General features: G+C 42.9%; 67 protein-coding genes, 1 other RNA gene, 2 pseudogenes and 1 riboswitch (2 of these 71 running past the window's edge). Of the genes and pseudogenes, 17 read left to right on the top strand and 53 right to left on the bottom strand.

Annotation, left to right across the window (positions count from 1 at the left end; translation table 11 throughout):
- The 7 genes and pseudogenes from UJ203_RS04750 to cgeC all read right to left on the bottom strand — a co-directional run.
- Positions 1–40: the 5' end (the start) of a 3-oxoacid CoA-transferase subunit B gene (locus UJ203_RS04750; protein WP_024121766.1), read on the bottom strand. 614 nt of this gene lie to the left of the window's left edge; only the first 40 of its 654 coding nucleotides appear in the window; the start codon lies at positions 38–40; the stop codon falls past the left edge of the window.
- Positions 25–714: a CoA transferase subunit A gene (locus tag UJ203_RS04745; RefSeq protein WP_044155490.1), complete on the bottom strand. Its 690-nt coding sequence runs from the start codon at positions 712–714 to the stop codon at positions 25–27. Before UJ203_RS04745 ends, UJ203_RS04750 begins: the two co-directional genes overlap by 16 nt.
- 18 nt (positions 715–732) lie before the next feature.
- Positions 733–2055 carry an aspartate aminotransferase family protein gene (locus tag UJ203_RS04740; RefSeq protein ID WP_322008746.1) on the bottom strand — a complete coding sequence of 441 codons (1323 nt, stop codon included), beginning with the start codon at positions 2053–2055 and terminating at the stop codon, positions 733–735.
- A gap of 130 nt (positions 2056–2185) precedes the next feature.
- Positions 2186–2317, bottom strand: coding sequence for a YjcZ family sporulation protein (locus UJ203_RS04735; protein ID WP_373271217.1), 132 nt, complete (start codon positions 2315–2317; stop codon positions 2186–2188).
- A 67-nt stretch (positions 2318–2384) separates the two neighbouring features.
- Positions 2385–3164: a GNAT family N-acetyltransferase gene (locus UJ203_RS04730; protein WP_322008742.1), complete on the bottom strand. Its 780-nt coding sequence runs from the start codon at positions 3162–3164 to the stop codon at positions 2385–2387.
- Between the two features lie 28 nt (positions 3165–3192).
- Positions 3193–4473, bottom strand: coding sequence for a glycosyltransferase family 2 protein (locus UJ203_RS04725; RefSeq protein ID WP_305934421.1), 1281 nt, complete (start codon positions 4471–4473; stop codon positions 3193–3195).
- Between the two features lie 77 nt (positions 4474–4550).
- Positions 4551–4831: pseudogene (cgeC, locus tag UJ203_RS04720) on the bottom strand (spore maturation protein CgeC).
- A 203-nt stretch (positions 4832–5034) separates the two neighbouring features.
- Here cgeC and cgeA point away from each other — a divergent pair.
- Both cgeA and UJ203_RS04710 read left to right on the top strand, forming a co-directional pair.
- Positions 5035–5436, top strand: a complete 402-nt coding sequence (gene cgeA / locus UJ203_RS04715; RefSeq protein WP_024121772.1) for a spore crust protein CgeA — start codon at positions 5035–5037, stop codon at positions 5434–5436.
- 6 nt (positions 5437–5442) lie between these two features.
- Complete coding sequence (locus tag UJ203_RS04710; protein ID WP_103671798.1) at positions 5443–6396, top strand: DUF3880 domain-containing protein; 954 nt, start codon at positions 5443–5445, stop codon at positions 6394–6396.
- A 69-nt stretch (positions 6397–6465) separates the two neighbouring features.
- On the opposite strand, the gene UJ203_RS04705 is transcribed toward UJ203_RS04710, so the two are convergent.
- A complete protein-coding gene (locus UJ203_RS04705; RefSeq protein WP_305934420.1) occupies positions 6466–7614 on the bottom strand; it encodes a phytase in 1149 nt (382 codons plus the stop codon).
- Between the two features lie 355 nt (positions 7615–7969).
- Between UJ203_RS04705 and UJ203_RS04700 the strand changes: the two genes are divergently transcribed.
- Positions 7970–8995 carry an SDR family NAD(P)-dependent oxidoreductase gene (locus UJ203_RS04700; RefSeq protein WP_105954998.1) on the top strand — a complete coding sequence of 342 codons (1026 nt, stop codon included), beginning with the start codon at positions 7970–7972 and terminating at the stop codon, positions 8993–8995.
- Between the two features lie 44 nt (positions 8996–9039).
- On the opposite strand, the gene msrB is transcribed toward UJ203_RS04700, so the two are convergent.
- Positions 9040–9474 (bottom strand): peptide-methionine (R)-S-oxide reductase MsrB, encoded by a 435-nt coding sequence (gene msrB / locus UJ203_RS04695; RefSeq protein WP_024121776.1) that lies wholly within the window; start codon positions 9472–9474, stop codon positions 9040–9042.
- Positions 9475–10008 carry a peptide-methionine (S)-S-oxide reductase MsrA gene (gene msrA, locus UJ203_RS04690; RefSeq protein WP_305934419.1) on the bottom strand — a complete coding sequence of 178 codons (534 nt, stop codon included), beginning with the start codon at positions 10006–10008 and terminating at the stop codon, positions 9475–9477.
- 133 nt (positions 10009–10141) lie between these two features.
- Between msrA and UJ203_RS04685 the strand changes: the two genes are divergently transcribed.
- On the top strand, positions 10142–10567 hold the full coding sequence (locus tag UJ203_RS04685) for a MarR family transcriptional regulator (RefSeq protein WP_024121778.1): 426 nt from the start codon (positions 10142–10144) through the stop codon (positions 10565–10567).
- Between the two features lie 47 nt (positions 10568–10614).
- Here UJ203_RS04685 and UJ203_RS04680 read toward each other — a convergent pair whose 3' ends face one another.
- The 7 genes from UJ203_RS04680 to ilvA form a co-directional block, all read right to left on the bottom strand.
- Positions 10615–11952, bottom strand: a complete 1338-nt coding sequence (locus UJ203_RS04680) for an MATE family efflux transporter (RefSeq protein ID WP_024121779.1) — start codon at positions 11950–11952, stop codon at positions 10615–10617.
- 72 nt (positions 11953–12024) lie between these two features.
- Complete coding sequence (gene ypmT / locus UJ203_RS04675) at positions 12025–12219, bottom strand: protein YpmT (protein ID WP_044155479.1); 195 nt, start codon at positions 12217–12219, stop codon at positions 12025–12027.
- Between the two features lie 11 nt (positions 12220–12230).
- Positions 12231–12794, bottom strand: coding sequence for a YpmS family protein (locus tag UJ203_RS04670; RefSeq protein WP_069487337.1), 564 nt, complete (start codon positions 12792–12794; stop codon positions 12231–12233).
- Positions 12795–12803: 9 nt separating this feature from the next.
- Positions 12804–13571: an SGNH/GDSL hydrolase family protein gene (locus tag UJ203_RS04665; RefSeq protein WP_095713132.1), complete on the bottom strand. Its 768-nt coding sequence runs from the start codon at positions 13569–13571 to the stop codon at positions 12804–12806.
- A 77-nt stretch (positions 13572–13648) separates the two neighbouring features.
- Positions 13649–14230 carry an SCO family protein gene (locus UJ203_RS04660; RefSeq protein ID WP_322008721.1) on the bottom strand — a complete coding sequence of 194 codons (582 nt, stop codon included), beginning with the start codon at positions 14228–14230 and terminating at the stop codon, positions 13649–13651.
- 154 nt (positions 14231–14384) lie between these two features.
- On the bottom strand, positions 14385–14636 hold the full coding sequence (locus UJ203_RS04655) for a DUF2535 family protein (protein ID WP_059293739.1): 252 nt from the start codon (positions 14634–14636) through the stop codon (positions 14385–14387).
- Positions 14637–14726: 90 nt separating this feature from the next.
- The gene (gene ilvA / locus UJ203_RS04650) at positions 14727–15995 is read right to left on the bottom strand and encodes a threonine ammonia-lyase IlvA (RefSeq protein WP_095713134.1); all 1269 of its coding nucleotides are present in this window, start codon (positions 15993–15995) and stop codon (positions 14727–14729) included.
- 250 nt (positions 15996–16245) lie between these two features.
- Here ilvA and UJ203_RS04645 point away from each other — a divergent pair, with 250 nt between their 5' ends.
- The gene (locus UJ203_RS04645; RefSeq protein ID WP_322008716.1) at positions 16246–17250 is read left to right on the top strand and encodes a sigma 54-interacting transcriptional regulator; all 1005 of its coding nucleotides are present in this window, start codon (positions 16246–16248) and stop codon (positions 17248–17250) included.
- 23 nt (positions 17251–17273) lie between these two features.
- Positions 17274–17915, top strand: coding sequence for a PAQR family membrane homeostasis protein TrhA (trhA, locus tag UJ203_RS04640; protein WP_322008714.1), 642 nt, complete (start codon positions 17274–17276; stop codon positions 17913–17915).
- Between the two features lie 32 nt (positions 17916–17947).
- Here trhA and UJ203_RS04635 read toward each other — a convergent pair whose 3' ends face one another.
- The 11 genes from UJ203_RS04635 to UJ203_RS04585 all read right to left on the bottom strand — a co-directional run bounded on the left by UJ203_RS04635 (position 17948) and on the right by UJ203_RS04585 (position 27023).
- Positions 17948–18568: a 1-acyl-sn-glycerol-3-phosphate acyltransferase gene (locus UJ203_RS04635; RefSeq protein ID WP_248339005.1), complete on the bottom strand. Its 621-nt coding sequence runs from the start codon at positions 18566–18568 to the stop codon at positions 17948–17950.
- On the bottom strand, positions 18569–19078 hold the full coding sequence (dfrA, locus tag UJ203_RS04630; protein ID WP_024121790.1) for a dihydrofolate reductase DfrA: 510 nt from the start codon (positions 19076–19078) through the stop codon (positions 18569–18571).
- On the bottom strand, positions 19075–19869 hold the full coding sequence (locus UJ203_RS04625; RefSeq protein WP_101864404.1) for a thymidylate synthase: 795 nt from the start codon (positions 19867–19869) through the stop codon (positions 19075–19077). Before UJ203_RS04625 ends, dfrA begins: the two co-directional genes overlap by 4 nt.
- Before the next feature lie 85 nt (positions 19870–19954).
- Positions 19955–20488 (bottom strand): phosphatidylglycerophosphatase A, encoded by a 534-nt coding sequence (locus UJ203_RS04620; RefSeq protein WP_003230797.1) that lies wholly within the window; start codon positions 20486–20488, stop codon positions 19955–19957.
- Between the two features lie 17 nt (positions 20489–20505).
- Positions 20506–21120 carry a YpjP family protein gene (locus UJ203_RS04615; protein ID WP_322008710.1) on the bottom strand — a complete coding sequence of 205 codons (615 nt, stop codon included), beginning with the start codon at positions 21118–21120 and terminating at the stop codon, positions 20506–20508.
- 259 nt (positions 21121–21379) lie between these two features.
- Positions 21380–22165: a class I SAM-dependent methyltransferase gene (locus UJ203_RS04610; protein WP_322008708.1), complete on the bottom strand. Its 786-nt coding sequence runs from the start codon at positions 22163–22165 to the stop codon at positions 21380–21382.
- A gap of 39 nt (positions 22166–22204) precedes the next feature.
- The gene (brxA, locus tag UJ203_RS04605) at positions 22205–22639 is read right to left on the bottom strand and encodes a bacilliredoxin BrxA (RefSeq protein WP_024121794.1); all 435 of its coding nucleotides are present in this window, start codon (positions 22637–22639) and stop codon (positions 22205–22207) included.
- A gap of 105 nt (positions 22640–22744) precedes the next feature.
- Positions 22745–24421, bottom strand: coding sequence for a dihydroxy-acid dehydratase (gene ilvD / locus UJ203_RS04600; protein ID WP_024121795.1), 1677 nt, complete (start codon positions 24419–24421; stop codon positions 22745–22747).
- Positions 24422–24713: 292 nt separating this feature from the next.
- The gene (locus tag UJ203_RS04595; RefSeq protein WP_322008704.1) at positions 24714–25844 is read right to left on the bottom strand and encodes a conserved virulence factor C family protein; all 1131 of its coding nucleotides are present in this window, start codon (positions 25842–25844) and stop codon (positions 24714–24716) included.
- Between the two features lie 59 nt (positions 25845–25903).
- Positions 25904–26509, bottom strand: coding sequence for an HD domain-containing protein (locus UJ203_RS04590; RefSeq protein WP_105991776.1), 606 nt, complete (start codon positions 26507–26509; stop codon positions 25904–25906).
- Positions 26510–26540: 31 nt separating this feature from the next.
- A complete protein-coding gene (locus UJ203_RS04585; RefSeq protein WP_024121798.1) occupies positions 26541–27023 on the bottom strand; it encodes a glutathione peroxidase in 483 nt (160 codons plus the stop codon).
- Between the two features lie 353 nt (positions 27024–27376).
- On the opposite strand from UJ203_RS04585, the gene metA reads away from it, so the two are divergent.
- The 4 genes and pseudogenes from metA to cspD all read left to right on the top strand — a co-directional run bounded on the left by metA (position 27377) and on the right by cspD (position 30108).
- The gene (gene metA, locus UJ203_RS04580; RefSeq protein WP_024121799.1) at positions 27377–28282 is read left to right on the top strand and encodes a homoserine O-acetyltransferase MetA; all 906 of its coding nucleotides are present in this window, start codon (positions 27377–27379) and stop codon (positions 28280–28282) included.
- A gap of 230 nt (positions 28283–28512) precedes the next feature.
- Positions 28513–29661, top strand: a complete 1149-nt coding sequence (locus UJ203_RS04575; protein WP_024121800.1) for a diglucosyl diacylglycerol synthase — start codon at positions 28513–28515, stop codon at positions 29659–29661.
- A 103-nt stretch (positions 29662–29764) separates the two neighbouring features.
- Positions 29765–29892 (top strand): annotated as a pseudogene (locus UJ203_RS04570) (hypothetical protein).
- A gap of 15 nt (positions 29893–29907) precedes the next feature.
- Positions 29908–30108: a cold-shock protein CspD gene (gene cspD / locus UJ203_RS04565; RefSeq protein ID WP_003153604.1), complete on the top strand. Its 201-nt coding sequence runs from the start codon at positions 29908–29910 to the stop codon at positions 30106–30108.
- A gap of 43 nt (positions 30109–30151) precedes the next feature.
- Here the strand turns inward: cspD and degR are convergent, their stop codons facing one another.
- Positions 30152–30334, bottom strand: coding sequence for a transcriptional regulator DegR (gene degR, locus UJ203_RS04560; RefSeq protein WP_010334663.1), 183 nt, complete (start codon positions 30332–30334; stop codon positions 30152–30154).
- 156 nt (positions 30335–30490) lie between these two features.
- Here degR and UJ203_RS04555 point away from each other — a divergent pair, with 156 nt between their 5' ends.
- Complete coding sequence (locus tag UJ203_RS04555) at positions 30491–30760, top strand: DUF2564 family protein (RefSeq protein ID WP_322008700.1); 270 nt, start codon at positions 30491–30493, stop codon at positions 30758–30760.
- 26 nt (positions 30761–30786) lie between these two features.
- Here the strand turns inward: UJ203_RS04555 and UJ203_RS04550 are convergent, their stop codons facing one another.
- Both UJ203_RS04550 and UJ203_RS04545 read right to left on the bottom strand, forming a co-directional pair.
- On the bottom strand, positions 30787–30969 hold the full coding sequence (locus UJ203_RS04550) for a zinc-finger domain-containing protein (protein ID WP_024121802.1): 183 nt from the start codon (positions 30967–30969) through the stop codon (positions 30787–30789).
- The gene (locus tag UJ203_RS04545) at positions 30962–31642 is read right to left on the bottom strand and encodes a ribonuclease H family protein (protein ID WP_322008699.1); all 681 of its coding nucleotides are present in this window, start codon (positions 31640–31642) and stop codon (positions 30962–30964) included. Before UJ203_RS04545 ends, UJ203_RS04550 begins: the two co-directional genes overlap by 8 nt.
- 82 nt (positions 31643–31724) lie before the next feature.
- On the opposite strand from UJ203_RS04545, the gene UJ203_RS04540 reads away from it, so the two are divergent.
- The 3 genes from UJ203_RS04540 to sspL are packed head-to-tail and all read left to right on the top strand — an operon-like array spanning position 31725 to position 32973.
- Positions 31725–32414 (top strand): queuosine precursor transporter, encoded by a 690-nt coding sequence (locus tag UJ203_RS04540; protein ID WP_024121804.1) that lies wholly within the window; start codon positions 31725–31727, stop codon positions 32412–32414.
- Positions 32414–32812: a reverse transcriptase-like protein gene (locus UJ203_RS04535; RefSeq protein WP_101864411.1), complete on the top strand. Its 399-nt coding sequence runs from the start codon at positions 32414–32416 to the stop codon at positions 32810–32812. The genes UJ203_RS04540 and UJ203_RS04535 overlap by 1 nt, the downstream gene beginning before the upstream one ends.
- Positions 32813–32844: 32 nt before the next feature.
- Positions 32845–32973: a small, acid-soluble spore protein L gene (gene sspL, locus UJ203_RS04530; RefSeq protein WP_010334670.1), complete on the top strand. Its 129-nt coding sequence runs from the start codon at positions 32845–32847 to the stop codon at positions 32971–32973.
- Between the two features lie 8 nt (positions 32974–32981).
- Here the strand turns inward: sspL and UJ203_RS04525 are convergent, their stop codons facing one another.
- The 14 genes from UJ203_RS04525 to UJ203_RS04460 form a co-directional block, all read right to left on the bottom strand.
- On the bottom strand, positions 32982–33869 hold the full coding sequence (locus tag UJ203_RS04525) for a 5'-3' exonuclease (protein WP_322008698.1): 888 nt from the start codon (positions 33867–33869) through the stop codon (positions 32982–32984).
- 98 nt (positions 33870–33967) lie between these two features.
- A complete protein-coding gene (locus UJ203_RS04520) occupies positions 33968–34114 on the bottom strand; it encodes a hypothetical protein (RefSeq protein WP_003230761.1) in 147 nt (48 codons plus the stop codon).
- Between the two features lie 74 nt (positions 34115–34188).
- Positions 34189–34446 carry a YpbS family protein gene (locus UJ203_RS04515; protein ID WP_044155446.1) on the bottom strand — a complete coding sequence of 86 codons (258 nt, stop codon included), beginning with the start codon at positions 34444–34446 and terminating at the stop codon, positions 34189–34191.
- A gap of 64 nt (positions 34447–34510) precedes the next feature.
- Entirely contained in the window at positions 34511–38092 is a 3582-nt protein-coding gene (locus UJ203_RS04510; protein ID WP_322008697.1) for a dynamin family protein, read from the bottom strand.
- A 178-nt stretch (positions 38093–38270) separates the two neighbouring features.
- Entirely contained in the window at positions 38271–38360 is a 90-nt protein-coding gene (gene fbpC / locus UJ203_RS04505; RefSeq protein WP_100069434.1) for a Fur-regulated basic protein FbpC, read from the bottom strand.
- A 70-nt stretch (positions 38361–38430) separates the two neighbouring features.
- On the bottom strand, positions 38431–38937 hold the full coding sequence (locus tag UJ203_RS04500) for an isoprenylcysteine carboxyl methyltransferase family protein (protein WP_105991758.1): 507 nt from the start codon (positions 38935–38937) through the stop codon (positions 38431–38433).
- 3 nt (positions 38938–38940) lie between these two features.
- Positions 38941–40038: a type III polyketide synthase gene (locus tag UJ203_RS04495; RefSeq protein ID WP_322008696.1), complete on the bottom strand. Its 1098-nt coding sequence runs from the start codon at positions 40036–40038 to the stop codon at positions 38941–38943.
- A 74-nt stretch (positions 40039–40112) separates the two neighbouring features.
- Positions 40113–41429: a xanthine permease PbuX gene (pbuX, locus tag UJ203_RS04490; RefSeq protein WP_105991756.1), complete on the bottom strand. Its 1317-nt coding sequence runs from the start codon at positions 41427–41429 to the stop codon at positions 40113–40115.
- Positions 41426–42010, bottom strand: a complete 585-nt coding sequence (gene xpt, locus UJ203_RS04485; protein WP_105954979.1) for a xanthine phosphoribosyltransferase — start codon at positions 42008–42010, stop codon at positions 41426–41428. The genes pbuX and xpt overlap by 4 nt, the downstream gene beginning before the upstream one ends.
- Before the next feature lie 91 nt (positions 42011–42101).
- Positions 42102–42201, bottom strand: a riboswitch (purine riboswitch).
- Between the two features lie 144 nt (positions 42202–42345).
- On the bottom strand, positions 42346–43851 hold the full coding sequence (locus tag UJ203_RS04480; RefSeq protein ID WP_322008695.1) for a carboxypeptidase M32: 1506 nt from the start codon (positions 43849–43851) through the stop codon (positions 42346–42348).
- Between the two features lie 112 nt (positions 43852–43963).
- On the bottom strand, positions 43964–44956 hold the full coding sequence (gene kdgT, locus UJ203_RS04475; protein WP_101860389.1) for a 2-keto-3-deoxygluconate transporter: 993 nt from the start codon (positions 44954–44956) through the stop codon (positions 43964–43966).
- Positions 44957–45005: 49 nt separating this feature from the next.
- Entirely contained in the window at positions 45006–45596 is a 591-nt protein-coding gene (gene eda, locus UJ203_RS04470; protein ID WP_322008694.1) for a bifunctional 4-hydroxy-2-oxoglutarate aldolase/2-dehydro-3-deoxy-phosphogluconate aldolase, read from the bottom strand.
- Between the two features lies 1 nt (position 45597).
- A complete protein-coding gene (kdgK, locus tag UJ203_RS04465; RefSeq protein ID WP_322008693.1) occupies positions 45598–46572 on the bottom strand; it encodes a 2-dehydro-3-deoxygluconokinase in 975 nt (324 codons plus the stop codon).
- Between the two features lie 35 nt (positions 46573–46607).
- Complete coding sequence (locus UJ203_RS04460) at positions 46608–47627, bottom strand: LacI family DNA-binding transcriptional regulator (protein WP_105954977.1); 1020 nt, start codon at positions 47625–47627, stop codon at positions 46608–46610.
- 222 nt (positions 47628–47849) lie between these two features.
- Between UJ203_RS04460 and kduI the strand changes: the two genes are divergently transcribed.
- Together kduI and kduD are read left to right on the top strand one after the other, a co-directional pair.
- A complete protein-coding gene (kduI, locus tag UJ203_RS04455; protein WP_024121818.1) occupies positions 47850–48677 on the top strand; it encodes a 5-dehydro-4-deoxy-D-glucuronate isomerase in 828 nt (275 codons plus the stop codon).
- Between the two features lies 1 nt (position 48678).
- Entirely contained in the window at positions 48679–49443 is a 765-nt protein-coding gene (gene kduD, locus UJ203_RS04450; RefSeq protein WP_095713151.1) for a 2-dehydro-3-deoxy-D-gluconate 5-dehydrogenase KduD, read from the top strand.
- A 45-nt stretch (positions 49444–49488) separates the two neighbouring features.
- On the opposite strand, the gene UJ203_RS04445 is transcribed toward kduD, so the two are convergent.
- The gene (locus UJ203_RS04445; protein WP_322008692.1) at positions 49489–51414 is read right to left on the bottom strand and encodes an ATP-dependent DNA helicase; all 1926 of its coding nucleotides are present in this window, start codon (positions 51412–51414) and stop codon (positions 49489–49491) included.
- A 102-nt stretch (positions 51415–51516) separates the two neighbouring features.
- On the bottom strand, positions 51517–51711 hold the full coding sequence (locus tag UJ203_RS04440) for a hypothetical protein (RefSeq protein WP_024121821.1): 195 nt from the start codon (positions 51709–51711) through the stop codon (positions 51517–51519).
- Between the two features lie 161 nt (positions 51712–51872).
- On the opposite strand from UJ203_RS04440, the gene UJ203_RS04435 reads away from it, so the two are divergent.
- Positions 51873–52025 (top strand): YpzG family protein, encoded by a 153-nt coding sequence (locus tag UJ203_RS04435; RefSeq protein WP_003153548.1) that lies wholly within the window; start codon positions 51873–51875, stop codon positions 52023–52025.
- Positions 52026–52077: 52 nt separating this feature from the next.
- Here the strand turns inward: UJ203_RS04435 and UJ203_RS04430 are convergent, their stop codons facing one another.
- From UJ203_RS04430 to UJ203_RS04405, 6 genes are all read right to left on the bottom strand, one after another.
- The gene (locus UJ203_RS04430) at positions 52078–53235 is read right to left on the bottom strand and encodes a class I SAM-dependent RNA methyltransferase (protein ID WP_322008691.1); all 1158 of its coding nucleotides are present in this window, start codon (positions 53233–53235) and stop codon (positions 52078–52080) included.
- Between the two features lie 98 nt (positions 53236–53333).
- Positions 53334–53715: RNase P RNA component class B (gene rnpB, locus UJ203_RS04425), an RNA gene on the bottom strand.
- 66 nt (positions 53716–53781) lie between these two features.
- Positions 53782–54078, bottom strand: a complete 297-nt coding sequence (gpsB, locus tag UJ203_RS04420) for a cell division regulator GpsB (RefSeq protein ID WP_010334692.1) — start codon at positions 54076–54078, stop codon at positions 53782–53784.
- Between the two features lie 78 nt (positions 54079–54156).
- The gene (locus tag UJ203_RS04415) at positions 54157–54702 is read right to left on the bottom strand and encodes a DUF1273 domain-containing protein (protein ID WP_024121823.1); all 546 of its coding nucleotides are present in this window, start codon (positions 54700–54702) and stop codon (positions 54157–54159) included.
- 89 nt (positions 54703–54791) lie between these two features.
- Positions 54792–55019, bottom strand: coding sequence for a spore coat protein CotD (gene cotD, locus UJ203_RS04410; RefSeq protein WP_081638329.1), 228 nt, complete (start codon positions 55017–55019; stop codon positions 54792–54794).
- Between the two features lie 85 nt (positions 55020–55104).
- On the bottom strand, positions 55105–55131 hold the final stretch of the coding sequence (locus UJ203_RS04405) for a hypothetical protein (RefSeq protein ID WP_003230707.1). 102 nt of this gene lie beyond the right edge of the window; only the last 27 of its 129 coding nucleotides appear in the window; its start codon lies beyond the right edge, outside the window; it ends in the stop codon at positions 55105–55107.

Genomic DNA, 55131 nt, shown 5'->3' with positions numbered 1-55131 from the left:
GTCTGGCGATCTGCTCTCTTTCTGTTACTCCCAAGCCCATTTCCACCTCACCCCTTCGCTTCTCACAACTCCCTCAACAAAAACCCCAGGCGTTACAATCATTTCTTCTGCAATATCACCCATCGGCACAATCGTCTCCGCCTCGGCAAAGGTTCTTTTGGCGGCCATTGCCATAAGCGGATTCATGTTGCGCGCTGTTTTGTCATACGTTAAATTGCCGAATTCATCTGCAATGCAGGCATTGATGAAGGCAAAATCAGCCGTCAGCGCTTCTTCAACCAAGTATTGTTTCCCCGCTACAGACACAATCTCTTTTTTCTCACAAACCATTTGATTATCAATGCCGATATCGGTCAAAATGCCGCCAAGGCCGGACCCGCCGGCGCGAATCCGTTCTGCGAGCGTGCCCTGAGGCGAAAATCGAACCTCTAATGTGCCGTCTGTCATCTGTTTTCCCGCTACAGGATTTGAACCGATATGTGATGCAATCAGTGTCTTGACTCTTTTATTGACAATAAGCGGTCCAATCCCAATCTCCGGGAATCCGGCATCATTGCAAATGACAGTTAATTCTTTCACACCGCTGTCCAATATGGCTTCAATCAAAGAAGGAGGAGAGCCGACTCCCCCGAAGCCGCCAAACATAAGGACCGATCCATCACGCACATCTGCAATTGCCGATTCAATGCTGATCGTTTTTTGAAATGGTGCCATATTGATTTCAGTCCCTTTTCAGTTTTTTTCAACTTCTGCAACAGTTTCCGAAAAAGTTGATATAAGCTCTTCCATCTCTCCGTCTGAGATTGTGAATGGAGGAGCGATGATTACGGCATCTCCTTCCCCGCTGTCGATTCCAGCCTTGGCAGGATAGACAATGAGCCCGCGTTTTTTTGCTTCGCTGATGATACGCTGGGTCATCGACCGATCTTGCGGAAACACTCGCTTTGTCTTTTTATCAGCCACAAATTCAACGCCTAACAGCAGCCCTTTGCCTCGGACATCTCCAATGATGCCGCTTCGGTGCATCATCTCTTCAAGTTTCTTTTTCAGCTTGAAGCCCTTTTCTTCAGCCTGTTTGATCAAGCCGTGTCTGATAACATAACGCAAAACCTCGAGAGCAGCTTTGGCTGAAAAGGGATGAGCACTGTATGTGTGACCGCTCATAATAACACCTGATCCTTGTTTTATCGTTTGGAGAACCGTATCAGACACAACTGCCGCTGCAATAGGCGCGTAGCCGGCACCGAGCCCCTTTCCAAGCACAGCGATATCAGGAACAGTATGCCAATGCTCTGTCGCAAGCATCCTTCCAGTTCTCCCAAGCCCGGTCATAACTTCATCTGCAATAAACAGCACGCCGTGTGAGCGGCACACCTCTTGCAATCTCTCATAATATCCAGAAGGTGGAGTGATTGCTGCTCCCGCGGATCCAATAATAGGTTCTGCCACAAAGCCAGCAATAAACTGACTTCCGATTCTTTTTATAGCGGTTTCCAGCTCCTCCGCAGCCGTTTGAACAAAATCTTTTTTTGCCTCTTGATTCAGCCGATATATATGCGGGGCTGAGAGAGCGGGATAACGCTCTAGCAAATGGGTGAACCGGTACCTGCGTTCATAAAATCCCGACAATGAAAGCGCTCCCAAAGTTATTCCGTGGTAACTGCTCCATCGTGAGAGAAAGATGGATTTTTCTGTCTGCTTTTTTTCCTGCCAATATTGAATGGCGATTTTCATTGCCGTTTCTATGGCCTCTGATCCGCTATTGACAAAAAAAGACCAATTCAAGTCTCCCGGCAGCTGCTCGGCCAGTAAAGCAGCTAATTGCTCGGCCGGCTCACTCGTAAACTGCGAGCGGTAAGCAAAAGACACCTTATCAAGCTGTTCTTTCAGCTGCTCGGTTACTTCATCAACCCCATGGCCGATATTGCATGTCACCGCACCAGATGAGCCATCAAGATATTTTTTTCCGTTCTGATCATACACATATGTGCCCTTTGCATGACTGACAATCGGATATTCCGCATTAAGCTCTGGCTTAATTAAATAACTGCTCATGCTCCACCTCAAAAACACCTTTTCTACATTGTATGAGTGTCCAAATAGCGGCATGACGCTCCCTATAAAATCTTTTTTCGCACAAAAAAAGAGCCCTTCCGAACTTCGAAAGGCTCTTGTGTTATTTCATCTAGCAAATAAAAGCGGCTCCGACGATAATTAATAAAATGAACAAGACAACAATCAATACAAATGTATTTGTCCCGCAGCCAAATCCTCCGTAACCGTATCCATGACAATATCCATGCATATTGTTTTTCATCCTTTCTTATCACGATATACGGCATTGTATGCGGGCCAAGTCCCAAACGGTTTGTGCAAATGCCCATCTATGTAAGGAAATAATGAAAAACAGTGTGCACCCGCTCAAATTTTTTAAATTTGAGCTTTTCATAAAAATGAGTAACGCCATCAGCATTTGAGGCCACTAAATAAGCATCGTCCATTCCTAAAGATTTGGCAATAGACAGCATCTCACCCACAAGAATACTGCCGTAGCCCCTTCTTTGAAACTGATCCAAAATCGCCACTTCTTCAATTTTCGCCGTTTTCTCTTGCGAATCAATAAAAAGTTCTCCGCAGCCAATCGGAATGTTCTGTGATGAATCGCTGTAACAAACGACAAGCAAAATCGTACCCGCTTTGTAAAAAGGATATTTTCTCACTAATTTTTGTTCTGCGGTTGCCTCTCCTATATAAAGCGAGTCATAAATTTTCATGATAGAAGATCCGTCACTAAGACTCTTTGCCGTCCCCCATGCCGTGAAAGGATGTCCGGTCTGTCCCTTCCAGTCTCCAAGCTTCAAGCAGTATAACAGCTCATCTTCAACCACAAAACCGCTTTTCACAAGCGACTGCTTCAAAACGAGCGGAAAAGCATGCTGAGGAGACGCTTTTAAATGGATATAATTCGCATCAAGCAGCTTCGGTACGGACGGCAAAAAATCAGGTATAAGCTCCAATGGAAATGTATCATGAAGCTGTACAAAATTATGAGAAAAAATTTGCGGCAGCTTGGAATCTTTATATACACTGTAATGATCAAACAACTTCGATTCAGACGTTAACGATAGATATTGATGCTCCGTTTTTGAATAAAGTCCTGTCATGAATGTCTCCTTTTTATGACCTATACATTTACTTGATTGCAATATTTAATTTCTTTATAATCTCATCGTACACCGGATAAAAAGGCTTTCCAATTGGAAATTGCTGAATATTCCGGAAAGAAGCGGGTATTGGTTTCTGCTGCAAAAAGAATTTTCTCACCACTTGCTCGCTGATTGGATGAAAAACACCGTTTAGAAATAGAAACCGCTCGCGTTCTATAAAAAACAGTCTTCGTCCAGGCGGATTTGCGATCACCCCAGATCTGTCCCGCGTGATAGGCGGCCCTTCCTGCAGATCCTCGAGCACTTCTTTTTCAATCGTCAAAATATCTTTTCTTTTAAATTGATAAAATTGAAAAGCATGCTGACTTTCTATCCGTCTTTTTTTACCGGCGTCAATGTAAAATACTGCAGGCTGGTCAGGTTCTTTTACCAAAACATAATTCGGAATGTTTAAACATTTTCCCGTATGATATTGAAATAAATACGGATCGGGGATAACAACAGTCCGATCCAGATACACTGAACTCCATCTCTCCCCCACAGGATGCCGCACACCTTGATCAAGAAAATACACATGTTGATCAGATCCTTTTACAAACGTGCCGTCAATCAAATCGGCGGGCAGAAACTGATAAGCGTTTTGAAAGGAATTCGGAGTCTTATACGTTGTATCTAATACTTCATTTATCGGCAGGAACGGGGCAAATGTGTTTACTCTAATCCAAAAAATTGAGTCGCCGTGATTCCAATGCATCATATCATCGTCCCAATAGCTTCCATATTTATCTTTGATCCGATCAAGCAACGAACGGCGATGCATAACAGAGCAATGATCGACTTGAAAAGCGGCTTGATCAAGCACCGCATTGGCATCTCTGTAAAAATGGGAAATTTCCTCTCCTCTTTCGTTTACATGAACAACTTTTTGTTTTGAATAGACTGCCTGTGCTTCAGGATGACACAAAAATGTCTGCACCATACGGCTCAGCCGATCAGGATGATAAACTGTATCATCGGTGAGATAAGAAATGTAGTCGCCTGCGGCAAATGGAAGAGCGTTATTAATTAATGTGGCATAACGGGTTGTTTTTAATCGATTTTGAGGATGGACGAAGCTGTTTTTATAACGAATGCGCTGGTCATGAAGGTACTTGTGAATCACCGAAATCGTTTTCTCATTTGAATGGTCATCCATGACAAAAAGCTCCCAATTGCTATGAGTTTGATTGATGACACTCTCAATCGCCATTTGCAGATAATCAGGTTTGTTATAACTCGTTAAAATAATGGAAACTTTGTCCCCCATCTCTGCAAGCCTCCTATTGTCACACATGAAAACGGCTCCGCAGCAAGCAGAGCCTCTGTCAACATGTAAAAAGCACCTCAACTTACAATAGCAACATTTGATCCCGTTTGATTTAGCGGGTTCTGAAAAATAACCAAATCAGCCAGGGATTTTTACGATAACATTTTGAAGCGTATCTCCATTGATCAGATTGACTCTTGAAATCGGACACCAAGCTCTTGGCAACTACGAGCTGGCGTTTGAGACCAGATTGATTTCCGTCTGAAGCTGTTTGACGTATAAGCAGAATGAATAAAAACAGAATAAAATGCAATTCGTCGTCATTTTCTTCTTGGTTCACTTTGTTTTCTAAATCCAAACTTCCCTCGCTCCCTTACCCTCTGTTTCACAATATGAACATGCTGTCAATTGCGGTATAGGCAATGTCCATCCATAGAAGAAAATCAGCATTTTCCTTAAATATATGAAAAATAGCTCAGGTACGGCGTTCGACTCATACCAATTGCCAATCAGAAGAATATGATTAAACGTGAGTTCAATAATTAATAGGAGGTGTATGTGTTGAGCAGTGAAAATGCGCAGTTAAAAAAGGATATTATTAAAAGCCTTTTAAGCCCTTTATTTACAAATGCAACAGAAGGAGGAGAAAACGTGAATAATAACCTTAAAGAATTACTTGAAGCTGCTGTTGATAAAAAAGTTGACGAAAGCGAAACGGTTACTGCTGAATCTGTTTTAGATCCTTCCCTTCCTGCAAGATGGATTTTTGCCAGAATTACACCTGGCACTACCATCAGCATTGTGACAGATTCCGGTGACATGATCGGTCCGGTTGTCTTTGTGGCTTTTGATCAAGTCCACGGCATCGTATTTGTCACACAGGAAAGCTCTGTAACTCCGCCAGGTCAAGCGACAACATTGATTGATGTAGATAAAGTAGAAAGCGTTACATTCTTTTCATAACCTCTGATGAAAGTTTTGTATATCCAGTCGGGATATGGAGGAATATACAGTTATTTTGACCGCTGGGCTGAAGAATGCTTTCGGCACGCTCAGACAGAATACATGTCTGCAGATACACCAGACACCGAATCGCTGTCACGCATTGAAACGTTTCAGCCGGATTTCGCACTCATGATGGTTGGAGTTCACGTTCCTCACGACTGGCTGACCTGGTTAAAGGGTAAGGGTGTTCCCGTATATGTTTGGCTGACAGAAGACCCATTTTATATTGATATCAGTCTTCAGGTGATAAAGCACGCTGACGCAGTTTTAACAATTGACCAAAATGCTGCTCTCTATTATCAGGAGCTTGGTTATCAGCATATCTATTATGTTCCGATTCCTGTTAATCATCGGCTGTTTAAAAAAATGGACACCGAACATTCCTTTCATTCACAATTGCTTATCATCGGCTATCCTTACCCTAATCGGGTTCAGCTTGTGAAAGAAGCGGCATTTCTCCCGTACACCGTTCGGGTCATCGGAAAGGAATGGAGAAAGTACCTGCCTAAAAAAGTACTCAAACAGCCGCATATAGATGTAGTCAGCACATGGGTTCCGCCTGAACAGGCCGTTCATTATTATAACGGGGCAGACATCGTGATCAATCCGCATCGGCCGTATCATTTTACGTTCAACAAAAATAAAAGCCGCATTAAAAATACAAGCTTTAATAACCGCACCTTTGATATCGCTGCATGCGAAGCATTTCAACTAGTGGATCTCCCTGCGGCATATCCTTTTTCATCCTTTATTTCTTATCACAGCATCAACGACTTTAAGGAAAAAGCCGCTTTCTATATCAATCATCCTGAGGAACGAAACAAAGCTGCGGCGTTAAATTATAAAGAGACCGTTCCTGCTCATACATTTGATGAGCTTCCCGCAAAACTGAAAGCCATTCATCTGGCGCTTTCTTGAAAAATCGTTCATTTCATATGAACGATTTTTTCGTGCACATAAAAAAGCAGCCGAAAATAGGCTGCTTCTTTATTCATCAGATCTGTCCTTCAGCTTCCTTGGATTCACCTGTTTATTCAGGTCAGGTTTTCCGCCTATATGCTGAGAAATCTGTTCCCATGATACAATTTTGAAATTTTGATTGACAGCTTGTCCATTTTCTATATTTTCTCCGTCCTGTGCTACAAAAATGCCGTACGGATATTTTGGCCCCAGCCCGAAACTAAGAACATCAATACCGTCAGTATCACTCGTCCCGTCTATTTTCTCGCCATCCGTAATTTCAAAATTGGCAATATACTGATTGCCTCCCTGTCTTTCATACATCGCATAGCTGTTATTGCCCTGGCTTGAAGCGATAAGATAACCTTTTCCGTCCGGCGCATAATAGATGGTCAGGCCCTCAATATCAGCTGTCAAATGCTTTCCAGAAGCAAGATCAATGACTTTGCCCTGCGATCCTCCAGATGGTTCAGCATTAAATTTCCAAATCGCTGTGTCTTCCTCCGCTATATAGAGATTCCCGTACTCGTCATCTGCGACGAGACCTTCAGTTTGTGAATGTAATTTGAATTGCCGCACTTTTTTCCCTGTTACATATCCCTTTCCATTGTCGGCAATTTCATACTGCTCGAACTCTCCTTGCTTTCCCGTTACCAACGCATAAAATGCCCCTGTTTTTTGGCTGTGATACAGGCTGAAACCGTAAACTTCAGAAATATCAGTGGAAATAGGATGTTTTGGGTCTGTGATGCTTTTCAATTCACCTTTTGCCCCATAAATGGCGTAAACTTCGATCGAATTTTTTCCTTCTGTCCGGTTTGAAGCAGCGGCAATGTCAATCTGTTTGCCGTTGAACGGAAAATCATAACGCAGATCGACATTATTCAGCTTGCCAAACTCGTAAGAATTGATCTGTTTGCCGTCCAAATCATACACGACTAACCCGGACTTCTTGTTTGTCGTTATCAATTTGCTTTTTTCCGGATGCTTTGCATCAACCCAAATGGACGGATCATCCGCTGCGTCATCTCCTGAAGCAACCGGGTCAGTCTCTCCCTTTGCCGTCACTTTGAAATGATTCACTTCATCAGCCTGATGAGCCGATACCGAGTTTGCAGATAGGCTAAGCAATAAACCCGCAGCAGCACTAAACAGAATAGTTTTTGGATACTTCATTTTACAGCCTCCTTATTTTAACCTTCATTTCTTATTGTAAAATATATGAAGTTGATGAATAGTGAGACAATCGTACCTTTTTTTCGTAGTGTTTCTGATTCAAAAGAAAGCTTTTTATATGGACGTGATAAGATCATATGGGACCTGTTTATATGGAGCGAAAAAAGATAATATGAAAATTTAGTACACTGTTTATTTAGTTAGATTAAGCCAATCTCTTCATTTTCTATTAAAAAAGAACACTTTGTGACATCATCATTCCCCTAAATTTCGTTTTATTGGTTGCTTTCATTAACTCGATTAAAATGTTGAACATATGATGCATGGTAGAGAAACGAGAGTTGGAGGATAAGCCATGCCTAAACAGCAAACAGCAGAACTAAAACCATTTTTCCATAACAAAACAGTTTTAGTCACTGGCGGAACGGGTTCAATCGGAAGTCAAATTGTCAAACGCCTTTTGCTGCTTACACCAAAAAAGGTCATTGTATTCAGCAAAGACGACAGTAAACAGTATGTAATGAGTCAAAAGTATGCGGAGGATCAGCGGCTTTCATTTGTACTTGGAGATGTGCGCGACCACCGGAGAGTGAATCAGGTGATGACAGGTGTCGATATCGTCTTTCACGCAGCAGCGCTGAAACAGGTGCCGACATGCGAAGACAATCCGTTTGAAGCGATCCAGACCAATCTCATCGGCGGACAGAATGTGGTGGAGGCCGCCCTAATCAATGGAGTACAGCATGTCATCAATATCAGTACAGATAAGGCTGTGTCCCCTGTAAACACAATGGGTGCCACTAAGCTGTTATCTGAAAAGCTGTTTCATCAAGCTAACCGCCACGTTCAAAATAGAGGAACTGTTTTTTGTTCCGTCCGTTTCGGAAATGTTCTCGGCTCAAGAGGTTCAGTCATCCCTATTTTATTTGAACAGATGATGGAGGGTGAACCGCTGACCATCACAGACAAGAACATGACCAGATTTTTTATGTCTATTGATGATGCGGCCACACTGACACTGCAATCAGCCGCTATAACCACAGGCGGAGAAACTTTTATTTTTAAAATGGAATCACTGAAACTTGAGGAATTGATTCATGGATTTGAAGAATACGCAGCACAGCACGGTCTCCCGCGCCCGGCCGCAATAGAAGTCGGCAAGCGTCCAGGTGAAAAGCTTCACGAAGAATTGACATCTCCCCACGAAGTAGAGTCACTATATGAATGGGGCAACCTATATGCTATCCTCCCAGAACCTGAAAAACATCCTGATTTTCGCAAAGTCAATTTGCCCGGATATCAGTCTGATCAGGCTCCTCTTATTACAAAAGACAGAATTGCCCAAATTATTGAAGACCTGCATAAAGAAAAAAAGGCATAAAACAAGCCTGTCTATCTATAGGCAGGCTTGTTTTTTCTTGCATTTTATTTGTCAAATAGGTGCTGATAGCTTTCATATCCCTCTTCTTTGAGCTTATCCTTAGGAATAAACCGCAGCGCCGCAGAATTAATGCAGTAACGAAGTCCGCTAGGCCCGGGTCCGTCATTAAATACATGTCCCAGATGGGAATCGGCTGTTCGGCTTCTGACTTCTGTCCGAATCATTCCGTGGCTCGTATCCTGTTTTTCTTCCACTTCTTCTTCCTCGATCGGCTTTGTAAAGCTTGGCCAGCCGCAATGGGAATCAAATTTATCCTTGGAAGTAAACAAAGGCTTTCCTGACACAATGTCAACATAAAGCCCTTCTTCCTTATGATCCCAATACTCATTTTGAAACGGCGGCTCCGTTCCGTTATTTTGTGTGACCTCGTATTGCATACGGTTTAATGACTTTATTCTTTCTTCTTTATTTAGCGTCATTTATTTCGCCCCCCAATGCTCACTGATAAATCCAGCTCTTCCGGAGCCTGTCCGGTAACGCTGATAATGCCCTGGATTCTTTTTATAAAAATGCTGATGATAATCTTCCGCTTCATAGAATGGTTCAGCCTTTAAAATATCTGTCACGATAGGATCTTTAAAAATGCCGCTTTCCGCCAGCCGCTGTTTTGATGCTTCGGCAAGCTCCTTTTGTTTTTCATTATGATAAAAAATCGCTGCACGGTAAGAGCTGCCGCGATCAGCGAACTGGCCGCCTGCATCTGTCGGATCAATTTGCTGCCAGAACAGCTCTAACAGCTTTTCATAAGGGAATACATCAGGCTCAAACGTGATTTGTACAGCTTCACGATGCCCTGTTGTTTCGCTGCATACTTCTTCATACGTAGGGTTTTCAGTATGGCCGCCTGTATACCCGGACACCACTTTTTCAATTCCCGGCTGTTCGTCAAATGGTTTGACCATGCACCAAAAACAGCCGCCTGCAAATGTGGCGAGTTCTTTTTTTTCAGACATACTGGTGCCTCCTTTGTTAATACGTGGTATTATTATATTATAGCATGTAAAAATAGAATGAAAATGATTCTGCTTTTCAATAAAAATCTATAGGTTTTGAGTATTAGCAATTATGTAATGGGGGTTCACAAATTTGAAAGTAAGAACACAAATGATGTATGATATGGAAACTTTACTCCGTAAAGTTTTTAAACAAATACGCAATGAAATCAACGATATTCTAGATAAAGAGCTTTCGCGGAATGAATTTACCATTTTGCGCATTCTAAGTGAACAGGGACCTAAGAAAGTGACGGAATTTGCGCCCATTTTGGAAGTATCAGCAAGCCATATTACCGCAGTGACTGACGCGCTGGTAGAAAAAGAATGGATCACGAGAATCAGATCGAAGGAAGATCGGCGGATCATCCGCATCCATATCACTGAAGCAGGTGAAAAAATCGTTCAGCATTTCAATGAGAAAAAAACTGAATATTTCTTTAAACGCTTTGATTGTTATACGGATACTGAACTCGCCACATTAATCGAGCTTTTCAGCAAACTTGATAAAAAACGGTAAAAAAAGCACATACCCATTTAGGGTATGTGCTTTTCGCAGCGCCTTTCTTATCTTTCAGTAAACAATTTCATCGTTTTCCAGCGGCCGTATCTGTAGTACAAAAACGCCGCACAGCTGCTGAATAAGAAACTCATACCGATTCCGAGACCGATCCCTTTCTGTCCAAGCCAAGCTGAAAACAGAGCCGTGAAAGGATATCTCAAAACCCAGAAAGAAATCAAATTTAAAACCAAAACCTGCATCATTGCCCCAGCGGCTCTGACAATTCCGTTCAGCACAAAATTAATACCGATAAAGGGATAGAAAAACGCAATCCACCGCAAATATTGTTCACCAAACGCTACCGCGTCAGGCTCACTAATAAATAACCTCATTAAATATTTTCCGAATATCCAAATGATAATAGCAATTACGAGCATGCAAGAAAAAACAGACATCACACCAAGCTTCGCAATCGATTCCACTCTTTTATAGTTTCCGAGCCCGATATTTTGTCCCGCCATGCTGTTGACCGCCGTACCGGCCGCCATAGCCGGAAGTGTGATGATGCTGTCCAGCCGCTGCACCGCGCCAAATCCAGAGACCACATGCTCTCCATAGGAGTTGACGACGCTCATGATCGCCATCATTCCGCCTGTAATCACCATCATCTGCAGACCGGCGGGAATACCAAGTTTCAGAATCAATACAGTCTCTTCCCACTTAGGTGCTCTTGGCATAGAAAACGGAACCAGCTGATGTTTGATGACATAAAACAAACCGTAAAGGAACGCAATGCCCTGTGACAAAACAGTTGAATAAGCCGCTCCCGCAATCCCCATGCGGAAAACAGAAATAAAGAGCGGTGCCAGCACAGCATTCAGCACAACGGCAAAAGCGATGAACCGCAGCGGTGTTTTGCTGTCGCCTAGCGCCCGAAGAACCGTACTGATAAAGTTATAACCAAACAAAAACAGTATGCCGATAAATTGAATCTGCAAATAGATCTCGGCAAGCGGAATCATGGACTCCGGCGTTTGCAGAAGACGCAGCAATGGTTCTGACAGGAAAAAACCGGCTGCGCCGAACCCGATGCTTAAGCCTGTTAATAAAACCACAAAGGCATTTATATACGACGCCATTCCTTTCTCATCATCTTTTCCCTTTTGCTGAGACAAAATGGTTAAGGTCGCATTATTAAGTCCCAAAATAAAAGACAGCACGGTTAAAACAATCGTGCTTGATACCGCAGCCGCGCCAAGCGCTTTTGCCCCCAGCAAATTGCCGATCCATAAACTGTCTATGAATTGAAAAGAAACCTGCAGAGCATTTCCCAGCATAATAGGCATCGAAAACAGGATAAGCTGCCTCAGCACGTTTCCCTTCGTAAAATCGTATGCTTTCATTTCTTCTCCTTGTTCTCTTATATTTTCGTCCAGCCGCATGAAAAAAGAGACGGTGCAGCATGTCTCTTTTTTTCATGATTTATCGGTTTTTTTTCGGTCTTTCATGCCAAATGTAAACACCATCACACTCAAAAACAATGCGCAGTACGAAATGTTCAAGTACATTTGATCCATATCCTCAGCGGCCAGATGATGATAGGCCAGCCAGCCGAAGTAAAGGGAAAACGTAAATGATAACAAACTGAAATACTGGTAAATCCGCTTCATTTCAGTCACCTCTATTGTTTAGGATGGTAATAGGAAAACTCAATTTCATCTTTTTCTAAATTAATTTTATCTGCTTTGACATACATACCGTTCGTTAATGGCATTTCAGACAAACGAACCTCAATGCTTTTATCGCCGGGATGAACATGTACAAAGGATGGAAGTTCATAGAAGCTGTCCATATAATTTAACACAAAGCTAATAGGAATACTCAATTTCCCTAAGGAAAATTTCGTTACATTCAGCTCGACATCGCCATTCTTTTTCACGGTCGGCTCAAATGCGATAAACGCGTCAATTGACGTGGAAAATGCTTTGATTTTCCCTGCCACATGGACATCGTCATCTATATCCACTTTGTAATCAAGCTGATTTGACGCTTTCTCGTTTAAATATGAGTTGACAAACGCAGCTAAGGATTCTTTTGTGCTTGTCACTTGAAATCCGTACTCGCTTTTAGAGGTATCCTCTACCTCCGCTTGCTTGCCCGGCAGCATGACCAGCGTCACGAATCCTACTGCTAATACAATATTGATGGCAAGCAATATAAAAAACAGTCGTTTCCAGTTATTCATGATTTCACCCTACTCTTTCGGTAATCCTTCTTTTTCAATTGCTTGATAGACCCGCTTCGCTATTAAGGAATAACCCGTTCCATTAGGATGAAAATCATCTTCCTCAGAAATTCGTTTACTGTCACTTTTTTGATTGAACAAGTCTTCTATATTAATGATTTTTGCATGTTTATCTTTTTTCAGCTCTTTTTTAGCAATGTTGTTCCAATCAGTGACTACCCCGTTTATTTCCTGTAATTCAGATAAAGTAAATGTAAACGGATTATACATGCTGACATAAATCAGCTCTGCGTGATTATTCAGTGCGCGGATTTCTGAAATGATTTTTTTAAAACGCTTTTCGTACGGCTTTTCCTCTTCCTGAAACGGTTCGACGGTTAATTGCAGAAAGTTTTGACGAAGGACCTTCATCAGATCATTACCGCCAATTGTTAAAAAGACATAATCTGCATCTTTTATGCCTTTTTGAACGTTTTTATCTTTTAGTTTCTCTAACAAATCCTCCGAACGATTCCCTTTGACGGCATAATTTTTAACGTCAACCTTTTTGACTTGCTCATTTGACCGGATAGAATCCGCCACCTTGCCGACATATCCCTTGCCCTCAGGATCTCCGACACCTTCTGTAAGCGAATCTCCGACAGCGGCAATGACAATGTGTTCCTTCGTTTTCAGTTCATGGGCTTTTTGTTTTCCCTCAGATGCTGTACGTATGCTCGTACATGCAGTAAGAAGCAAAATCAAACTGGCCATGAGTGCAAAAATGCGCAGTTTCAATCTTGTTGCTCCTCCCCATTCTACTAGTGGAAAGTGTATCATGTTTTAGGAGATTTGAAAATGCCTTGTCTTCGAGATTACTTGAGTTTACTAGCCGCTTTCACATCAGCGATGATGTCATCGTATGGTGTATTTTCTACTCCATTGTAATCTTTCAGCACTTTACCGTCAGGGCCTACTAAATAAAAAGAGGATTGATGAATGACCTGATCCTGGCCTTCAGGTTTCTTCACGATCGCTTTAAAGCTATCAAACGCAAACGTCTCGATGTCACTTTGAGTGTATCCCGTTAGAAAATCCCAGTTATCAAAAGATAAAGGATAATTTGCCGCAAATTTTTTCAGCTGCTTCGGGTTATCATTCTCAGGATCAACACTAAAGGATACGATGCGCACATCTATATTCTCAGCCTTTAATTTCTTTTGAAGATCTGTCATATGAGCCGTCATCGGCGGACACACGGTCTCACAATTGGTAAAAATAAAGTCTGCGAGCCAAACCTTTCCTTTTAAACTGTCTAAAGAAACATTTTTGCCATCTTGGTTTTTAAAAGTAAAAGACTCCACTTGGTAATTAAGCGGATCCTTAATCTGATGTCCTCCGCAGGCACACAAAAGCAGAAAAATCAGCCCCGCCGCCAACCCTTTGATCATCTTCATGCCCTTCACCCTTTCCAGCTTAAAGCGCTTACTAATGCCGCGCTTACCTTCTTACATCTTGTTTAATTCTATACCCGCAAAAAAAATTCCTGCATGCCCCTTCGTCCGCCTGCGAGCGGCATAGCAAAGGGGACACACAGGAATAAACGGCGTATCACGCGTTGTGTTTTAACACCTCTTGATGAAAAACAGCCTGATAATCAGTCCATTTCATCCGGCGCTTCATATATTGTCGGAAAGAATACACTTTTGTCCTGCTTTTTGATGAAAACACTTCTTTTAAGTAGATCTGCAAATGCTGATTCAACATAAAGAAATAATGTTCATCTTCCTTTAACACAGGTATTTCTGTCACTTTCACCTGAATCCCGTCGCTGCGTTTGAACTCTAGGCTTTTGAGTAACAAGCTATCAATCCTCATTTTTTGATTGTTTTCTTCTATTATATACAATGCCGGCCGGGCTGTCTGTCATTTTGCGCGGTTGTGCCGAAAAAATCAGATCAGCAGGTGGAATAAATCTTGATCCTTATTTACCTCTAAATAATGAAACGCTTTTTTATTCATCCGTTCAATCAGCGGCCCATAGTCTGCTTTGTTTTGAAGCTCAATGCCGACCAGGGCCGGTCCGTTGCTTTTATTGTTTTTCTTCGTATACTCAAATCGTGTAATGTCATCATTCGGCCCAAGAACTTCATCAAGAAATTCACGGAGTGCACCAGCTCTTTGCGGAAAATTGACGATGAAATAGTGCTGAAGGCCTTCGAAAATCATAGACCGCTCCTTCATTTCCTGCATTCTTCCGATATCGTTATTGCCGCCGCTGACAACACATACTACGTTTTTCCCTTTAATTTCTTCCTTATATAAATCCAGTGCCGCGACAGAAAGAGCACCCGCCGGTTCAGCGACAATCGCACATTGATTATATAGTTCAAGAATGGCTGTGCATACCTTCCCTTCTGGCACGAGAAGTATGTCATCTACAACGGTTTCTAGCGCTTGAAAGGTTTCATCGCCGATTTTTTTTACAGCCGCTCCGTCCACAAATTTATCAATTTTATCTAACGTGACGACATGTCCAGCTTTGTTAGATTCAAAATAAGACGCAGCGCCCGCCGGTTCAACCGCGATTACTTTGGTTTCAGGAGACACGTTTTTCATATACGTGCCGACCCCTGCAAGAAGCCCGCCTCCTCCGACACTTGCAAATAGAAAATGCGGTTCTGTATCAATATCGTTTAAAATTTCGACCGCCAGAGTTCCCTGACCGGCCATTACATCCGGATCATCAAACGGATGGATAAAGGTGCGGTGTTCCTGCTCACAGCATTCAACTGCGTTTTTATACGCATCATCAAAAGTATCACCTGTCAAAATAATATCGATAAACCCTTTTCCGAACAGTTCAACTTGTGACACTTTTTGTCTTGGTGTTGTGGAAGGCATGAAAATCTTCCCGTGAACGCCCAGGTGTTTACACGAAAACGCTACACCTTGCGCGTGGTTTCCGGCACTTGCGCACACGACTCCGTTTTTAGTCTGCTCGTCAGAGAGCTGCTTCATTTTGTTATAAGCCCCTCTGAGTTTAAAAGATCTGACTACCTGCAAGTCTTCTCGTTTCAAATAAATATTGCATTCGTATCTCTCAGAAAGTCTGTCATTCCTTTGCAGCGGTGTGTGAGTCACAACGTCCTTCACGTTTTGATGAGCCTTTAAAATGTCTTTCACTTGGATGAGAGAGTTTTCTTTAAGCAACGGTTTCATGTACAGATTCCTTTCTTGTTTTAAATCCCTATTTAATATGCCATTATAACATGAATATTCAAATAATAAGACAATTATTTTTATTTAGTAAATAAAAAAGTGAATCGTATTCTAAGTTCCCCGCACCCGTGATAACATCTGCGTGACCTGTATCCAGCAGCCTAAGAAAAAAGTTTCTTAAAGATAAAAGATGTTTTCATCTGAAAGGCATGCTATAATAGAACCAATTAGAACCAAAAGGAGCCAATAAATGTTTACAGCACCTCGATCTCGCACTTTTCATAATCTAATTGGAGAGCATCAACTATTTCTCGAAACAAAACGAGTCGCCTTGCAGTTCGCCCTATCAGAGCTTCCTGTCCTGATCACAGGAAAGGTCGGAACAGGCAAGGATCATTTTGCACAGGCCATACACCAAGGCTCTTCAAGAAACGGCGAACCATTGATCAGTATCAATTGCAGCACCCATTCAGAAGAAAGCCTTGCATACGAGCTTTTTGGCGCTGATGATGCCTGCGGTGCGTTTCAAAAAGCCGCCCGAGGTACACTTTTTCTTAATGACTTATGGAGTATGCCGGTTTCTGTACAAGCTAAGCTTCTAGAAGCACTTGACTCAGATGGGGAAAAACCGAGAATCATCTGTGCTTCTGCAATCCCAATAACAGATGTTGCTGAAAATACATTCAGGCAGGACTTATTTTACAGGCTGAACATTTTAACGCTCACATTGCCGGTGCTATCCGAGCGAAAAAGCGATATCCCCCTTTTGACCCAGTATTTCCTTTCGGAATCGGGGCAGCAATTGTTAATTGATCCCTCAGTCTTTCCGCTGCTTGAACAGCATCCCTTTAATGGGAATGTAAGAGAATTAAAAAACGCTGCAGATTATATGGCGGCTGTATCAAGCGGGGGAACCATTCATCCGTATGATGTGCCGCCGTATATACGGGACGGGCTAAATGAAAAAACGACGAAGAAAAAAGCGAAGCTTCTGACTTTAATGGAAAAAGCCGAGTTTCTGTTTATTTTGGAAACCATAAAAGTGTTAAATGAAAAAGGCGAACCGGCAAGCAGACGGATCATCTCTGAAAGCAGCAAAAACAGCCAAATCTCTTTAACGCCGCAGCAGGTCAGAAGCCGTCTCGATTATTTGGAGAAGAAAGAGTATGTGACAAAAAGCCGCGGACGTGCGGGCACGAAAATCACTTTAGAAGGGCTGAATTTTTTAGAAACGCTGCAAAAACAAATGATGTAGCAGCTAAAGAGAGGAGAATGTACGTGTATACAATAAAAGAAGAGATCGCCAACGCCATTACCCACGGCATCGGTGTGTTCTTATCCATACCAGCATTAGTGTTTCTCATCATATTTGCGGCTAATTACGGGTCCGCATCGGATATCGTCAGTTTTACCATATTTGGTGTTTCCATGCTGCTGCTTTATTTGAGCTCCACCCTGCTTCACAGCATTCAGCACAAAAAGACGAAAGATATTTTGGAGATTATTGACCATAGCGCCATTTACGTGTTGATTGCCGGAACCTATACCCCCTTTCTGCTTGGACCGTTAAAAGGCACACTCGGCTTCACCCTGCTGATCATCGTTTGGGCGCTTGCCCTTGGCGGAATCGTATTCAAAATTTTCTTCGTAAAACGGTTTATCATTTTATCTACCTTGATGTATTTATTAATGGGATGGCTAATGATTATCGCGGTTAAGCCTTTATATGCTTCACTGACAGGAGCTGGATTCAGCCTTCTTTTACTTGGCGGTCTGTTGTATTCAGCCGGAACGATCTTTTATATTTGGAGAAAGATTCCTTTCCATCATGCCATTTGGCACAGCTTTGTTTTAGGCGGGAGTGCGGCGATGTTTTTCTGCGTGCTGTTCTATTGTGTGAAAGTGCCGTTTTTATCCTAATGAAAAAGCGCAGTCTCAGTGACTGCGCTTTTTTAGGCCCGTAATTGCTTCTCACTTGCCGGTATATAAGCCTTGGAAAATGACACTTCTATATCTGCTGGCTTTAAGCGTTTAAAAAGCGATCCCTTCAGCAGTTCATCGGTTCCTTTCGTTTCCACCATTACAACCGGAAAGCTGCAGCGGGCTGCAAGTTCCAATGGATTGATACAGCCATCTAAAGAAAGAATCATGCTTTGGCCTTTTTCTAATTGGGTCAAAATATCTTCATATACCATTTCTGAACCGCTCTCTCGAATGACATTCATCCGTTCAAGCCATTGCCCGATAATCGGTAAACGAAACACTTTGGGATTTGCGATAAATCCGGCTGGTTCTTCAATATACCCGGCAATCAAAGCAAGTTCAGGCAATCCTAAACGAGAATGCACATACAAAACAGGACCGCTCGGTATCGGCTCTGGCTGATGAATGGTGATTACAGATCCTGAAATGCCGATACAGCCTTCCAAAAACGCCTTTGGCTGCTCGTAAACGAGCGTCATCTGTTTTTTGTATGACAGACGCGGATCCAGCATTCTTTGATTAAACAATTGTTTTATATTTTTTAACAGCATATACACAATGTAAATCACTAGACAGCTGTAGCGAATCAATTAAAATCCTCCCGCTTCAGATGATACATTCTTTTTTTCATACACTAAAAATTCATAGTCATACGGATTTTTTTCGTCCTTAGTCCCTTGCTCAGAAGAAACAAGTTTCCATTTGCTCTCATCAAATTCAGGAAAGTAGCGGTCTCCATCAAACTGGTGGTGTATTTTTGTCATATACAGCCTGTCCGCATAAGGGAACAGCGCCGTGTAAAGCTGTGCGCCTCCGATCACGAAGCATTCCTCAGTATCTGAGGCAATCTGGAGCACATCCTCTATTGAACTGACGACGGTACAACCGGGAAATTCTGAATCGTGTGCAGATGTCACAACAATATTTTTCCGATTCGGAAGCGGACGTCCAATTGATTCATATGTTTTTCGCCCCATGATGATTGAATGTCCTGAGGTTATTTTTTTAAAGTATGCAAGGTCATTCGGCAAATGCCACGGCAAATCATTGTCCTTTCCGATAAGCCGGTTGGCATCCATCGCGAAAATGAATGAAATCATACGCTGACCGCTCCTTTAATATGCGGATGCGGATTGTAATCTTCAATGATAAAGTCATCAAACGTAAAGCCGAAAATCGAATCAACCTCTCTGGCAAAACGAAGCTTCGGCAGCGGGCGGACATCTCTGGTCAGCTGCAAGTTAACCTGTTCAATGTGATTTTGATAAATATGAACATCGCCGAATGTATGAATAAACTCGCCCGGCTCAAGCCCTGTTACATGCGCGATCATCATCGTAAGCAGCGCATAAGAAGCTATATTAAACGGCACACCGAGGAAAACATCGGCTGAGCGCTGATAAAGCTGGCAGGACAGCTTGCCGTCAGATACATAAAATTGAAACAGACAGTGGCACGGAGGCAAGGCCATTTTATCGATTTCACCAACATTCCATGCACTGACGATTAAACGTCTTGAGTTCGGATTTGTTTTAATATCTTCCACAAGACGTGAAATTTGATCAATGGTTTCTCCGTCAGCTCCCCGCCATGAGCGCCATTGTGAACCATATACAGGTCCGAGTTCACCGTTTTCATCAGCCCACTCATTCCAAATACGCACTCCGTTTTCCTGCAGATAGCGTACATTGGTATCACCCTTTAAAAACCAAAGCAGCTCGTGCGCAATTGATTTAAAGTGAAGTTTTTTTGTGGTCAGCATCGGGAAGCCTTCCTGTAAATTAAATCTCATTTGATAGCCGAAGGTGCTGATTGTTCCGGTTCCTGTACGGTCACCCTTTTTTTCACCATGATCTAAAACATGTCGGCATAAATCTTTATATTGTTTCATTTTATTCATCCTTTAAAAAGTAGTCTTATAGTAGTGTAACACAATAAAAAATCATTTCTGAACCCAGAAATGATTTTTTTATAAGTCAGCTGACAACAGGCTTTTCGTCCTGTTCTTTTTCTTCATCTTGCAGATCCTGATGCGTATGGGCAATTCTGCTCGCTGCTGCGGCTGCAAGTGCTGCCACAATATCATCCAAAAACGTATGGATGCCGTCAGGGCTTTCATCGAGCTCCTTAATAATTCCGATCTTCTCTTTATCCAAATAACCAAAGTTGGTCAAGCCGATCGAACCGTACACATTAACGATTGAAAGAGGGATAATTTCATCTATGCCGTACAGCGGTTCATCTGTTTCAACAAGATGCTGCAGCGGTTCAGGAAGAAGTTTCTGCTCTGCAAGCTGATCAAGCGCCAGCCCGGTTAAAACAGCATGGATAATTTCACGCTTGTTCAGTACTTTTTCTACATTCTCCATACATACACTAAGCGGGAGATTTGGATTGTATTTTTCCTGAAGTTTTTGAACAATACGCGCAATATCTTCTATCATAACGCCCCGTTTGTTCAGCATATCTTTTGTTATATCGACCATTTCATTCATTGTGTACTTTTTCATATCTAATGGCATCTCCTTTAGGCACTCATCCAGTTGGGAGGTGTGTTGCGGTCCCAATAAATGCTCCCAAGCTCATGGTGTGATTGAAATCCATCTTCTGCTGTATGATAATGAAAATTAAACCAGTAGCCGTCATGCGGAGGGTGATCTCTGCGCACATGGAACCTAAGGAGGTCTTCTCCGGTTGTCCGATTAAAAACGTGAAAGATTTTCTCCGTTTTCCCCGCTGAAGGCTTGCTTGAAATCACAACATCTTGATACGCTTCGTCATCTTGTAATGTCGCTAAAAAGTCACATATGACGTTTTCGATTTTCGGCAGAATCTCTTTCCGATAGTCATCTTCAATGACCGGAGCAATTTTGCTGCCAAATTTCAAAAAAGACTGATTTTCAGCGCTGTCAAGGAGCTGTTCCTTGTACGATTGAAAAAGTAATTCGGGGTCTCGCCTGTCTTCCGATTCATAATCATCGTACAAATCATGCTCATCATAAAAAGCGGTGTAATCATTCTGCTCAAGACTGCTCAGCTGTCCTGAAGGCTTGTCTGCCATGAGAGCAGCCGGAGGAGATACGAGCCCGAACGTTACGATGGTAAATAAAACCACAAGGGTCTTTCTCATCCACAATTTCATGACTGCTTATTCCTCTCTATTTTGTTGTCATGTTTCTCTTATTTTATCATAGGTCGAACTTACAAGTCATGTACTATATGAAGCTCTAAGTCAATTTAGGAGATTTGTTGCTTTGCTGCGTGTGTAAAAACGCTTACAATATAATATGAAAGGAGGCCTTCCGCATGATTGACGCTTTATTTGCAACGGTTTCACTTTTAACATTATTATACTTTGTCGTCATGGAAGTCACCGATTAGAAACAAGCCCGTGAGGTTCTTCACGGGCTTGTTTCGCTTGCGATTTGAATAACACCGTAGTGAAAAAGCGCTGTTTTTCTTTTCAATACGTTAAAACCAAGTTGGTCAAAGCGCGGGCTTTTCCAATGGTCTTTGAGTACCACGCTTTTTCTGGCTGCCCGCACCGCTTCTTTGATGCAGCCGTCAGCCAATGCAGAATCCTCAGCCAGCTCTCGTAATGGCGCGATGCCATCAGACGACTCTACAGGCTCATGAAACATCGGATCAAAATAAATGACATCTACTGATTTGTCAGGCAGCTGCTTTAGATAGTCAAAGCAATCCGCATGATTCACTTGTATTCTTCTCATGGCAGCTTGAAGCTGTTCTATACCGGTTTCCCACGAATGGAGCCCCGTATTCACCAGAACGGACACAAGCTTGTTTTTTTCCAGCCCGATCACCGACCCTGTTTCGCCAACGGCCATACTTGCGATAATTGCGTCGGAAGCCAGACCGAGCGTGCAATCCAAAAAAGAATCTCCGGCCGTTAAGCCGGTTGCCCGAAGCATTGGCTCTTGCTCGCCGCGCATAAACCGTTTAGCTCTGAACATCGCTGTATTCGGATGAAAAAAGAATTTACCGCCTTGTTTTGTATAAAGTTCGAACCGCTCTTTTCCAATCACGAGCAAATCACGCTCAGCTGACTTCAGCATATTTTCAACCGTTTGTTTATTTCGGTCGCAATATCGTATACCCAGCTCTTCCGAAAGCATTTTTGCGATCTTTATCGTGTGGTCAGACGGTCTATAGCTTGTTGTAATCATGATCTATACTCCAAAAGAAAATGCCCGGAAAACGGGCATTTAGCAGTGTGCATCAAAGGCGTCAGTTAAGTTTTTCATGATTTCTTCCATTTCGTGCCCTTCAATCTCATGACGCGGAATAAAATGCACGACTTCTTTGCCTTTCAAAAGAGCCATTGACGGCGAAGAAGGCTCCTGGCCTGTAAAATACTCCCGCATTTTTGCAGTGGCTTCTTTATCTTGGCCCGCAAATACTGTCACCGTATTGTCAGGTGTTTTGTCGTTCTGCAGGACTGCCTGAGTTGCCGCAGGACGCGCAAGACCAGCTGCACAACCGCAAACAGAGTTAACGACTACGAGAGTTGTGCCCTCTGCCTTTTCCATAAAATTCTCCACTTCTTCTGCCGTTGTTAATTCTTCAAAACCGGCCCCAGTCAGCTCGCGACGCATCGGAACGACAAGCTGGCGCATATATTCTTCATAAGCCATTGACATAAAAAAAGCCCCCTCTATTATCCTTCATCTGAAGTAAAGGATACTATAGAGAGCGCCGGATTTCAAATGTTCACGTCTTAAATCAAAAGAATGTGATCCTTGTGTCTAGATTTTCATGATACCGCCCGTATTGGCACTTGTCACAAGTTTAGAATAACGGGCTAAATAGCCGGTTTTCACTTTTGGCTCAAAGCCTTTCCAATTTGCTTTCCGTTTTTCCCATTCTTCTTCAGGCACTTGAACGTCCAGGATGCGTTTTTCAATATCAACGATGATATGATCACCGTTTTCAACAAAGGCAAGCGGTCCGCCTTCTGCTGCCTCTGGTGATACGTGTCCGATTGAAAGGCCTCGGGATGCTCCGGAAAAACGTCCGTCTGTAATCAGCGCTACTTTCGGACCAAGCCCCATTCCGACAATCTGTGATGTAGGTGCAAGCATTTCAGGCATACCCGGCCCGCCCTTTGGCCCTTCGTAACGAATGATGACGACATCGCCTTCTTTTACTTTCCGGTTGATAATGCCGTCTAGCGCCTCATCCTGAGAGTCGAATACGACAGCCGGCCCTTCGTGTCTCGTAATTCCGTTCTGTACGCCGCCGGTTTTGATGATAGCGCCGTCCGGAGCCAGATTTCCGAATAATACGGCAAGGCCGCCCTTTTCAGTGAATGGCTGATCTAACGGATGAATCACGTTATAATCCTTCACTTCATGTCCGGCAATGGTTTCTCCAAGCGTCTCACCTGTAACTGTCAGCGCGTCCAAATGAAGTGCTCCTTCTTTTTTGGAAAGCTCATTCAATGCTGCAGACACACCGCCCGCTTCATGAAGATCTTCAATAAATACATCAGATGCAGGCGCCAGCTTAGCCAAATGCGGCACGCGCTCTGCGACTTCATTGATGCGTTCTAAAGAGTATTCAACGCCAGCTTCATTTGCAAGGGCAAGCGTATGAAGTACAGTATTTGTTGAACCGCCGAGCGCCATATCAAGCGCAAACGCGTTATCAATCGCTTTTACTGTAACGATATCTCTCGGTTTGATGTCTTTGCGAATGGTTTCCATTAATTGCGCAGCTGATTTTCTGACAAACTCTTTTCGTTCCGGTGATGTCGCGAGAATGGTTCCATTACCAGGCAAAGCCAATCCAAGCGCCTCTGACAGACAGTTCATTGAGTTTGCTGTAAACATTCCCGAGCAAGATCCGCATGTCGGGCAGCCGAACTGTTCTAATTCTTGAAGTTCGCTTTCGCCGATTTTTCCAGCTTGATAAGCACCGACTCCCTCAAATACTGAAGAAAGAGAGATTTTGCGGCCGTCGCTTGTTCTTCCTGCCGCCATCGGTCCTCCGCTGACAAAAATGGTCGGAATGTTGATGCGCATAGCCGCCATAAGCATTCCCGGCGTGATTTTATCACAGTTCGGAATACAGACCATTCCGTCAAACCAGTGCGCTGATACGACAGTTTCCACTGAGTCCGCGATGATCTCACGGCTCGGGAGCGAATATCTCATTCCGATATGCCCCATCGCAATTCCGTCATCTACACCGATTGTATTAAATTCAAACGGTACGCCTCCGGCTTCTCTGATTGCTTCTTTTACGATTTTTCCAAACTCCTGCAAGTGAACATGACCGGGAACGATATCAATATATGAGTTACAAACCGCAATAAACGGTTTGCCAAAATCCTCTTCTTTTACACCTGCTGCGCGAAGCAAACTGCGGTGCGGTGCTCTATCGATTCCTTGTGTGATCATGTTACTGCGTAATTCTGCCATGGTGATCCTCCTAAATAGTCTCAATTGTTAGATTGAATTTTATTTTAACAATTTTCAGTTTATTTGTGGGGCGTTTTTGCTAAATCGCATAATTTCAGGCCGCCCTTTCCTCGGTTGTTTGATTCATGTTTTTATATTTATATAGCTTTCTGTCGATGTGAACCCTCCAACTATTAATATTGTTACTTACTATATATAGTTTTTGATTATTTTTCAACAATATTCGAAATAATTTTTATAAAAAGTGAATTCAAACAAAAAAGGTGCATGATCTGCACCTTCATCTTCTTTTTTATTCGCCTTTTTTTCTGCTCTCTGTCATTTGTTTCCAGACTGAACCTTTTGCCTCTTCCCCATGCTCGATTCGTTCCAGCGCCATTTTCACTTGAAGGCTGACTTCGAATTCCGGATCATCTTCAGCAGCCCGCAAAGCTTCTATTGCACTTTCATCACCGACTTCGTATAGGAACATAGCGGCGCGCCAGCGGACCAGCTTGCTTGAGTCGCTTAACGATTTTATCATCGCAGGGATGGCTTGAGGGTCGCCGATATCAGACAGGCAGTCTCCAGCCGTCCTTCTCACCGATACAGACTTATCCTCAAGCGCCTTATACAATAGAGGAAGAACACCAGGTGATTCAATCATTCCCAAATACACAACAGCCTGTCTTCTAATGGACACCTTTGGATCATCCAATGCTTTTTGCAAAACGGGGATGTCCTCTTCTTTCGGATCCATCTGCTCCAAGTGTGCGTATCGCTGCTTCCAGTCCTCATCATCCAGCATGTCAAGCGTTACTTTATAGGTTTTGCGCTGTGCCGTTTGTTTCGTTTCGCCTTTACCTTGGGCCGCTGCTTCCGTTAGCCGTTTCAGCCTTTCATCACTGTAAGCGGCCTGAAGCTCTTCTGTCACGTCATGGCCGATTTCAGTAAAATCGCCGAATCTGACGCCTTGTTCTTTCCAAGCTCGTTCAAACACAACATTTGACGCTTCAGATCTGAGTTTTAAGATCGCCTGCTGAAAACGGTCAGGAAGCCCGAACCGCTCTTCACGCTCACCATCTGTCAATTTGACTTGCATAGGAATTTCGCTGAACATCTGCACAAAAACTTTCACTTCTCCAAATGACTCCTGATCCGAGCGGTTTTTTGCACTCTCAGCGCTCTCCATTCCAAATGCCGTCCGGACTTGCGGTAAAATGTCTTTCCAGTCATATCTGGCGTTCCGTTCAACCGCAAGAAAGTCGGCAACGTGATATACCCCTTTAACTCCTTCAATATTTAGGATTTCCACGACAACAGGCGGGGCGCCTTCTGCCTGATCCGGTTTATAATTATTGCTTTTGCCCGCCGGAAGCTCTTCCGTTAAGATGACCTTCATTGTATTCGGGCTTGGCGTCGGTTCAATTGATTTTATCTTCATGATTGTCCTCCTATAGCCTATCTGTGACTTATTCTAACATAGTCGCCCCGCGCCTTCTATTACGATGTTTCAATATCAATTCCGGGAATTTCTTTTTCTAATTGACTGACAAAATGAAGCATAAATTTATGCCTCTCGTCAGCCATTTCTCTTGCGGTATCTGTATTCATCATATCTTTTAGGAGCAGCAGCTTGCTGAAAAAGTGGGCATAGGCACTCTTATCATTTCCATATAGGCTATGTCCCTTTGCTCCCGCAAACATAAACGTCCGTGCTATACCAACTGCGCCGATTGCATCCAGCCTGTCAGCATCCTGTACGATTTTCCCCTCAAGTGAAAGCGGTTCTTTTCCGAGCTTTTCCCTGTCCCGAAAGGACATTCTTGTAATAATGTGAATAATTCTTTCAGCCTCATCTTTTCCGGCTCCTAAAGAAACCAGCCGTTCGTCCACCTCACTGACTGAAAGCCTGATTGCGTCAGGCAGCTTCACATCAATCAAATCATGAACCAAGGCTGCCGCTTCAACGACGAACAAATCCGCATTTTCCTTTTTTCCAATATATAAAGCAAGCTCTGCAACTCTTGACACATGGAGCCAATCATGACCCGTGCTTTCCCCGCTCAGAACAGATTTGACCCATGTCCTGATTTGCTCTGTCTGCATCAGTTTTCGATCCCGCACCAAAACACCCTCTTTATTGTCCTAATAACTTCGCAATAACGTCTTCCAGTTCTTTCGGATTTGTGTTTGGTGAATAGCGTCCGGCTATTTCTCCGTTTCTGTCCACTACAAATTTAGTGAAATTCCATTTGATTGCCTTTGTTCCAAGCATACCTTTCGCATTGTCTGTCAAATACGCAAAAAGCGGGTGGGCATTTTTTCCATTCACCTCGACTTTTGAAAACATGGGAAACGTCACACCGTAATTTGTTTCGCAAAATTCCTGTATGCCTTCCTCGTCGTCAGGCTCCTGATTCATAAATTGATTGCAGGGAAACCCTAAAATCTCCAGGCCCTCCGGCTGGTATGTATCATACAACTCCTGAAGCTGCTTAAATTGAGGAGTAAAACCGCATTTACTGGCTGTGTTAACAATCAACAACACCTTTCCGGCAAATGGCTGAAGTGTCATGTCTTTGCCTGTAATGGTGCGGACCCTCATATTGTATATAGACATTGAAATTCCCTCCTAATGAACCTGAGTGCTGTGATTATTTTACCTTTTTTCCTGTTTCAAAACAAAACGGAAGCTCTAGGTTTATCAATTGTACAGACATCGTGTTTAACGGATGTTCTTCCCTCATCGGATCATTTGTTTATGAACAGAAACATCTCTTGAGAAGGAGCTATTATTCTATTTATTGCATGACACCTGGAAAACTCATTACAGTGAAACCAAAAGTCATATGTTTGCGTTTATTATATAGTATTTTCTGCTGTTCCCCTTCAAACCCTTATAGATAGATTGAAAATTGGCGGGAAAATTCCTATAATGAAGAAAATTAACGGGGAAATGATGGAGGTGGCACGTTGCCTATTAATATACCTACACACCTGCCGGCAAAACAGGTGCTTGAGAGTGAACATATCTTTGTAATGGATGAAAGCAGAGCATTTCATCAGGATATCCGGCCGCAGAAAATTATTATTTTAAATTTAATGCCGAAAAAAATCCAAACGGAAACTCAGCTGCTCAGACTGCTTGGGAATTCGCCTTTGCAGGTTCATTTTACATTTTTAATCCCAAGCACTCATACACCGAAAAATACAGCAAGGGAACACCTTGATGAGTTTTATACGACATTCTCCAATATCCGTCATAAGAAATTTGACGGCATGATCATCACCGGTGCGCCGATCGAGCATTTGGCGTTTGAAGATGTTTCTTATTGGGAAGAGCTCAAAGAGATTATGGAATGGAGCAAAACGAATGTCACGTCAACCTTGCATATTTGCTGGGGTGCTCAGGCAGGTTTGTATTATCATTACGGCGTGGAAAAAACTGAAATGCCGAAAAAAATCTTTGGTGTGTTTGAACATACTGTTCTTTCCAAGCACGAAAGATTGGTAAGAGGTTTTGACGAGCTATACTACGTGCCGCATTCCCGGCATACAGATATAAATATGGAACAACTGCAAGCAGTGCCCGAGTTAAACATTCTTACTGCATCAAAGGAAGCTGGGGTTTGCTTAATTGTATCAAAAGACGAAAAACAAGTCTTTTTAACAGGACACCCTGAATATGATACAAATACGCTGCTTCAAGAGTATGAAAGAGATCTGGAACGAAACCTTTCGACTGTCGAGGCGCCGAAACATTATTTCGCAGAAGACAGCAAAGAACCTGTCAATCGCTGGAAAGCACATGCGACATTATTGTTTATGAACTGGCTTAATTATTATGTTTACCAAGAAACTCCTTATGAATGGGACTAATTTTTCTTTTTAAAGTGATACGCTGAGCAAAAAATATGATAAAATACATCTGATTCAGTATGCGTATAACAAAAATTAAAAATACTGGAATCCGAATCTTTTAAAATTAGCTTAATTTTTTCACTGCATTAATAATTCGATTATGTATTTGTGTTATGTTTATGTATAGACAATAACTCCTTACGATGCATGAAGCTTGCTTGTTGTTGATTACATTGAGGTGAATTTACTTGAATACCAATAAAAGAGTATTAATTTTGACTGCAAATTACGGAAATGGACATGTACAGGTAGCCAAAACGCTTTATGAACAATGTGTACGTCTCGGCTTTCAGCATGTAACAGTTTCTAATTTGTATCAAGAGTCAAATCCGATTGTTTCAGAGGTAACTCAGTACCTTTATTTAAAAAGCTTCTCAATCGGAAAACAGTTTTATCGTTTGTTTTATTACGGAGTTGACAAAATCTATAATAAACGTAAATTTAATATTTACTTTAAAATGGGAAATAAACGATTGGGCGAACTTGTCGATGAACATCAGCCCGACATCATTATTAATACATTTCCGATGATCGTCGTACCCGAATACAGACGGAGAACAGGAAGAGTTATTCCTACCTTCAACGTCATGACTGATTTTTGTCTTCATAAAATTTGGGTTCACGAAAATGTGGATAAATATTATGTGGCGACAGATTATGTGAAGGAAAAACTGATTGAGATCGGGACCCATCCCAGCAACGTGAAAATTACGGGAATTCCGATCAGGCCTCAATTTGAAGAATCGCTGCCGGTTGAGCCGATTTATAAAAAGTACGATCTTTCGCCTGATAAAAAAGTGCTGCTCATCATGGCTGGCGCACACGGTGTATTAAAGAATGTAAAAGAGCTGTGCGAAAACCTTGTTATGGATGATCAGGTGCAAGTGGTGGTCGTATGCGGAAAAAATACGGCTTTAAAAGAATCCTTGAGCATACTTGAAGCAGAAAACAGCGATAACTTAAAGGTTCTCGGCTATGTAGAGCGAATTGACGAGCTCTTCCGGGTCACAGATTGCATGATTACAAAACCAGGCGGCATTACTTTGACAGAAGCCACTGCTATCGGCGTGCCTGTCATTCTGTACAAACCAGTACCCGGACAAGAAAAAGAAAACGCAAATTTCTTTGAGGACCGCGGAGCTGCCATTGTCGTGAACCGGCATGAAGAGATTCTCGAGTCTGTCACTTCCCTTCTTTCAGATGAAGATACCTTACAGCGAATGAAGAAAAACATTAAGAGTCTTCATTTGGCACACTCCTCTGAAGTGATTTTGGAGGATATTTTGAAGGAATCAGAAATGATGACGACCAAACAAAAAGCCAAGGCGCTTTCTTAACTGATGTTCTTGCAGGAGCACACGAAAAATCGTGTGCTCTTTTTTATTCGCATTCATCTTTTCGTAAAAGCGGTTACATTTTTTTGAGAAACTTGCCCTTTTTTTGAAAAATAAGCAGTTTCGCAACTTGACGCGTGCTGCCAGATGGTGTATAGTTGAACCATCATTTAACAACAAAACGAAGTTAAATGATACAAAATTTTTTTTAGCACATGGGTGCTACAGTACTAGGAGGAATTAAGCAATATGCAAAACGGTAAAGTAAAATGGTTCAACAACGAAAAAGGATTCGGCTTCATTGAAGTTGAAGGCGGAGACGATGTATTTGTTCACTTCACAGCTATCGAAGGAGAAGGATACAAATCATTAGAAGAAGGACAAGAAGTTTCTTTTGAAATTGTCGAAGGTAATCGTGGACCTCAAGCTTCTAATGTTGTAAAACTCTAAACTCAATATAAGTTGACAAATAGAGGAGAGGCAAATGCCTCTCCTATTTGATTTTCATCTGAATTTCGATCGCTAAAATGTTTTGTTTGCACCTCTGCTCAATCTCTTCAATATGCTTTTCCATTGACGGCTTTCCTTTTTTCGCAATATCCGCAAGTTCTTCTAAATCATTGTATATTTCTATAAATGTTTTGTGAAGGATCGATTTTAAGTCTTTATCATCCATAGCTGTGCTCCCCTTCTCTACCAAGATACCTCAAATAGTAAAACAGACCTACTCATTCAGGTTCAATAGTTATATCGGCTTATTTTTTATTTTATTTTCTATTTTGGCACATAAATTTTAAAAAACTCTGCAAAATAGTTGCGGAGGTGTTTTTTTGTGAAATCAGAATTTCATGAAGAGGAGCAGACTGGATTTACCGATAAACGGCAGCTGGAGCTAGCGGTGGAAACAGCGCAGAAAACGACCGGCGCCGCCACAAGAGGCCGAAGCTCAACATTACTCAATTCCGCATACCAAGCCATCGAGGACGCCAGAGAGCTTTCACTGTCTCAAGAACTGGCAGCTCTTGATGATCCTGAATTTGTACAGCAGCAACAGCAGCTGTTAGATGCCTGCCAGCATCAGCTGGATGAATTTAAAAAATAAAACCGCAGAAGCTGCGGTTTTATTTTTTAGTGCTTGGTTAAGACATCTCCATATGATTTAAGCTTTTCCCCCACTGTACATTTATTGATACAAAATGAATGTGCATATGTTTTGCCAAATTCCTTGCGAAACTGCTTCTTAATAAAACAGTCTTTGCAATATTCATCTTGCAGTTCTGTCAGTTCCTTATATATAGCTTTCTTATCCAATATTGTCATCTCCGTTACAGTCTAATTTCATGTGGCTTTCTATGAATTGATGAGATAGGATTTTTTTTGCGAGGCCATCAGCTTCCTGATTTTCTTTTCGCTGTATCGTTTCGTATGTCGGACTCAGCTTTAATGACTCAAGAAGCGCTTCTATTTTATCCAGCCATTCATTATGGGAGGGATCATAGCAAGGCCAGCTGCCGTCAAGCTGGTTCAGCACAACAAGAGAGTCCCCTCTGATCGTGATTGAATTTCTGCTAGCTCCGAGCTCTCTTACTTCTCTTATCGCTTCATAAAGAGCGGCATATTCAGCTTCGTTATTGGTTTTCAGACGGAAGCTTTTATTTTTTCTTAAGCGATGGCGCGTCCTTCCCAATGTATAATAAATGACGATTCCGAGCCCGGCCAGCTGGCTTTCCTTATCGAAACTGCCGTCAAAATAAACGGTAATGTCATCAGGTTCATGCGCAAGCTCCTCAGTCAGCTTTTCTAATTCCTTCAGCGTCCAGACGCCGCCCTTCTCATCTTCGAATTCAAATTCCTTCATATAAGGAAAACGACCGAGTTCCCTCGCGAGCATACGCGCTTCCTGAACAGTCAGCCAGTTTTCGCCCAAAAACGAGACAGGCCCCGTCCCTTTTGCTTCTATTTTCATGTGCGGTCTGAGATTCAATATAATCACCTTACCATTCATTAGTTGCCGGGCTTGTGCTATAATCAAACCATTCTTAACCCGGAAAGGAAGCTTCTTCATTTTGTTTAATAACTCTTTTTGGATCTTTTTTGCGATCATTCATTTTATCATTGTTCTTTTATTTTATAAAGGATTTGGCAAAATGGGTTTATTTGTGTGGATCGGCTTTGCAACAGTCTGTGCCAACCTTCAAGTCGTCAAAACGGTTGAGCTGTTTGGCTTAACAGCAACGCTCGGGAATGTGATGTACGGCACAATCTTTTTTGCTACAGATGTGCTGAATGAAAAATATGGGCCAGCTGAAGCGAGAAAAGCTGTATGGCTCGGGTTTTCGACTCTCCTGACACTGACTTTTGTTATGCAGGGCGTTCTGCTTTTCGAACCCGCTTCGAGCGATATTTCACAAACAGCGCTGGAAACGATTTTCGGTTTTCTCCCGAGAGTTGCTTTGGGAAGTCTGCTTGCCTTTATCTTCAGCCAAACACTGGATGTTTATGTATATTCGGCAATTAGAAGGATATTTCCTTCCGATCGGCTTCTATGGCTGAGAAACGGCGGCAGTACAGCAGTCAGCCAGCTGTTTGATACATTCATTTTTACCGGAGTCGCTTTTTTTGGCACATATCCGGCGGATGTTTGGCTTCATATTTTTATTTCTACATATTTGATTAAGTTTGCGGTTTCTCTGATTTCGCTGCCATATGCTTATGCGGCGAAAAAAATGATTCCGAGTGACGAAAGGAGTACATGATGCCTACAGAAATATATGTTGACGGAGCGAGCGCCGGTAATCCAGGGCCTTCCGGCATCGGCATTTTTATCAAACATGAAGGAAAAGCAGAATCTTTCTCGATTCCAATTGGAATGCATACCAATCAGGAAGCGGAATTTCTGGCGTTAATTGAAGGCATGAAACTGTGTGCAGCGCGCGGGTATCAATCGGTCTCCTTTCGAACTGACTCGGATATCGTGGAACGCGCAGCCGATCTTGAAATCGTGAAAAATAAAGCGTTTCAGTCGTTTGTCGAAGAGATCACCCGATTAAAAATGGCCTTCCCTCTTTTTTTCATCAAATGGATACCGGGAAAGCAAAACCAAAAAGCCGACCAGCTGGCAAAAGAAGCGATTCGGATGAATGATAAGAATTAGAATGGTTCATGCTATTGATGAGGTGAACAAACATGAAAAAGAAAGATAAGGGCCGGCTGACCGGCGGTGTTTCCCCGCAAGGCGATTTAGAAGGAAATACACATAATGACCCTAAAACAGAGCTTGAGGAAAGAGCTAAAAAAAGCAATACAAAACGCTAGAGAAGATCTTAAACGATCTCTCTAGCGTTCAGTTTTTCAAGCATACGCTCTATTCCTTTGATCTGATGGCGGCGAAGCATGACAGCCGCCTGCTCCATATTCAATGTAAAAACGGCTTCTGTCAGCGTACAGGCTAACGGCACAGAGCAGTTAATCTCAGCAAGCTTCCTCGAAATTTCCAGGTCGCTTAAACCTTGCTGAATTTTCCCCTGCTGTCCCTTTGGAAGAAGAGACAGATTCTCCAGCAAGCGGTCAATTGTTTCGTATTCACGAATCAGTTTATACGCGGTTTTTTCTCCAATGCCTTTTACTCCGGGATAATTATCACTGGAATCGCCCATCAGCGCTTTGATGTCAATTAAAGCCTTGGGCAGGACACCTGTTTCTTCGTAAAATACATCTTTTGTATACTTTTTATAATTGCCGATTCCTTTTTGAAGCAGCGCAACGCTTACTTCGTCCGTTAACAGCTGAAGTAAATCCCTGTCGCCTGTTACGATCGTAATATCCGTTTCTTCAGAAAACAAAGCTGCAAGTGTTCCAATACAATCATCCGCTTCGTACCCGGCAAGGCCAATATTCATGATGCCAAGTTCAGCGGCCGCTTCCTTTGCCAGATCAAATTGCGGGATCAGCTCAACCGGCGGCTGGCTTCGGTTCGCCTTATAATCCTGAAACAGATCATTCCGGTACGTTTTGCTGCCCATGTCCCAGCAGCATACAACATGTGTAGGCTGAAATGTTTCCACGGCTGTGATTAAATGCTTCAAAAATCCGTTAACGCCGTTTGTCGGAACCCCGCTGTCATTTATCATAAAGTTGCGATGCACGGCTGTGGCGAAAAATGCCCTGAATAATAGAGCCATGCCGTCAACAAGCAATAATTTATTTTTCATATGATAACTCCTTTTTCTATCAGTCGATCTATTTTACCATAAGTGCCGCGAAAATAAAAAACAGCATCTCTGTATAGAGATACTGTTTTGCGGTTAAATTAATCGTTGTGTCTTTTATTGCTAGCAATCAGCTTTTCAGCTTCGCGTCCTGCGTAAGAGTCGAAATGGGTTTGAAACCCGTTTTTCTTTTTGGCATTGTTATTGGCCTGTGCATTTCTGTTACCCAGCTTTGTTCTGCCCAACATAAATCCCCCCTTACGTCGGATACATATAGTATGCGCGTAACGGAGGATTTGCACTCGAGGCAGGATCATCCAGCTTATGTGCGGCTGACGTATTCTTTGACCATTTCTTTTGATACCAGACGTCTAGTCGGCACGATGCCTTTCTTGGCCAACTGATTCATCTTTTCTGTAATTTCATTAATGGCATCTGTTGAAAATGGCTCATCGTTTTTGCATTTAGCAACAGCTTCTTCAATCGCCATTTCACGAAGGTGTTCAAGCTGCATAAATGTTTTAATATGCTCGTGCTGTTTTGCAGAATGTGCAGAAATTGCTTTATGTACCTCTGACATCAATCGTTCATCTCGCTTTTTCTATTTAGTCTAACATGACTTGAAATGCAAGCCAACTGAATTTTTACATTTTGATTGTATCGCCTGTTCTCTGCCAAGAAATACATGCTTGATATGCATCTTCTATCTCTTTCACATGTTCCCCTTCTGCGTATCCTTCTGCATACGTATCTCTTTGGCCCTCTATTTGCGCCAATGCTTTTTCCGCCATTCCATACTGCTGGTGTCTGACATATTCAGCATAATGAGATATAAGGCTTTCTTCTTCACTTTTAATCCAGGCCTCCGTTATTTTCATAAGCTTCGTCCGCACTGCTTCAATGAAGCCTGCTTTTCCTTTCTGTTCAAAAAACTGCTTCGGAGATTTGATTTGTTTTTGCTCCTGTTCAAAGGCACGTTCATCGATCTCAGGTTCAACTTCTTTGAGCTGTATGCTGTTAGAAAGCTGATCATCCGAATAAATGGAGAAATATCCGTCTTCATCCAATGTTTTTTGACAGCTTTCCAGCCATTCTTCAGTGATATGCCGTTCGATGAAACCGCTCATTCGAATGTCGAGCGTTTTGATCTCCTGAATATATTCAAATTGATAATCATGTAATGCGCTTTTCATCGCCGCATTGATATTCTTTTTCCAATCTCCATTTTGAAGACCCGGATGAAATGCTGATTTTAACAAATCATTCGCAAAAAAGGACAAACGCTGTGTAATATGATAAAGCTGCTCCCTTGTATCCTTTTTTACTTTCTCAATAATGGTTTCTGAATTGCGGCGTTCCTTGATATCAGCAGCTGCCCGCTCAAACGATAACAGAAGGCGCTGTTTTTGCGCTTCCTTTTCTTCTTTGGACTGATGCTGTGATTGATGAAGCTGTAAGACCGTCTCACATAGTTTGTCTGCTTCTGAGCTAAGCTGTGCCGCAGCCGCTTTCTTTACATCGACCTCAATAAACTGGTCTAAATGTGCTCTTACTTTTGAGAACTGATTATGATATGTTTCCGGTTTTCCTAAGAGCTCTTCTTTACTTGACACGTAAAAGAGCTGCGGACCATGTATTCCTTCTTTTAAAAGCTCTGATCTGACATAATCCGTGACCGTTTCGAGCTCTGCTTTATCTTTCGCAAGATCAGCGGCATTAATGACAAAAAACATTTTATCCATGCTGAGCGATTCTTTCACGAGTCCCAGCTTCCGTAAAAATGAGCGGTCTCCTTTCGAGAAAGAATGCTGATAATAAGTCATGTAAAAAAACGCATCGGCATCCTTGATATATTGAAACGCAAGTTCTGTATGCCGTTTATTCAGACTGCTGGCTCCAGGTGTATCAACGATCGTAATCCCTTTTTCAGTCAGCGGGCATTTATAATAAACAGTCACTTCCTTTACAGCACAAGCCGTTGTCTCCTCAGCTACATACGGTTTTAATTCGGAGAGCGGAATCGTTAATATCTTTTGGGCCTGAATATATTGCTGATATTTTTCATATGCAAGCAGGAAATGACTGATCATGTTGATTTGTTCTTCTAGCAGACGCTCTTTTTTGATAGCCTTTTTCCACTTTTCCGCAAATGACCGTCCTTGTGGTTCCTCTTGCATTCCTGTGAGCTGCATGATTTCAGCCGTTATGTCATCCTCCGTCTTAAAAATGACATCCGCTGTTTTATGGGATTTGCCGTTTACCGGTTTCGTTATTTTGTTAATCGTTGCTGTTGTCGGTGTCGGTGATGACGGCAGCACTCTTTCACCAACCAACGCATTGGCAAATGAGGATTTTCCTGAACTGAATCCGCCAAATAGAGCAAGTGTAAATTTTCGGTCTTGCAGCCTTTTAATCCTTTCACGAAAAGCTGAGGTTTGTTTGGACAGCATACGATATCCGCCCAATAGATCAGACAGTGTGTAAAAGCGTTTTATCTGATCTTGAAGCGGCAGCTCTTTCCCGCTTTTCACTTCTGTTTTTAGCGTCTGCTGCTTTGTATGCTGTGCTTGGCTTTGTTTCTGTTCTGGAGCCTCGACCTTTTTTTTCTTCGTTTTAAACCAGTCCGGATCTATGTTTATTGGGCTTGCAGGCTTCTCTTCCCAGATCGCCCACATCCGGTCGGCTTTCTCACGAACATGTTGTTCATGACTGGCCTGTTCCTGAAGATAAGCCAGCTTTTCCGATTCCTGCGCGAGCCGGCCAGTGATCGATTCCTGTACTATAGAAGTACTCTCTTTTACCGTGGCGGTAAGTGTCTTGATGATGTCTGACGCTTCAGCTTTCGCCTCTTTACGGATCAGCTCTGCCAAATCTTTTGCATATTGCAAGACATATTCAGAAGAAAATGCTGCACCTTGCTTGACTGCGCGTTCAATAATATCAATATGAAGCGGCGTGCGATAAGCCTGGATCAGCTTTTCACTTTCAGCTGATTGAATACCAAATCCCTTGGCGAGTTTATGCAAAATATCTATGATATGCCAATCCGCTTCAGCTTCCGTTCTTTTTTTCACATCAGAGAAAAACTCATTTCTCCTTTTTTCTCTTTCCTGTGCAGTCTTTGCTTTAGAAAAGAAAAAACCGGTCTTAAAAGAGGGCTCACGTGATTCTAAGTAAGCTGCTGCCAGTTCACGCATTTCAAAAGGCGTCAAATTAGCGTTTCTTAAAATTCGATTGACTTCCTCCTGCATCGTACTTTCTGCCTCAATCGGTTTATTTGCTGCTTCGGTTGATTGAAGCTGCAGCGAATCCACCAGCCGTGCTTGTTTTTCAAGCTGTTCTCCAGAACTTGGACTGTCCGTATCCTCTTTCATGAGCATCTCTGTGTGCTCTCTCAGTAAATTCTGTACTTTTTGTTCAGTAATGGAATGCAAATTTCTTTTTGACTGCTGTTCAATTCTTTTTAACTCTTTTCGCAGGATACCGATTTGATTGAATGGGTGATTCGGTTCCGTCACCGACGTAAAAAAGAGTGCATCCTTTGGAATGCCTTCTTGACAAAGCATCTCCTCCACTTGCGCTTTGTAATCTTCAAAGCGTGTCTCGGTCTCATCATGTCTGTCAATTTGATTAACGATAAAATAGACATTCGGAATACTGTCTTTGATTGACCTAAGAAACAGTACATTTTCCTCTGAGTGGACATGGTTATAGTGAACGACGTAAAACAGCGCATCTGCCTGGTGAAGAATAGATGCCGCCGATAAAAAATGAGCCTCATCTGTTGAGTCAATCCCAGGGGTATCAATATACGCAACTCCTGGTTCGATTTCAGTATACCGGTCAAAAATTTCTACGGTTTCAATCTGCTCCCCATCCTTGCAATATTGCTGCACCTTGTCTTTATGATAGGCACCCTCCAGCTCCGCACACGCTCCGTCTGTTGTATGAAGACGAACACGCTTTTCTCCGTTTCTGATCACAACAAGGTTGGCGCTGGTCGGAATTGGACTTGTCGGCAGAATATTCTCCATTAACAGGCAGTTCAGCAATGACGATTTCCCCGCTGAATAATGCCCTGTAAACGCGATATAAATTTCTTCATCTGCGGCTTTCTTAACAACCGAAGCCAGTTTAGCCGCCCTTTTTTCATCCTGGTTCTCAACCAATTGTTCATAAAGTGCCCCAGTTTTGTACAAAAGTTCTTGTCTGCTGCGTTCTGTCATAAGTCTGAACCCCTTTGTGCCGTTTCAATTATGAATCTTTTTTGAAAGATCTGAATAAATCCCACTTCCATTTTACACAAGAATGACCCAAATTTCTTTAAGAGAATAGAAAAAAGCTGCCGAAGACGGCAGCTTCTATAAAAGAAAATCTGCAACTTTTTTACAAGTTCCAGATTCTTTAAACAGATTTATTAGAGATTCCTTTCAATACAAAACCAATTAATACACTATATGTACAAACTGCCCCAAGCAAAAACAGCATTGTCATTTGCTTCACCATCCTGATTGAGAATCTTTTTCAAGTTCATTCTAACATGGATGAGAATGATATTCAATCTCTATTTTGCTGTATATTCTCGTAATGCTTGCTCCTCTGCACGTATTCTGACAGACAGCATAACGGCATTTAAAAGTGAAAACAGACACATGGTAAAGTACGCTTGATACAAGAGCGGAATCAGGATGATTTCTAATACGACAACCGTATAGTTTGGGTGCTTCAGCCATTTGTAAGGCCCTTTTTTGACAAGTTCAGCACCCGGAACAACAAGAATTTTTGTATTCCAGTATGCCCCCAAAGAACAAAGCGCCCAATATCGAATCGCCTGTACTGCCAATATAGCCGCTGCTATGCCTGACCACCAGTTTGAAGGCTGTTTGTGCAGCAGCAGTACTTCGGCAATTAAAGACAGAAAAAAAAGAATGTGCATGGTGATGATATACGGATAATGACCCTCTCCGCATTCAATCGCCCCTTGTTTTTTCACCTTTTGTTCGTTTCGTCTCGCTACAGCCATTTCCGCTACTCTTTGAGCAGTGAGCACAGTGATTAGCATCCAAAACATGAGTTATGCCCCCTTTCCCCAGCTGAACAGCAGCAATTCTGATGAAAATCCCGGCCCCAATGCACCGATCAGCCCCCGTTCTGCTTCGTTTTTGCTTCCGTTCTGCAGATGGTGGTCGATTACATACAGAATTGTGGCTGATGACATATTTCCGTGTTTTTTAAGGATAGTTTGCGAAGACGCAAGCTGCTCAGGTGACAGGTCAAGACATTTAATGTATGCATCAATGACTTTTTTTCCGCCTGGATGAGCCAGAAAGACCGTAATATCGCTGAATGAAAGCTGATGTCCATTCAAAAAAGCCTGGACATTTGTCTTCAGCCATTTTTCAACCAAAGTCGGAATATCCCTTGAAAAAATGACTTTGAAACCTTGATCGGTAAAGTCCCAGCCCATAACATCTTCAGATTGTTTCATCAATACAGATTGCGAATCCGATATATTCGGCAAAAGCTGCAGCTTTGTCAGCCGGCGGTCCGCCTTCTCCCCGCATAATAATGCCGCTGCAATGCCGTCGCCAAAAAGTGATGTGCCGATCAAATTGCTTTTCGTTTTATCTTCAGGCTGAAATGTCAGACTGCACAGCTCAGCTGCAATAACTAGAACAAAAGCTTCCGGATGCGCTTTGCAGTACTCAGCAGCGCGCGCAAGCCCGCTCGCCCCTCCTGCACAGCCAAGTCCCCAAAGCGGAATTCGCTTCGTATAAGGAGAAAACGGGAGTTCATTCATCAGCCGCGCCTCAATGCTTGGTGTGGAAAGGCCCGTGCTGGAGACGAAAAAAACAGCATCCACTTTTTCATAAGGAATGGGTTCTTGAAGATAGGCTGCATTTGCGAGACACGTTTGAACAGCACTGACGCTATGCCTAAGTGTTTCCTCTATATAAATTTGATTTTTTTCTTCGAAGCTGTGCCCTTCTTTATACCATTCAATCGGTCTCACAAATTGTCTCGATTCAATTTGCCCGTTTTTAAAGGAGGTTAACAGCCGTTCTATATCTTTAAAGGAATGCTGAAACATATATCTGGCAAACTCCGCCGCCTTTTCTTGATCCACATCATTCTCAGGAAGACTTGTCCCGATCGACAAAACAAACGCCATATGATCACCTCTTAGCATACATTGTGCCGCAACTTTCTTTTTTATATGCAAAAAAAACTCCGCCGAAGCGGAGTTTACACTGCTGTTTTTTGCTGATTGACATCAGCTTTCTGTTCTGTTTTTTCAGTTTTCGAAAACATATTATATATCATATTCAAGACAACAGCTGTAAAGCTGCCGGCAACAATGCCGTTTGTTGTAAGAAGCGTTAAGGCGCTTGGAAGCTGTTTAAATATGTCCGGCACAACTGTTACACCGAGCCCAAGCCCCACTGAGCAGGCAACGATCAGCAGATTTTCCTGCTTTGCAAAATCAATTCGGCTGAGCATTTTGACGCCATAAGCAATGACCATTCCAAACATGGCCACCATCGCTCCGCCTAACACGGCAGATGGAATGATGGTCGTAAAAGCAGCAATTTTGGGAAACAGGCCAAAAGCCATTAGAAGCACGCCTGTCGCCACAATCACTGTATTTTTCTTGATTCCTGTCAGCTGGACAAGACCGACGTTTTGAGAAAATGCAGTGTAAGGAAATGCGTTAAATATACCGCCCAGCAAAACAGCCAGTCCTTCTGCACGATATCCTCTGGATAAGTCCTTTTCTGACAGACGGCGGTTGGTCAGATCGCCTAAAGCAAAGTAAACGCCCGTTGACTCCACAAGGCTGACGATGGCCACGATGGACATTGTAATGATAGGGGCCGCATGAAAAGACGGTGTGCCGAAATAAAACGGCTGAATCATTTGTACAAAGGCAGCGTCTGAAACATGATCAAACTGAACTTTCCCCATAAAATACGCAATAAATGTCCCGATCAAAATACCGATCAAAATGGAGATGGACTTGATAAATCCTGTTGTAAAACGGTATAGAAGCACGATGATGCTCAAAACGATAAAAGCGAGAGCGAGATTAGAAAGATCACCGAAGTCTGGACTGCCTTCCCCGCCGGCTATATTATTCATGGCCACCGGCATAAGCGTAATGCCAATGATGGTAACGACAGAACCTGTAACGACAGGCGGAAAAAACGAGACCAGTTTTCCAAAGAAAAAAGAAATGAGAATCACAAGAATACCTGAAGCGATAATACTTCCATAAACGGCGGAAACCCCATATTCGGAGCCTATCGCAATCATTGGTGACACAGCGGTAAATGTGCAGCCAAGCACAACTGGAAGCCCGATGCCGAAAAACCGATTGCTCCAAACTTGGAGAAGTGTAGCAACACCGCACATAAAAATATCAATCGACACCAAGTAGGTCAGCTGCTCCGCCGTCAGCCCCATCGCCTTCCCCACAATCAGGGGAACGACAATGGCGCCGGCGTACATGGCGAGTACATGCTGGATCCCTAGTGACAGCGTTTTGCCGAATCCGTTTTTCATGAACGAACCTCCTGTACAAAGGATACTTTTCCTTTTTCTAAAGATTCAATTCTTGCCAAAGATTCCACCCGATAGCCAAGCTTCACAAGTTCTTCTCTTCCCGGCTGAAACGATTTTTCAATGACAATGCCAAGTCCCGCGACAGAAGCTCCAGCTTGCTGTACGATCGATACCAGCCCAAGTGCGGCTTGTCCATTTGCCAAAAAGTCATCAATAATCAAAACGCGGTCCTGATCTGACAGATGATTTCCTGATACTGCGATTTGGCTTTCTGTTCGCTTCGTAAAGGAATAAACAGACGATGTCAGCAAATTGTCAGTGAGCGTTAAAGACTTATGTTTTCTCGCGAATACGACTGGCACACCCATTTGTAAACCAGCCATTACGGCCGGAGCAATTCCGGATGATTCGATTGTAACAATTTTTGTTACTCCGTCTTTTTCAAATCTGGCGGCAAACTCGTCACCGATTTTCTTCATGAGCAGCGGATCAATTTGATGATTTAAAAAAGCATCCACTTTCAATACCTGATCTGATAAAACGACGCCCTCTTCCTCTATTTTTCGTTTCAGTGCTTCCATCCTGTCATACCTCCGTTTAGATAATAAAAAAAGCATTACCCGCTCAAAACAAAGAGCAAGCAATGCTGAAATAACAAAAAACCGTACACGTCCGGTCTCATTGCTCACTCATAGTCGGACATTTAAGGTGCCCGGTAGAAACTTGCGTGCCATATCCACGCGATTATATGAGTGTTCCTATCATATTGTTAAAAATTATATCAAGATTCTAAGGTCTTGCATAGACAAAAATAAAAATTTCCGAACTTTAATTCTTTTTTTGAAAAAATCATTCGTTTTTTGTGAATATTTCGATAATAAATTGAGCCTGACGTTTGAGACGCCAGGCTTTTTCATTAAGATAAATACAGATTTGAGTATTTATTTTGCAAATAATCAATCAGGTAGCGTACATTCAGCTCTTCACCTGTTGCGTCTTTAATAATGTCTAATGGCTTTTTCCGTTTTCCGTGAATATGCACTTTTTCCGTCAGCCATTGTTTAATCGGATGAAACTCCCCTCTTTCCAAGAGAGTATCGAATTCAGGCAGATCATCGAGCATTTTATGTTTCAGCTGTGCTGCATACATATAACCAAGTGCATACGATGGGAAGTAGCCAAAATCTCCACCCGCCCAGTGAACATCCTGCAGGATTCCCTCTGCATCCTCAGAAGGAGTAATACCTAAATAATCCTGATATTTTTGATTCCAAAGTGAAGGCAGTTCTTCCACGGATACTTCATTGCTGAAAATCGCTTTTTCAATTTCATAACGAATAATAATATGCAAAGGATACGTCAATTCATCCGCTTCAACTCTGATTAATGAAGGTTTTGATTCGTTGACAGCCCTAACAAAATCATCAAGCGATATGTTGCCGAACTGTTCAGGAGACGCTTCTTGTATTTTCTGATAGTATGGTGTCCAGAAATGCTTGTTGCGTCCAATAAAATTCTCGTAAAACAATGATTGAGATTCATGAATACCCATTGAAGCACCGTCTGATAAATTCGTCCCGCTCAGCGCTTCGTCAATATTTTGCTCGTAGATCGCATGACCGCATTCATGAATTGTGCCGAAAATAGCTGTCCGGAAATCTTTTTCATCATATCTCGTCGTCACCCGAACATCCCCGCGGTTCATTGTTGTCGCAAATGGATGAACGGTTTCATCAAGCCTTCCGCCGTCAAAATCGTAGCCGAGCTCTTGCAGGAAATAAAGGCTGAGTTCTTTTTGTTTTTCCTTAGGGAACACTTTACTGATAAAGCTTGTATCCGGTTTATTCTCTGAGGCTGACACTTGTTTGATAAGAGGAATGATCGCTTCTTTCAGCTCAGAAAACAGCTGATCAAGCACCTTGACTGTCACACCTGGTTCAAACAAATCAAGCAATGCATTATAAGGATGCTCTCCATAACCCCAATATTCAATAAATCGTTTATTGTATTCGACCAGCTCCTCCAAATAAGGGGCAAACAAGTTGAAATCAGATTTTCCTTTCGCTTCCTCCCATGCTGTTTCAGCCTTTGAACAAAGAATAACATATTCCCTGTATTCTGCTTCAGGAATTTTTTTGTTTTCTTCATACTCTTTTTTTGCCAGCTCTACAGCCTTTTTCGTATCTTCAGCCAAATCATCAAACCGTTCATAAAGCGCATCAATAAGCTCCTTCATCCGATCTGATGTCTGGATATTGAATATATCTGTCGAAAGCTGACCGATGCTTTCAGCACGGTCCTCTGAGCCGTTTTTCGGCGCGCCTGTTCTGGAGTCCCAATGCATCAATGCAACCGCTTCACTATAATGTGAGATTCTTTTTAAAAGATCAAAAAATTCCTTTTCGTATGTATGTATCTTCATATCCATTCCCTCCCTATTCTAGCCGTTCCATTACAGGCTACTGGAAGGGTGTTTGAAAGTCAAATTGTTTGTATAAAAGGCTGCCGGTCTAGTTATCGGCAGCCTTCATCACTCAGTTTATCGTCATTTGATTGTTTGGCGGCGGTGTTTTTCGTTTTTTTGCATTGATTTTTTTATCCGCCCACACTGTTGCCAGAGGTGTTAACAAAGAGGTGACAATAACGCTTGTCGCAATGATTGCAGTTGCAGATTCAGCAACGGGTGCAAACGCAGAATTCGCTTCCGCTAAGGCGTATGGCACGGCGACGGCCGCTCCCGCTGTTGATGAAGCTGCCACCCCCGCGACACCATCTCCCCGGGCAATGAAACGATCAAGCAAATACAAGGAGCCGCCGGATAAGATGACAACAGAGACACCGACCAAAATGCCTAATAACCCTGACTGAATCAGCATTCCAAAATTTAAAGTGTTCCCAAGTGAAAATGCAAAAAACGGAATGATTGCCGGCACTACCTTGCTGAATAAGTCTCTCAGATCATGATCAAGATTTCCAAGTATGCAGCCGAGCAAAAACGGAATGACTGTTGCCGCCAGCGTTTCCCACGGAAAAGCAGCCAGTCCGGTAACACCGAATGTAACCATGGTCATAAAAGGTCCAGATTCTGTACTGATAAACGCGAATGCGCCGGCATCTTCTTTTCTGCCCATATGATTCATGAGCGCCAAATAGAGGCCGCCGTTCGTTTCATTCATCACTGCAACAATAGCTAGAACAGAAAGACCTGCAAAGAATCCGGATTGGATGCCTTCATCGGGTATAAATTGAGCCGCAATCACACCGAGCAGTGCCGCAAACCCGATCTTTCCCAATAATAAGGTAATCCCTTTTCTCGCAATATAGCCTGAAGAACGGAAATCAATCGTCGCTCCAACGCAAAAGATAAAAACGCCTAGTATGGGAAGGGTTCCTGTAATAAGCGCACCCGTAAACCCTCCAAAAAACTCTGCCGTTCCAGGCGCAAACGTATTAAGCGCTGCTCCCAGAAACAGCGGAATAATCATCATTCCGCCAGGTACCCGTTCAATTGTCGCTTTGATTTTCATATATATTCTCCCATCCTCCGGTTATGGAAAAACAATACCCCTTATGTGGCTACACTTGGAAAACAGCCTGTAAATCCTCTTTTGAACAGCTTTCCAGCTGGCTACCGACTCCGACGGCACCTGCCCCTGCCTTGAGCCATTCCGGAACCTCAGACGGATGGATTCCGCCAGTCGGTATAAAAGTAACCTGCGGAAAAGGGCCCGCTAAATTTTTCATAAAAGAAATGCCGAATACACCGCTTGGAAACAGCTTTAATGTAGTGAATCCGCATGTCAACGCTTTCATAATTTCGCTCGGTGTCAGTACGCCAGGGATATAATGCGTCTTCATAAACAATAGGTGTTCAGCAAGATCTGTTGAAAAACCCGGACTGACAATAAATTGTGCTCCTGCTTCCGCAGCTTCTCCCGCCTGCTGCGCAGTGATGACCGTGCCCGCTCCGATTAAGACATCTTCCCGATTTCTGTAGGACTCAATAATAGCAGAAGCTCCAGGTGTCGTATAAGTGACTTCAATTGCCCGAATCCCTTTATCTATCAAACTCTCAATTTGCTGACAGGCACGCTGTTTATCCTTTGAACGAATGACTGCAATCAGCCTGGCTTCTTTCAGACGGTTTTCTACTACATTGGACTCCATATTAACAATCCCCTTTCTTGTGGTGAACTGTTCTTTGAGCAGATAGAAATGCGGCTAATTTTTCCCTTGTCGGCAGACCGTCCATGTCCCCCGGTGCCTGAACTTGCAATGCGCCGATCGCATTACCCCTTTGCACTGCATCCTTGTACGGCAAGCCATCAAGAATTCCGCTGATGACGCCGACAGCAAATCCGTCTCCGGCGCCGACTGTGTCAACAACCTGATCAACCCGGAAGCCTTCTGTATATCCTTCACTTTCCTTTGATTTAAAGTAAGCGCCTTCTTTTCCAAGTTTAATAGCGACAAAGCTGACACCTTTTTTCAGATAAAAATCTGCAATGCCTTCAGGCGTTTTTTCACCAGTCAATAGCTCTCCCTCTGCGATTCCAGGGAAGAACCAATCCGCAAGTCCCGCCAAATCATTAATCGTATGTGCCATTGTTGCTTGATCGGGCCAAAGTGCGGGTCTTAGGTTAGGATCTAATGAGATGGTTTTTCCAGCCTGTTTCATGTCTTTCATCACATAATAGGCGAATTCTTTCAAATCGGCGGACAAAGCCGGGGGAATACCTGTAACATGCAGATGGTCTGCGCTTTGAAAATAGTCTCTTGGATATTCAGCAGCTGTTAAAGTGCTTGCAGCCGAGTTCTTCCTGTAATAGGTTACCTCAGGATCGCCTTCTTTCACTTTGGACTTTAGCAGCAGCCCCGTTGGATTGCCATCCTGAGACCGGATCACGCGAGACACATCCACTCCCTCTTTTTTCAGCTCCTGAAGAATAAATGTTCCGAGCTGATCATTGCCGACTTTGCTCATCCAGCCCATTTGAAAGCCAAGTCTGGCCAGGCCGCAAGCCACATTGCTTTCTGCCCCGGCCAGTCCTTTTGAGAATGTGGAAGCTTCATGAAGGCCTCCGTACTCATTTGCGTAAAACATGGCCATCGATTCGCCAAAAGTAATCGCATCAAGCTTCATTTCCCAACCTCCCCTTAGTTTGAGGGCACCTTGGATTAAAGTGACTTTCTCATGATGACTTTTGCCTCTAATTCGATGGTTTGAGGCGCTCCCTCGTCACCTTCAATCCTTTTTAATACGCGTTCCATCGCCGTCTTGCCCATATCATGTGACGGCTGGGCGATTGTTGTAATGCCCGGGCCGATGAGTTTATACCATTCCGTATCATCGAATCCGGCAATCCCTGTATCTTCGGGAATGCGCAGCCCTATTTCTTCCATACAGCTAATAATTTTTAGCATAATCAACCCATTTAAAGCAAGAATCGCTTTTTTTTGCTCAGGCATCTCATTCATAAAAGAGCGCAGCGCCTTCTCAAGCTGCTCTTTGTCTTTGACGTCAATTTCATACATTCGCCTGAGTCCATTCACATTTCGCACCGCAGCAATCTCCTGATAAACAGCCGCTCTTTCCGCCCGGGGGCTGATGGATGCAATCGGTTCGGTAAACAGCGCGACATCTGTGTACCCTTTGCTGTAAATCTGCTGAAGGATCTCTTCAGTTATCCTTCTGTTGTCAGTCGTTACGGTATCCAGTTTCAGATCCGGCAATTTGCGGTCAATTAATACTGTCGGCACCTGCTGTTCGGCAAAAGAATATAAAATATCCTTGTTTTCCCCGGTTGCATTCAAAATCAGCCCTTCTACAGAATGTGCTTCGAGCTTTAGCAGCATTTCCCGCTCTTTTTCAGGACTGTTATCAGTGTTGCACACCATTATGCTGTAGCCATATTGATCACAAACCTCTTCTACTCCCCTAAATGCTGCGACTGAAAAGGGATTTGTAATGTCTGCTACAACAAATCCGATTAATTTGCTTTTTTTTATTTTCAAGCCTTGTGCCATTTTACTCGGCCGATAATTCAATTCAGTGATTGCCTTTTTTATGTTTTTTACCTTTTCAGGAGAAATCGCGTCAATTTTGCCGTTAATATAACGAGAAACGGTGGATTTTGATACTCCTGCAAATTCAGCTACGTCTTTGATGGTGATATGGCCTGTTGTTTTCTTTTTCATTCAAGTGCTCCTGTATCGTCTTATAATTTGAAACCGATTTCAAAACCGTTACAACACAAGAATACCATATTTTTTAAAATTGAAAAGTATTTTTTTAATAATGTGCTTATTCACAAAATTTCCGTTGACTCTTTTCTCTATTTATCCTAAAATTTTCTTTGAAACCGTTACCAAAAAATTTCATTCAAGTGATGCTGAAATCCTAACCAAGGGGGAAATCCAATGGAAAATCGTTACTCTGTACACCCTGAACAAGTAAAACGCTTTACAACCGAGGAGCTTCGCAGTCATTTTTTAATGGATACGTTATTTACGGAAAATAAGCTGACCATGTATTACTCCCATGAAGACCGCGTTGTGATCGGCGGTGCAGCACCCGGACAGAGCGAACTGAAGCTTGATGCCGGAGACTTTCTTAAAACGGACTTTTTTCTAGAACGGCGTGAAATCGGTATTATTAACGTCGGCCAGCCTGGTGCGGTTAAAGTTGGCGATGATGAATATGTGCTTCAAACAAAGGATTTTCTATATATCGGGATGGGCAATCGGGATGTAGCATTTAAAAGCCTAAACGGAGAAACAGCAAAGTTTTACTTCGTCTCCTCGGGCGCGCATCAAAGCTATCCGACGCAAAAAGCCGCTCTTTCTGAACTGACACCGGACCGGCTCGGTGACGCAGCAGCATCAAATGTAAGAAGCCTGTACAAAGTCATTCATCAAGATGGCATTCAAAGCTGTCAGCTGATGATGGGGATCACGATGCTAGACGAAAACAATAACTGGAACACCATGCCGGCACACGTCCATGATCGCCGGATGGAGGCTTATCTCTACCTTGATCTTGAGAAGGATTCGAAGGTTTTTCACTTCATGGGTCAGCCGGATGAAACACGCCACCTTGTCGTCGGAAACGAGCAGGCTGTCCTTTCTCCTGCCTGGTCCATTCATTCTGGCGCAGGAACATCTAACTACAGTTTTGTGTGGGCGATGGCTGGTGAAAACTACACATTTACGGACATGGATCTTGTGCCGATGGATGGGCTGAAATAAGATGAGTTATCTGCAAGAGGCATTTTCATTAGAAGGAAAAACGGCACTGGTGACAGGGCCGGGTACGGGAATCGGCCAAGGAATCGCCAAAGCGCTGGCAGGCGCCGGTGCTGATATTATCGGCACATCACATAAAAGCAGCCTCTCTGAAACACAGCAGCTTGTGGAACAAGAAGGCCGCACATTCACCACCTTTACATTGGATATGAGTAAGCCTGATGCAATAAAGGATACAGCGGCTGAACTGTTTGAAACACAGCAAATCGACATCCTTGTCAATAACGCCGGGATTATTCACCGGGAAAAAGCGGACACTTTCGCTGAAGAGAACTGGCATAACGTGCTGAATGTGAACCTAAACAGCTTGTTTATCCTGACCCAGCTAGCGGGCAGACACATGCTGAAAAGAGGTCATGGAAAGGTAATCAATATTGCCTCTCTTCTCTCTTTTCAAGGCGGCATTCTTGTTCCAGCCTATACAGCAAGCAAACATGCCGTTGCTGGTTTAACAAAATCGTTTGCAAATGAGTGGGCCGCTTCCGGCGTACAAGTTAACGCGATAGCGCCTGGCTATATTTCAACTGCCAATACACAGCCTATCCGGGATGATGAAAAGCGAAATGAAGACATTTTAAAAAGGATTCCTGCCGGCCGCTGGGGCAAAGCTGATGATATCGGCGGGACGGCTGTTTTTCTTGCATCTCGCGCTTCTGATTATGTCAATGGACATATTTTAGCAGTAGACGGCGGCTGGCTTGCGCGCTGACAAAATGAAAAAGCTGATGATCATGGATCATCAGCTTTTTTGTGATTACATCATATGCGGTTCAACAGGTAAGACCTTTTTCACCTCATCAATGATGCGTTCATTTTCTCCGCCCGCATAAATATGAATCGAGCCGCTGTCTTGATTTGAGCGAATCAGACGGCCAATCCCCTGCCGCACTCTCAACAGCATATACGGAAGGTCAACCTCTTCAAACGGGTCTTTTCTCGCACTGTTGCGTTTTGCCGTAAATACAGGGTCATGAGGCGGAAACGGCAATGACCAGATCGTGACATTCTTCAATGCGTCACCAGGAATATCAAGCCCTTCCCATAGGTGAACTGAACATAAAACCGTTTTCTCTTCCCCTTGGAATTTTTCTACTAAGCTGCTGATTTCCTCGTCGCCTTCAAAGTAAATCGGATACGGCAGCTCCCAAGCAGCTGCGAGCTCCTTAAACTCGTTTAATTCCTCAAAAGACGGGAAGAGCACCAGCGTTCTGCCTTTATAGTGCTTAATTGTCTCTATTGTTTGAGCTGTTTTTTGTTCTGCGCTCATTTCTGTTTTCCCATAAAGGGTAACGGTCATTTGTTCGTCATAATCATAAGGAGAATCAACCGTTAACGATAAGTAATCGTGAATCCCCAGACTGTCCGCAATATAGTCAAACGAACCGCCTTCTGACAGCGTTGCAGAAGAAAAGATATACGGAATTTTCTTTGAAAACACTTTCTCGCCAAGCACTTCTGCTACTGTTCTCGGCATCACGACAAAAGTGGATTCCGCTTCCTTTTGCTCCAGCCAGCTGATCGCATCCTTTTGATATAAAGATAGTGAATACGCCATTTGCTCAACGTATTCCTCTACGACTGACAGCTCGTATTGATCAATGGTGTACATTTCTGACTCAAATACGAGTGCTTCACCAATTTTATCAAGCAAACGGCACAGCTCGTCCGCCGCCTTTTTGACACGCTGATCATTTTTTATTTCCAAACGGTGCGACCCGGCAACTTCTCTTGATTCTTCAGAAAGAACATAGAAAAATTCGTCGTTTGCAGCAAGTGCGTCTTCTATCAATTCAGCAAATTCTTCTCTAATGTCATTTTGAAGCAAACGTTCTAAAAATAATTCGAGAGTTGATTGCTTGACTCTGTACGTTAACGCTTTTTGCGCAGCAAACTCTAACAGATGCCCTTCATCAAATACAACCGCACTATGATCAGGCAAGAGCGGCAGCTGTCCCTCCCGTTTGCGCGATTCTTCCGTCCATACATGCTCCATATAGAAATCATGAGAACAAATGATCAAGTCTGTTGACTTGCGATAATAATCTCTTGATAGCGTCAAGCCGCATCTATGTCTCATATCACATGTCAGGCAATCTTGAAACGAGTCGTAGCTTACTTGCGACCATTCTTCATTCGAAAGGTTTGCGTATTGCTTTCGGTCACCATACGGATAAAACCGCTGCATGGCCTGTGACTCATGGACAAATGACGGTAAAGCTTCATAAAGATCAAGCCACTTTTCATCATCAGATCGCTGCATTGTTTTTTCAAGCTTTTTCAAGCATAGATACTGCTCATGTGATTTCGATAGCCTTGTGTCAATCTTAAGATCCAAATGTTCAGCCAGCTTCGAAATGTCTCCCTCTTTTTTCACAAGCTGTTCGATTAGCGTTTCATCAGCACAAGCGATAATGGCGGGTTTTCCGACATATCTTGCATAGCTGATCGCAAAAAGAAGGTAAACAAGTGTTTTCCCCGTTCCTACTCCGGCTTCGGCAAACATGACTTTTTTCTCTTTAAACGCCCGTTCCAGCTGAAAAGCCATGAACACTTGCTCATCTCGAAGATCAAACCCTTTTTCGGGAAGAATATCGTAAAACACGTCACCAATCCAATTGTTCAATTCTTCATAAAAATTCTTTGTTTTCGTTAAAGAAAAAGGCAAACGTGATGTTGTCACCCAGTTCCAACCCCCAACTATTCGGCATTCAGACCATCAATATTATCATTTCCCGCCGCTGAATACAATAAAAAAACTTGGCAGTGCCAAGCTTTTTGTGACTTACTTTCGGTTGATCACATGCGAGGATAAAAAAGGATGGTCTGTTGAATGAATATGTTCCACCGCTTTTTCTAAATTATTTTGCGCATGTGAAATCACAGACGGAGACGCATCATCAGCTCTGAGCTCCTTCAGCTCGTTTGCGGTTGCGTCAAGCGCCCTTTGAATGAGATTAAAATGTTCGCTGTTCAGCATGAGATCACCTCTAATTGAAATAATCATCATTGTATGCGAACTTTTCATTTTATATACATGCTTTCCGCATGTTATCACTGAAATGTGCACAAACTACATCCGATACTCCGTCATGGACTATCCATCTTATCAACAATATTCTATCAGGGAGTGATGTTAACATGAGTTATAAAGACCGATTAGATCAGCATTCTGAACTGTTTCATCACAATTGGACGCGGCCTAAACGTTCTAAGTCTCAAGTAAACGGTCACACCGAAATGTCCCAAACCAACATTATATTAAGAAGTAACGCGAAAGCGCACCGTTGGTAACGATAGAATATGGCTGAAAGATGAAAGAAGACGCATCCAGAGCGTCTTCTTTTTATGCGTGTTCCGTTTTATTACGCTGAGGTCTTACTTTAGACCAGTACTGATAGTAATCCGTTTTAATAAATCCATTAAAGAGCTTTCGTTTCTTCGTCGCTTTTCTTCCATATGCTTCCTCAAAATTTTCATTTGAAGTCAGCATATACACAGACCACGTATCAAGCGGGTCGAACGCCTGTCCCATTTCTTTGTACATTTGTTCCACAGCTTTTTTCTCTCCGAGACGTTCTCCGTACGGCGGGTTTCCGACAATCACGCCAAACTCAAGTTTTGTAGTGAAGTCCTTTACCTGCATTTGTTTAAATTCGATTAATTCGCTCAGTCCCGCTTCCTCTGCATTTTCTTTTGCGATTTGCACCATGCGGTGATCTACGTCACTGGCGAAAATCGTAAGCGGCTGATCATAGTTTGCCTTTTCTTCGACTTCAAGACGTGCTTTGTCCCACAGATCTTTACCGATCCACTCCCAATCCTCTGAGACAAAATCGCGGTTAAATCCCGGGGCGATATTTTGGCCGATTAATGCGGCTTCAATCGCGATCGTTCCGGAACCGCAAAAAGGATCGACAAATGGACGGTCCGGAGTCCAATTTGTTAATTGCACCAAAGCGGCAGCAAGCGTTTCTTTAATGGGCGCGCCTCCCTGATCCACGCGGTATCCCCGTTTGTGGAGGCCTGTCCCTGACGTATCAAGTGTAATAACCGCCTGATCTTTCAATAAAGAAATTTCCACCTTATATTCGGCGCCTGTTTCTTCGATCCAGTCATTGGCTTTGCCGGACTGCAGCTTCAGCTTTTCAACAATCGCTTTTTTGACGATCCGCTGACAGTCGGGAACGCTTGCAAGTGTTGATTTAACGGATTTACCGATGACAGGGAATTTCCCGTTCTCCGGTATAAATGAACGCCAGTTAACCGCTTTCGTTTTTTCAAACAGCTCATCAAATGTTTTTGCTTGAAATGTAGCAACCTGAACTTTTACGCGGTCCGCCGTTCTCAGCCAAAGATTCGCACGGCAAATCGCAAGCGCATCTCCTTCAAAGATAACTTTTCCGTTATCAACCTTGCATTCATATCCTAAATCACGAACTTCTTTTGCAACTACAGCTTCAATGCCCATCGGCGCTGTTGCAATTAGTGTATACTTCTTCATCGTATCACCCTGTCTTTTAAAACTTTTCTCTCATCAAGATAAAAGCTCTCCTTATACGGGAGAGCTTGATTTCATCATTTAATTTAAGTGGTCTAACGTTCTGTAAGCCATGTTTTGTTCCATCGTACTGCAATCGGCTTATCACCTCGTACTCAGGCGGCAATCATCTATCTACAGAAAGCATTCTGTCCTTCTCTCCGTTGAATTCCGTCAAGAAGGTTCCCCTACCAAAATTTGGGTTTCTCGCTCGAGGGGTTTACCGCGTTCCACTCTCACCATTTCTAGTGAGACTTCGTCACTGTGGCACTTTCAAGGATACTCAGCCATATCCAAAGGACGTAGGCTTTTTTCCTGCCGTCAGCCTATCAAGGCTGCCCTAGCTTATGACTTCGCTAGGCACGAACACTACGGGCATCTCAGCACCGTGCGAGCATGGACTTTCCTCTACAGATTCAAGATCTGCAGCGATTACCCGAACGTTAAGAACATGAATTATTATATAACAATTGATTGTCATTTACAAGCGCCATTTTTTTCAAGCGCAGATCAATCATAAAGCTTGCTGCCAAAAACATGCTTTTCTAAGTTAGACAGCCGTTTTAAGATATCAAAGTTTGTTGTGTTTGATTGCACTGGCTGTTTTTTGCTGGCTTCTTCAAGCTGTTTTTTCAGCTGCAAATTTTCCTGCTGCAGTTCTTCAATTTCTTGATGGAAGGTTTCATAATCCTTAATGATCATATCTAAAAATTTGTCAACGTCTTCTTGTTTGTAACCTCTAACGCCTGTTTTAAATTCTTTTTCCAAAATGTCTTTCGCAGAAAGCTTTACTTTATCAGCAAGCATCTTTTTCACCTCGTATCGTGAATCATCATCTTATATTTTTTCAGAAATCTGTACGATTGTCAAATTTCTCTTTCTTTGTTATGAGAAGCTGTCTTCCTCTACTGTCACTCTCAGATCATCCATTGTGATAAAGTAGATCGGATAGCCATCCTGTTCGCGTCTTTTTTCCGCTGTCTCAAGCATATACTTTGGGGAACCTGCCATTTCAGAGTCATATAAAAGCATAAGCGCGTCAGACTTATCAATGAAGAACTGATTTTTTTGTTTGAACTGAAGCGGGCTTTCATACGGACGATGAGTCAGGCTTTCCTCGTAGTCCGCCTGGGCCAGAACAGCTTCATACAGTTCCTTATTCGGCTCTTTCCAGTTCTTTTCCTGCTCGTAAAATGGTGTGATGACAGCAACCTTTAAGTCAGGGTATTCTTCCTGCAAATCATATGCAACTTCGGCCGACCAGAGTTCTGTTCCAAGCTGCCCTGAAATTAAAATCCATTCTAATCCTTCATCCAAAAAAGCAATCAGCCGGTTCTTAATGGCTTTTTTTATGTAATACAGCGCCTTGTCATCCTGTTTAAATATCCCGAGTTCAAACGGTTTATATCCTGTTATTGCCAATACTTTCATCTTTTCACCTGCTTTAAAAAATGGGGCTCCCATTGGGCCCCATTTGATGTGCTGCGTTGGTTTACACCATCAAGCTGCACGTTTCCATACTAGTAGTCGCAACAAGGTCTTCCTGCTTGAAAATGCTGATGCGTAGCCGGATCAACATTTGAGAAAGTGTGTGGAAAGTAGTGAACGTGCTGGAAATGCTGGTGATTTACGTTTGTTGTGTGCTGTGGGTGAATGTGCGGCACGATTGTTTTTGAAAACGTATGGTGTTCACAGCAATGAGTAGGATGGACAATCGGCGCCATCATGTGCGGTCTGCAGTGATGCATGATTTAAAATCCCCTTTCCATAAACTTTATTACAATACTAAGCTATGAAAAATAGGGGGTACATGTTCTGATGCAAAGACCTATTTTAAAAGTGTGCAATTAAGCTGTCTTT

The organism is Bacillus sp. V26 (genome assembly GCF_034296245.1).
Lineage (GTDB): Bacteria > Bacillota > Bacilli > Bacillales > Bacillaceae > Bacillus > Bacillus halotolerans.
The sequence above is the reverse complement of the archived record's forward strand: the minus strand, read 5'-3'. Positions and strand labels throughout refer to the sequence as shown.

What these genes read in the sequence shown, in the direction of transcription:
- UJ203_RS04745 (WP_044155490.1), bottom strand. Translation starts at nt 714, where the DNA reads ATGGCACCATTTCAAAAAACGATCAGCATTGAATCGGCAATTGCAGAT.
- UJ203_RS04740 (WP_322008746.1), bottom strand. Translation starts at nt 2,055, where the DNA reads ATGAGCAGTTATTTAATTAAGCCAGAGCTTAATGCGGAATATCCGATT.
- UJ203_RS04735 (WP_373271217.1), bottom strand. Translation starts at nt 2,317, where the DNA reads ATGAAAAACAATATGCATGGATATTGTCATGGATACGGTTACGGAGGA.
- UJ203_RS04730 (WP_322008742.1), bottom strand. Translation starts at nt 3,164, where the DNA reads ATGACAGGACTTTATTCAAAAACGGAGCATCAATATCTATCGTTAACG.
- UJ203_RS04725 (WP_305934421.1), bottom strand. Translation starts at nt 4,473, where the DNA reads ATGGGGGACAAAGTTTCCATTATTTTAACGAGTTATAACAAACCTGAT.
- UJ203_RS04710 (WP_103671798.1), top strand. Translation starts at nt 5,443, where the DNA reads ATGAAAGTTTTGTATATCCAGTCGGGATATGGAGGAATATACAGTTAT.
- UJ203_RS04705 (WP_305934420.1), bottom strand. Translation starts at nt 7,614, where the DNA reads ATGAAGTATCCAAAAACTATTCTGTTTAGTGCTGCTGCGGGTTTATTG.
- UJ203_RS04700 (WP_105954998.1), top strand. Translation starts at nt 7,970, where the DNA reads ATGCCTAAACAGCAAACAGCAGAACTAAAACCATTTTTCCATAACAAA.
- msrB (WP_024121776.1), bottom strand. Translation starts at nt 9,474, where the DNA reads ATGACGCTAAATAAAGAAGAAAGAATAAAGTCATTAAACCGTATGCAA.
- msrA (WP_305934419.1), bottom strand. Translation starts at nt 10,008, where the DNA reads ATGTCTGAAAAAAAAGAACTCGCCACATTTGCAGGCGGCTGTTTTTGG.
- UJ203_RS04680 (WP_024121779.1), bottom strand. Translation starts at nt 11,952, where the DNA reads ATGAAAGCATACGATTTTACGAAGGGAAACGTGCTGAGGCAGCTTATC.
- ypmT (WP_044155479.1), bottom strand. Translation starts at nt 12,219, where the DNA reads ATGAAGCGGATTTACCAGTATTTCAGTTTGTTATCATTTACGTTTTCC.
- UJ203_RS04670 (WP_069487337.1), bottom strand. Translation starts at nt 12,794, where the DNA reads ATGAATAACTGGAAACGACTGTTTTTTATATTGCTTGCCATCAATATT.
- UJ203_RS04660 (WP_322008721.1), bottom strand. Translation starts at nt 14,230, where the DNA reads ATGAAGATGATCAAAGGGTTGGCGGCGGGGCTGATTTTTCTGCTTTTG.
- ilvA (WP_095713134.1), bottom strand. Translation starts at nt 15,995, where the DNA reads ATGAAACCGTTGCTTAAAGAAAACTCTCTCATCCAAGTGAAAGACATT.
- UJ203_RS04645 (WP_322008716.1), top strand. Translation starts at nt 16,246, where the DNA reads ATGTTTACAGCACCTCGATCTCGCACTTTTCATAATCTAATTGGAGAG.
- dfrA (WP_024121790.1), bottom strand. Translation starts at nt 19,078, where the DNA reads ATGATTTCATTCATTTTCGCGATGGATGCCAACCGGCTTATCGGAAAG.
- UJ203_RS04625 (WP_101864404.1), bottom strand. Translation starts at nt 19,869, where the DNA reads ATGAAACAATATAAAGATTTATGCCGACATGTTTTAGATCATGGTGAA.
- UJ203_RS04620 (WP_003230797.1), bottom strand. Translation starts at nt 20,488, where the DNA reads ATGAAAAAGTACACAATGAATGAAATGGTCGATATAACAAAAGATATG.
- UJ203_RS04615 (WP_322008710.1), bottom strand. Translation starts at nt 21,120, where the DNA reads ATGAAATTGTGGATGAGAAAGACCCTTGTGGTTTTATTTACCATCGTA.
- UJ203_RS04610 (WP_322008708.1), bottom strand. Translation starts at nt 22,165, where the DNA reads ATGATTACAACAAGCTATAGACCGTCTGACCACACGATAAAGATCGCA.
- brxA (WP_024121794.1), bottom strand. Translation starts at nt 22,639, where the DNA reads ATGTCAATGGCTTATGAAGAATATATGCGCCAGCTTGTCGTTCCGATG.
- ilvD (WP_024121795.1), bottom strand. Translation starts at nt 24,421, where the DNA reads ATGGCAGAATTACGCAGTAACATGATCACACAAGGAATCGATAGAGCA.
- UJ203_RS04595 (WP_322008704.1), bottom strand. Translation starts at nt 25,844, where the DNA reads ATGAAGATAAAATCAATTGAACCGACGCCAAGCCCGAATACAATGAAG.
- UJ203_RS04590 (WP_105991776.1), bottom strand. Translation starts at nt 26,509, where the DNA reads ATGCAGACAGAGCAAATCAGGACATGGGTCAAATCTGTTCTGAGCGGG.
- UJ203_RS04585 (WP_024121798.1), bottom strand. Translation starts at nt 27,023, where the DNA reads ATGTCTATATACAATATGAGGGTCCGCACCATTACAGGCAAAGACATG.
- cspD (WP_003153604.1), top strand. Translation starts at nt 29,908, where the DNA reads ATGCAAAACGGTAAAGTAAAATGGTTCAACAACGAAAAAGGATTCGGC.
- degR (WP_010334663.1), bottom strand. Translation starts at nt 30,334, where the DNA reads ATGGATGATAAAGACTTAAAATCGATCCTTCACAAAACATTTATAGAA.
- UJ203_RS04535 (WP_101864411.1), top strand. Translation starts at nt 32,414, where the DNA reads ATGCCTACAGAAATATATGTTGACGGAGCGAGCGCCGGTAATCCAGGG.
- sspL (WP_010334670.1), top strand. Translation starts at nt 32,845, where the DNA reads ATGAAAAAGAAAGATAAGGGCCGGCTGACCGGCGGTGTTTCCCCGCAA.
- UJ203_RS04525 (WP_322008698.1), bottom strand. Translation starts at nt 33,869, where the DNA reads ATGAAAAATAAATTATTGCTTGTTGACGGCATGGCTCTATTATTCAGG.
- UJ203_RS04520 (WP_003230761.1), bottom strand. Translation starts at nt 34,114, where the DNA reads ATGTTGGGCAGAACAAAGCTGGGTAACAGAAATGCACAGGCCAATAAC.
- UJ203_RS04515 (WP_044155446.1), bottom strand. Translation starts at nt 34,446, where the DNA reads ATGTCAGAGGTACATAAAGCAATTTCTGCACATTCTGCAAAACAGCAC.
- UJ203_RS04510 (WP_322008697.1), bottom strand. Translation starts at nt 38,092, where the DNA reads ATGACAGAACGCAGCAGACAAGAACTTTTGTACAAAACTGGGGCACTT.
- fbpC (WP_100069434.1), bottom strand. Translation starts at nt 38,360, where the DNA reads ATGACAATGCTGTTTTTGCTTGGGGCAGTTTGTACATATAGTGTATTA.
- UJ203_RS04500 (WP_105991758.1), bottom strand. Translation starts at nt 38,937, where the DNA reads ATGTTTTGGATGCTAATCACTGTGCTCACTGCTCAAAGAGTAGCGGAA.
- UJ203_RS04495 (WP_322008696.1), bottom strand. Translation starts at nt 40,038, where the DNA reads ATGGCGTTTGTTTTGTCGATCGGGACAAGTCTTCCTGAGAATGATGTG.
- pbuX (WP_105991756.1), bottom strand. Translation starts at nt 41,429, where the DNA reads ATGAAAAACGGATTCGGCAAAACGCTGTCACTAGGGATCCAGCATGTA.
- xpt (WP_105954979.1), bottom strand. Translation starts at nt 42,010, where the DNA reads ATGGAAGCACTGAAACGAAAAATAGAGGAAGAGGGCGTCGTTTTATCA.
- UJ203_RS04480 (WP_322008695.1), bottom strand. Translation starts at nt 43,851, where the DNA reads ATGAAGATACATACATACGAAAAGGAATTTTTTGATCTTTTAAAAAGA.
- kdgT (WP_101860389.1), bottom strand. Translation starts at nt 44,956, where the DNA reads ATGAAAATCAAAGCGACAATTGAACGGGTACCTGGCGGAATGATGATT.
- eda (WP_322008694.1), bottom strand. Translation starts at nt 45,596, where the DNA reads ATGGAGTCCAATGTAGTAGAAAACCGTCTGAAAGAAGCCAGGCTGATT.
- kdgK (WP_322008693.1), bottom strand. Translation starts at nt 46,572, where the DNA reads ATGAAGCTTGATGCGATTACTTTTGGCGAATCGATGGCCATGTTTTAC.
- UJ203_RS04460 (WP_105954977.1), bottom strand. Translation starts at nt 47,627, where the DNA reads ATGAAAAAGAAAACAACAGGCCATATCACCATCAAAGACGTAGCTGAA.
- kduI (WP_024121818.1), top strand. Translation starts at nt 47,850, where the DNA reads ATGGAAAATCGTTACTCTGTACACCCTGAACAAGTAAAACGCTTTACA.
- kduD (WP_095713151.1), top strand. Translation starts at nt 48,679, where the DNA reads ATGAGTTATCTGCAAGAGGCATTTTCATTAGAAGGAAAAACGGCACTG.
- UJ203_RS04440 (WP_024121821.1), bottom strand. Translation starts at nt 51,711, where the DNA reads ATGCTGAACAGCGAACATTTTAATCTCATTCAAAGGGCGCTTGACGCA.
- UJ203_RS04435 (WP_003153548.1), top strand. Translation starts at nt 51,873, where the DNA reads ATGAGTTATAAAGACCGATTAGATCAGCATTCTGAACTGTTTCATCAC.
- UJ203_RS04430 (WP_322008691.1), bottom strand. Translation starts at nt 53,235, where the DNA reads ATGAAGAAGTATACACTAATTGCAACAGCGCCGATGGGCATTGAAGCT.
- gpsB (WP_010334692.1), bottom strand. Translation starts at nt 54,078, where the DNA reads ATGCTTGCTGATAAAGTAAAGCTTTCTGCGAAAGACATTTTGGAAAAA.
- UJ203_RS04415 (WP_024121823.1), bottom strand. Translation starts at nt 54,702, where the DNA reads ATGAAAGTATTGGCAATAACAGGATATAAACCGTTTGAACTCGGGATA.
- cotD (WP_081638329.1), bottom strand. Translation starts at nt 55,019, where the DNA reads ATGCATCACTGCAGACCGCACATGATGGCGCCGATTGTCCATCCTACT.